Origin of the sequence: Nocardia sp. CA-145437 (assembly GCF_050956485.1) — a bacterium.
Lineage (GTDB): Bacteria > Actinomycetota > Actinomycetes > Mycobacteriales > Mycobacteriaceae > Nocardia.
On sequence record NZ_CP191204.1, the window covers coordinates 7,270,790 to 7,327,133 of the forward strand.

Below are 56,344 nucleotides of genomic sequence, written 5' to 3' on the forward strand. Positions count from 1 at the left end.
GCGTGTTCCAGACCTTCGACTCGGTGTACGCGCTGACCAAGGGCGGGCCGGGGCAGCACACGGATGTCGTTGCCATGCGGATCTATTCGGAGGCGTTCGACGCCGCGCATCCGGGGCGGGCGGCGGTCATGGCGGTGGTGGTGTTCGCGGTGATGTTCGTGATCACGGTGGCGCAGCACCGGTACTTCCGGAATCGGACCAGCTATGAGTACTGACCGGCGGACGGCGGCGCGGGCGGTCGCGGCGTACGGGATATTGATTCTCGGGGCGCTGCTGACAGTGGCGCCGCTGGTGTTGAGCGCCATGACGGCGTTCAAGACACCCAAGCAGTTCGCGGCCGAATCCGCCCTGGCCACACCGGATCCAGTGACTGTGGATAACTTCCGCACGGTGCTGGATCAGGGGCTGGGCCGGGCCGTCGCGGTCACCGCGCTGATGACGGTGTGCATAACCTGTGGACAACTCGTGACGTCGATCATGGCGGCATATGCGTTCGCCCGCACCAGGTTTCCCGGACGGGACGTGCTGTTCTGGGCGTACCTCGGGACCATGATGGTGCCCAGCGCGGTCACCCTCGTGCCGCTGTACCTCATGTTCGCGAAACTGGGGTGGCTCAACACCTTCTGGGCGCTGGTGCTGCCGTTCCTGTTCGGGTCGCCGTACGCGATCTTCCTGCTGCGCCAGTACTTCCTGGCCATCCCGGGGGAGATCATCGACGCGGCGCGGGTCGACGGCGCGAACACCCTCGACATCCTGTTCGGCGTGGTGGTGCCGATGAGCAGGCCCATTCTGGCCACCCTCACCGTCATCACGGTGGTCTCGCAGTGGAACAGCTTCATGTGGCCGTTGGTCGCCGCGTCCGGGGCGAAGTGGCAGGTGCTGACCGTGGCGACGGCGAACATGCAGACCCGGTACAACGCGCAGTGGACGCTGATCATGGCCGCCACCACGCTCGCTATCGCGCCACTGGTGCTGCTGTTCGTGGTCTTCCAGCGGCAGGTGCTGCGGTCCATCGCGGTGACGGGACTCAAATGAGGAGCCTCCACGTGAAGGACTCGGCACGGGCGGTCCTCGGGATCATCGTGGTCGCGGTCCTGCTGGTGGCCGCGGCGCTGTGGCTCGGGCGGGATGCGGAGAGCGGCGGTCGGACGGTGGTGCGGCTGCGCATCTGGGATCAGAGTTTCGTCAGCGCCTACCGGGCGTCGCTGGACGAGTTCCAGCGCGCCAACCCGGATGTCGAGGTGCGCATCACGCTGGTGCCGTGGGCGTCCTACGCGCAGAAGCTGCGGCTGGACGTGGCGGGCGGGATCGCCGACGACCTGTTCTGGACCAACCTCTACGAGGACTACGCCGACAGCGGGCACCTGATGGATATCGGCGCGACGCTGGGGCCGGAGACCGCGCGCGGTTGGGATCCTCAGGCCGTCACCCAGTTCACCCGGAACGGGACGCTCTGGGCGGTACCGCAATTCGTGGACGGCGGTAGCGCGGTCTACATCAATCGGGACCTGCTCGGGCAGGCCGGGGTCGATCCGGGTGAACTGGCCGGGCTGCGGTGGAATCCGGATCCCGGGCGGGACACCTTCCGGCCGGTCCTGCGGCGGCTGGCCGCGGTCTCCGCGTGGCCGTACAACGCCGCCAACGACTTTCAATCGATCGCGCTGCCGTATCTGGGCTCGGCGGGCGGGCAGCTCCAGCGGGACGGGCGGTTCGCGTTCGACTCTCCGCAGGGACGCGACGCCTACGGATACACCGTGGGCCTGGTGGCCGACCGGCTGTCACCGTCGGCCGCCGACACCAATACCAGCGGCGACTTCGCCAAGAACGCCTTCTTGCAGGGCCGCATGGCACTGTTCCAGTCCGGCACCTTCAATCTGGCGACCATCGCGCGGAATGCCGGATTCCCCTGGGGATTGGCCATGATTCCCGAGGGCCCGGCCGGTCGGGTCAGCGCCGACAATGCCATCGGGGTCGCGGGCAATGCCGCCACCGCACATCCCGACGCGGTGCGGCGCGTCCTGACATGGCTGGGCAGCGCGGCCGGCAACCGCTACCTCGGCCTGGACGGCAACACGATTCCGGCGGTGGTGTCGGAGCAGCGGGTGTATCGCGACTACTGGGCGCGGCGCGGTGTGGACGTATCGCCGTTCTTCGACGTGCTGCGCGGCCGGACGATCAGCGCCGGTGGGGGGCCCGGATTCCCGGCCGCGCTGCAGGCGATCACGCCGATCCTCGACGAGATGTACCTGGGCCGCGTCCCGGTGCCCGAAGCCCTGACCCGCGCGCAGCGGGCGGCGGACACCGCGGCCGAACAGCGATGATCGGGGTTCAGATGCGGCTGTGATCGGTATAGGGCGTGCGCGGACCGAACTTCGGCTTGTGCGCGAAACCGGCCAGTCCGAGCAGCCGCACCGCCCGATACCGGTGCGGGCGTAGCGGTTCCAGGTATTCGACCATGGCGTCGTCGTCGATCGGCTCACCCAGCAGGGTCCAGCCGACCGTGGCGGCCAGATGGAAATCGCCCACCGACAGGGCATCCGGATCGCCGAAGGCGCGCTGCGCGATCTCGGCGGCGGTCCAGATCCCGATCCCCGGCACGGTACGCAGCCGGTGCGCGGCGTCGGCGTGCCCCAGGGTGGCGGACTGCTCCAGCTTCGGCGCGATCCGGGCCGCCAGCACAATGGTTTTCGAGCGCTGCGGCCCGACATTGGCGCGGTGGTAGACCCACGACGGGATATGCCGCCAGGTCTCGGCGTCCGGCATCACCCGCAGACCCTCGGGGGCCGGACCGGGTGCGGGAGTCCCGTAGCGCCACACCAGCTTCCGCCAGGAGTCGTGGGCGGTCCTGGTGTGCACCTTCTGCTCGAGCACCGCGGGAACCAGCGCTTCCCACACCAGACCCGTGCGCAGCATGCGCAGGCCCGGATTGCGGCGGTGTGCCTCGACGATCTTGGGGTGTTCGGGGGTGAAGTCGCTGACGTCCTCGTCCAGGCACAGCATGCGCGGCAGTTGCTCGAGGAATTCCTCGCTGCCCGGACCCCAGGCGCGGGCGTCGACGGTGTGCCGGTCGCGCTGACGCAGCCGGTAGGTGACCTCGCCGGACGGCATCCGCGAGGCGTGCCAATGCGAGCCGTCGGGGGTCTCGCGGTGGCAGGGGTCGCCGAAACCACGGCGCAGCGGGGAGATGGTGGCGGCCAGATCCAGCGGCCGGTCCGAGCTCAGCGTCCGGCTGTGCTCCGCGGTGGCGGCCACCCGCCCGCGAGCGGGCTGGGCGGGCGGCGCGGAAGTCACCGCGTCATTCTAGGGACGCCTCACCGGTCCAGCAGGAACTGGGCGAGATGGCGGGAGGATCGCCCGGCCAGCTGCGCGGCCTGGGTCCGGCAGGAGAAGCCGTCGGCGAGCAGGGTCGCGTTCGCGGGTGCGGTGCGCAGGGCCGGGAGCAGGCCGCGCTCGGCGACCGCGACCGACACGTCGTAGTGGCCGCGCTGCATGCCGAAGTTGCCCGCGAGTCCGCAGCAGCCGGTGACCTCGATCACCCGCGCGCCGGTGCGGTCCAGGATCCTGCGGTCGGCGGCGAATCCGAACACGGCGTGCTGGTGGCAGTGCGGCTGCACCAGCACCGTGCGGCCGGAGCGGTCCGGGGGCTGCCAGCCGGGCTGGGTCTCCAGGAACTCGGCGAGGGTGTGCACCGCGGCCGCGACGGCGGCAGCGCGCGGGTCATCCGGCAGCAGGCGGGGCAGGTCGTCGCGGAGGGCGGCGGTGCAGGACGGCTCCATGCCGACGACCACGCCGCCGGATCGGACGTGGGCGTCGAGCGCGTCGACGGTGGCGCGCAGTCGCTGTCGCGCGCCGTCCAGCTGGCCGGTGCTGATCCAGGTCAGACCGCAGCAGACGCGCCGGTCCGGGATGCGCACGTGATGGCCGAGCGATTCGATCAATTCGACCGTGGCGGTGGCGATCTCGGGGTCGAAGGCATCCGTGAAGGTATCCGTCCACAGCAGCACGCCTGGCCTGTCCTGCGGAGGCGCCGAAGGACGCCAAGTCCGGCGGAAGCTCTTCTTCGCCAGCGCCGGCACCGTGCGCCGGGAATCCATTCCGGCCGCGCGCAATCCGAGTCTGCGCAGCGGACCGGCACCGCTGAGCGCGTTGACCAGACCCGGCAATCGCGACGCCGCTGCCAGCCAGCGCGGCAGCTGACCGAGGGTGTAGTGATCGATCGGTCGGGGCCTGCCCTGATAGCGGCGGTACAGCGTCTCCGACTTGTAAGTGGCCATGTCGATACCGGCCGGACACTCGGAATGGCAGGCCTTGCAGGACAGACACAGATCCAAGGACTCCGCGACGGCTTCCGACCGCCAATCCAGCTCGCCCCGGACGACATCCTGGAGCACTCGGGCGCGGCCCCGGGTGCTGTCCTTCTCGTCGGCGGTCGCCAGATAGGACGGGCACATGACACCGCCGGGAGTGTCCGCGCGGCACTTGCCGATACCGACACAGCGGTGCACCGCGGTGGCCAGATCACCGTCGGCGGGGAAGGCGAATCCACCCGTGGTGGGCAACGGGCGCAGGCCCGCCAGGCGCAGGTCGGCGTCGACCGGGCGGGGATGAACGAGGACACCGGGATTCAGGACCGCGTCCGGATCGAACAGCGCCTTGAAGCCCGCGAAGGCGTCGAGCGCGTCCTGGGAGTACATGAGTCGCAACAGATCCGAGCGGGCGCGGCCGTCGCCGTGCTCACCCGACAGCGAGCCGCCGAAACCCACCACCTGCCGGGCGGCGTCCTCGAGGAAGGCGCGGAAGCGTTGCGGCGCATCGGCTATCGGCAGATCCAGGCGCACGTGGATGCAACCGTCGCCGAAATGGCCGTACAGCAGGCCGTCCACGCCGTGCTCACGGGTGAGCCGCTCGAAGTCGCGCAGGTAGTCGCCCAGGCGGGCGGGCGGCACCGCGGCGTCCTCCCAGCCGGGCCAGGCCGGATGATCGTCCGGGGTGCGGCCGGCCAGGCCCGCGCCGTCGGCTCGGATGCCCCACAGTGCGCGAGCCTCGGCCGCGTCGGTCACCAGCCGGGAGTCGAGGGCGTGGGCGGACGCGCGCAATGCTTCGGCCTTCTCGCGCGCCTGTTCCGGTGTGTCACCGTCGATTTCGATCAGGAGCCAGCCGCCACCGCGCGGCAGCTCGGGCACCGCGCCCCGGTGCACCCGCACCACATCGACCAGGCGGGCATCCATACCTTCCACGGCGATCGGCCCGGCGGCCATGATCGTGGCGATATCGTCGGCGGCCGTGGGCATGTCCGGGTAGCCGAGCACGACCAGTACCGTCGCCGCGGGCACCGGGACCAGATCGACGGTCGCGTCGAGCAGAAGTCCACAGGTTCCCTCGGTGCCGACGAAGGCCTTGGCCGCCGACGAACCACGTTCCGGCAGTAGATGTTCCAGCGCGTATCCGGACGCCTGCCGCTCGAATCTGCCGAGTTCGGTGCGGATCAAGGCCAGGTGTTCCCGGGTGAATTCGGGCAGTCCGGCGAGTACCGACGGATCGGCCCCGAGGGTGCGCTCCACGCCGCGCCCGTCGAGAATCCGCAACTCCCGCACCGTATCCGAGGTCCTGCCCCAGGCCACGGCGTGCGGGCCGCAGGCATTGTTGCCGATCATCCCGCCCAGCGTGCACCGGTTCTGGGTGGAGGGATCCGGGCCGAACCGCAGCCCGTGCGCCCCCGCTCGCCGCTGCAACGCGGCCAGCACCACGCCCGGCTGCACGCGGGCGATCCGCCGGTCGGGGTCGAGATCGAGGATCCCGGTCAGGTGGCGGCTGAAGTCGAGGACCAGACCCGGTCCGATGGCATTGCCCGCGACCGAGGTGCCCGCCCCGCGCGCGGTCACCGGCAGTCCCTCGGCCCGGGCGATATCGAGGGCGGCCATGACATCGGCCGCGTCGCGCGGAAACACGACGGCCGCCGGCGGCACCCGATAGTTCGACGCGTCCGAGGCGTACTCGGCCCGCCGCCGCGGTCCCGTGTCGACCTCGCCGGTGATCGACCCGCGCAATGCCCGCTCCCACGCCGCGCTCACGTCCCGACCTCGCTTCACGGGTCCAACCCTAGGCGGGTTTCGCTGCGAGCGAACTCGTGACCAGGCCGGAAGCACTTGCCCTCAACCTTTGTTGAGGTCTTAGTGTCGGTGGTGCGGGGTTTGCTGTACCCCGGACAGGTGAGGAGCGGGGATGAGTATCGAATCGGTGGCGTGGAATCAGCTCTATCGGCAGATGCACGCGCCCACGGAGCAGCGGCCGCTGCGGATGGCGACGGCGAAGCGGATTCTCGCTTTCGCACGCCCGCATCACCGGCAGCTGGTGTCATTCCTGATCTTCAGCATCGTCTCCGCGCTACTCGCGGTGGCGACGCCGGTGCTGGCGGGACGCGTCGTCGACGCAATCGTGTCGCACGGCGCGCCGCGGACGGTCATCGTGCTGGCGGTGATCATCGCGGTGGTCGCGGTCCTGGACGCCGGGCTGGGCCTGGTGATCCGGTGGCTGTCGGCGCGCATCGGAGAAGGGCTCATCTTCGATCTGCGCACCGCGGTGTTCGACCACGTCCAGAAGATGCCGATCGCCTTCTTCACGCGTACCCGGACCGGCGCACTGGTGAGCCGGTTGAACAATGACGTCATCGGGGCGCAGCGGGCCTTCAGCACCACCCTGTCCGGGGTCGTCACAAATGTGGTGACCCTCGCGCTGACCCTGGCCGTGATGCTGCGGCTGTCCTGGCAGATCACCCTGCTCGCGCTGGTGCTGCTGCCGGTGTTCGTCCTGCCCGCGCGGCGCATGGGCGAACGGCTGGCCGGGATCCAGCGTGAGGCCGCCGGGCTCGACGCGGCCATGAGCACCCAGATGACCGAACGCTTCTCCGCGCCCGGCGCCACCCTGGTCAAACTGTTCGGGCGGCCGCGGCAGGAGTCGGCGGAGTTCGGGCTGCGGGCCGGTCGGGTGCGCGATATCGGGGTGCGCACCGCCATGCTGCAGACGGTCTTCGTCACCGCGCTCACCCTGGTCTCCGCGCTCGCGCTGGCCCTCGTCTACGGGCTCGGCGGCTACCTCGCGCTGAAGGGACAGATGGAACCCGGCTCGGTGGTGGCGCTCTCGCTGCTGCTGACCCGGCTGTACTCGCCGCTCACCGCGCTGGCCAGCGCCCGGGTGGACGTGATGTCGGCGCTGGTGAGCTTCGAGCGGGTCTTCGAGGTGCTCGATCTGAAGCCGTTGATCGAGGATTCGCCGCTGGCCGGGCCGGTGCCGCCGGGTCCGGTGGCGGTCGAGCTGGACGGCGTCAGCTTCGGCTACCCGTCGGCGGACAAGGTGTCGCTCGCCTCGCTCGAGGATGTGGCCACCCTGGACACCCGGGGCGGTGAGGAGGTGCTGCACGCGGTGTCGCTGCGCGCCGAGCCCGGTCAGATGGTGGCGCTGGTCGGCTCCTCCGGGGCCGGGAAATCCACCATCGCGCAATTGGTTTCGCGGCTCTACGACGTGGACTCCGGCGCGGTGCTGCTGGGCGGCAAGGATGTGCGGGAGCTGACCGGGCAGTCCATCCAGGACACCGTCGGCCTGGTCACTCAGGACGGGCATCTGTTCCACGACAGCATCCGGGCCAACCTGCTGCTCGCGCGGCCCGAGGCCACCGAGGACGACCTCTGGGACGCGCTGCGGCGGGCCCGGCTGCGCGACCTCATCGAATCGCTGCCCGACGGTCTGGACACCGTGGTCGGCGAACGCGGTTATCGCCTGTCCGGCGGGGAACGGCAGCGGCTCACAATCGCCCGACTGCTGCTCAAGCAGCCGCGCGTGGTGATCCTCGACGAGGCCACCGCCTCGCTGGACTCCACCTCGGAGGCGGCCGTGCAGGAAGCGCTGGCCGAGGCGCTCGACGGCCGCACCGCCCTGGTCATCGCGCACCGGCTGTCGACGATCCGCAATGCCGACCAGATCGTCGTGCTCGAGCACGGCCGGATCGTGGAACGCGGCACCCACACCGAACTGCTCGCCGCGGACGGCCGCTACACCGAGCTCTATCGCACCCAGTTCGCCGATTCCAGCGTGCCCGCGACGGCCTGATCGCTCGGCGGGGTCGGCCGGATCGGACCGACCCATTGCCGGATCGGCAAAAGAATTCGAGGCGGGTGGGCGCTCCCCGATAGCGTCGGGGCATGAGCGCTCACTCCCACGAACAGGCAGGCACGCACGGACACCAGCATTCCCACGGTCACGGCCACGGGCATGCGCACGGTCACGGCCACACGCACGACGGAATCGACTGGGCGACCATGATTCCCGACCTGCAGCGCGACGACGCCATGTCGGCCGCCACCAATGCCGAGATCGCGCGCCGACTGGTCGGATCGATTCCCGCCGGGACCGAGGCGGTCGTGCTCGACATCGGTGCGGGCGCGGGTGGTCAGAGCGTGGCGTTCGCGCGCGAACTACTCGCCCGCGGCGGCGGCCGGCTGCTGATCGTCGACGCCGTGCCCGAACTGCTCGAGGTCGCCCAGCAGGCCGTGAAAGTCGCGCTGGACGGCGACGACCGAGTGCACGTCGAGACGGTGACCGCCGATGCGGCGGCCGCGGACTTCGGCGCGGGACTCCCGGCGGCGGACCTGGTGTGGGCCTCCCGCATGGTGCATCACCTGCCCGATCAGCAGGCGGGCGTGGCACGCTTCGCCGGACTGCTGCGTCCCGGCGGGCGGCTGGCGCTGGCCGAGGGCGGGGTGAGCGTGCGGTGCCTGCCGTGGGAACTCGGCATCGGCGCACCCGGCCTGCAGGATCGGCTGCTGGGCCTGCGCGACGCGGGCTTCGCGCAGATGCGCACCGACATCACCGGCGCGGTCTCCATGCCCTACGGCTGGAATGTGGCGCTGACCCGGGCCGGGCTGGCCGAGGCCACCTCCTTCAGCGTGCTCACCGATCACCCCGCGCCGCCCGCACCGGCCGTGCGCGACAGTGTGGTGGCGTGGCTGACCGGTTTGAGCGAGCGGGTCGGTGAACGCCTTGACGCGGCGGACCGGGCCACCATCGCCGCCCTGCTGGATCGAGACGCCGACACGTATATCGGTGCGCGCGAGGACATTTACATCCTCGGGGCCACCACGGTGTTCGTCGGCCGCCGCTGATCCGGCTCCCGCCACGCCGCGGGACGACATGTCGGTCGGGCGCGATCGTGATCTGGCCGTGCCCGAACCGACACCGTGTTGTGGCCGCAGAACCGGCTCCGACCTCCCGAAATGCCCTGCTATGCGGCATAATTCGAGCTCCCATGGCATAACCCACATGATCGTTTCACATGCCGGGGGAGGAGTTTCGGTGACCCGTACCAAGGAGCAGCGGCAGACGGCCGCGACCCGCGTCGACGATATCGAGGGCGTGCTCGGTGCACGCCGATATCGGCCCTCGATGGACGCGCCTCCCCTGGAACTACGGGTGACCAGCGGCACCAAACGCACCGACGAGGACTGGACGGTCCCCAAACAGCTGGTCGCCGAATGCGTTTCGGGCAAGCTGGTGGTGGACTTCACCCAGGCCCGGTGCTCCCGGCGCGAGATCGACATCCGGGTCGCGGCCGGTGCGGGCGCCATCGTGCTGATCGTGCCGCGCGGCTGGCGGGTCGACACGGACGGCGTGCGGCCCGGCAACGGCACCGTCGCCAATCGGGTCAAGCTGCCGCGGTTCCCGGGCGCCCCGCTGATCCGGGTCACCGGGGAGGCCGATTCGGGTGCGGTGAAGGCGCGCTACGCCTACCGCTCGCCCATCGGGCTGCTGCGCCGCTCCCGCTGACCCGGGCGCGCCGCTCCGCCCGACCGCACCCGGTATCCCGGTAATTCGGAAGACCATGCGGTATGACGGAGGAGTACGCCGGTTTCGCCCCGGAGAGTCCGGGTTCAATACTGCGGGAGGATCCGCCGGCATGACGCGCTGGCTGCTGCACGTCGACCTCGACCAATTCCAGGCCGCGGTCGAATTCCGGCGGCACCCGGAGCTGCGCGGGCAGCCGGTCATCGTGGGCGGGCACGGCGATCCCACCGAACCTCGCAAAGTGGTGTCCTGCGCCTCCTATCCGGCGCGGGCGTTCGGGGTGCGCGCGGGCATGCCGCTGCGCACCGCCGCGCGGGTCTGCCCCGACGGGGTCTTCCTGCCGCAGGATCTGGCCACCTACGCCGAGGCGTCCGAGGAGATCATGGCGCTGCTGCGCACCTTCCCCGGACGGGTGGAGGTGCTCGGCTTCGACGAAGCGTTCCTCGCGGTCGACACCGAGGATCCCGAGGAACTGGCGCGCGAGATCCGGTCCGCCATCGCGGAATTGGATCTGACCTGCGCGGTCGGCATCGGGGACAACAAGACCCGGGCCAAACTGGCCACCGGGTTCGCCAAGGCCGTGGGGAAATCGCTGCCGGCGGCCGACGAGCCGCCGCCGGAGCAGGACGCGGGGACCGGGATCTTCCGGCTGACCAGCGCCAACTGGGTCGAGTTGATGTCCCACCGCCCGACCACCGCGCTGTGGGGGATCGGCGCGCGCATCGCGAAACGCATGAGCGGGTTGGGCATCGAGACCGTGGCCGATCTGGCCGCCGCCGACCGGGGCTTACTGGCGGCCGAGTTCGGGCCCAATACCGGGCCCTACCTGTGGGTACTCGGGCACGGGGCGGGCGACACCGATATCGCCGAGCCGCGAGAACCGGTGGGGCACAGCCGCTCCGAGACCTTCCCGCGCGACCTCACCGAACGCGACGAGATCGACGCCGCGGTGGCGCGGCTGGCCACCCAGGTGGCGGAGGAGACCGTCGCGGCCGGGCGGGCCGTCGGACGGGTGAGCGTGACGGTGCGGACCAAGACCTTCTTCACCCGCAGCAAGCAGCGGAAACTGCCCGCGCCGACCACCGACGTGGACGAGATCACGCAGACCGCGTTGGAGGTACTGGACGGGTTCGAGCTGGATCGGCCGATCCGGTTGCTCGGGGTCCGTGTCGAGTACGCCATGCTGTGATCAGGTCTACCGACGGAAGGCATCCTCTCGATGAGCGACAACTACGAGAACATCCTGTTCGAACACGACGGCCCGATCGCCCGCATCACGCTGAACCGGCCGAACGCCGCCAATGGCATCGATCAGGCGCTTGCCGAAGAGCTGGAGCGCGCGGCCACCTACTGCTCGGAGGATCCGGCGGTGAAGGTCGTGGTGCTGACCGGTGCCGGGCGGTTCTTCTCCGCGGGCGGCGACGTGCGGGCCATGGCGGCCAGCGGCGACACCGGCGCGTTCATCGAGAAGCTGGCCGGGACCCTGCACCGCGCGGTGTCGGCGCTGGCCCGGATGGACGCGCTGCTCATCGTGGGCGTGAACGGCACCGCCGCGGGTGCGGGCATGAGCCTCGCGGTGGCCGGTGACCTGGTGGTGGCCGCCGAGTCCGCCGCCTTCACCATGGCGTACACCAAGATCGGCCTGAGCCCGGACGGCGGCGCGTCCTACTACCTGCCGCGCCTGATCGGCCTGCGCAAGACCCAGGAGCTCATGCTCACCAACCGCACCCTGCGCGCGGCCGAGGCCCTGGAGTGGGGTCTGCTGCACCGCGTCGTCGCCGACGACGAGCTGGCCGACGCGGTCGAGACGCTGGCCCAGGAGTTCGCGGCCGGCCCCAAGGCATCGAACGCGGCGGTGAAGAAGCTGCTGCTGGTCTCCGGACAGCACAACCTGGAGGAGCAGCTCAACACCGAGGCGGCGTTCATCACCCGCAACGCGGAGTCCGCGGACGGCCAGGAGGGTATCGCCGCCTTCACCGGGAAGCGCGCCCCGAAGTACGCCTGACGTCCGGATTCGTCTGAGCCCGGCCGTTTTCCCCGATCCGGCCGGAGCTCCGCCCCCTATGCTCGGACCATGGGTTTCCAGGCGATGGTGGCACAGGAATCGGACAGCGGGATCGCCCTCATCCGGGAGGAAGTCGCCGACGACTTCCTCATGCCGGGTGACGTGACGATCAAGGTGCACTTCTCGAGCGCCAACTACAAGGACGGACTGGCCATCACCCCGCGCGGCGGCGTGGTGCGGCAGTACCCGCTCATCCCCGGCATCGACCTCACCGGCGAGGTGGTCAGCTCCACCGATCCGGAGTTCGCGCCCGGCGACCTGGTGGTCGCCCACGGCTACGACATCGGCGTCGCCCACCACGGCGGCTTCGCCGAATACGCCCGCGTCCCCGCCGGCTGGGTGGTGAAACTGGACGGCCTCACCCCGCGCGAGGCCGCCGCCATCGGCACCGCGGGCTATACCGCCGCCATGAGCGTGCAGGCCCTCCTCGACCGCGGCCTCACCCCCGACTCCGGCCCGGTCCTGGTCACCGGCGCCACCGGCGGCGTCGGCACCGTCGCCGTCGACATCCTCTGCGGCCTCGGCTTCGAGGTCGTCGCCTCCACCGGCAAACTCGGTGCGACCGAACTCCTCTCCGCCCTCGGCGCGTCCTCGGTCATCGGCCGCCTCCCCGCCGAAGGGGAAAAGGTCCGCGCCCTCGGCAAGGCCCAATGGGCCGCCGCCGTCGACAGCGTGGGCGGCGAATCTCTGGCCCACATCCTCAGCACGGTCAAATATGGTGGCGCGGTTGCCGTTTCCGGCCTGACCGGCGGATCCGACCTCCCCACCACCGTCATGCCCTTCATCCTGCGCGGCGTCTCTCTCCTCGGCATCGACTCGGCCCACTTCCCGATCGCCCAGCGCCGCGACCTGTGGGCCCGCCTCGCCAAAGACTTGAAACCCCAGCACCTCTCATTGCTGGAAAATTACGCGCCCATCACCGAAGCCGAATCCGTCCTCCGCTCCATCCTCGACGGAACTCACTCCGGCCGAACGATTCTCGGCGTGGCCGGGGAGTTCTGAGCAGCGGTACACCGTTTCATGTGAAACAACCAGCGTTGCCCACCGGTTGCCGCAGTCAGCCCGCCAGCACGTCAAGAGCGGCGGACAGGTGCGGCAACGCGGTGGGCCCGTAGGACGAGGCGATCTCGGCCAGCGCCCTCGCCAGGTGCGGGGCGATACCCGCGGCGGGAAGGAGTTCTTCCGCCAGGACGATTCCTCCGACTATGTGGTCGGCTTTGATGCGGTGGTCGCGGGTGACTTCGTAGCGCCAGGAACCGATGTGGACGCGTTCGGGGTCGGAGCGGAACAGCGACTTGCGAGGTGGGGTCCGGGTTACTCCGGGGACGTTGGCGAAGACGGTGAAGACCATCGCGAGGCCGCCCGGGCCGTCGAGGGCCGAGGCGATGGCGCGCGTGGCGGTCTCGGTGTCGAAGTCGGTCACTGGTTCATTCCAAGGGTGAATTGGGGCGTGATGGGGTCGCCCTCACCGATGCGGCGGACAGCGGTGCCCGAGGCGTAGAACTCGACGGTGTGGTAGCCCCAGGCGTAGTTGGAGATGTCGACGGTGACACCCGTGACACCGGTCGCGCCGTCGCGTTCGGCTTCGGCCTGCATGCGGGACATGGCGAGTTCGCGGGCCTGGTAATTGCCCTGGGTCCACTGGGGCATTTCCATATTGCGGCCCATCTGGCTGAGCATCTGGCGGAAGCTCTGCACGGCCACGTGGAAGACGCAGTTGCCCATGACGAAAGCGACCGGCGCGTAACCGGTCCGCATGAGAGTCACCATGTCCTGGCCGGAGAGGTGGCTGGTGAAGGCCTGGCCGTTCGGGCGTTTGTAGCTGCCGGGCGCCTTCGCGTATCGGACCGCGGTGCCGACCGCGATGAACTCCAGATGCTCGAGGGATTCGCCGTGCTGACGCCACTCCAGGCGCACACCCACCACGCCGTCGGCATTCAACGCGTCGGCCTCGGCCTGCATACGGGACATGGCATTCCACCGGGCCCGGTAGGTGGCCTCGGTCAGCACCGGGAGCTCCTGCTGCTGTCGGATGCCGGTGAACTGGAAGCCCACGTGATAGACGGACACGCCCATCACCAGGTCGATGGGGTCGAAGCCCGCGCCGTGCAGCAACGCGAACTCGTTGACCGACAGGTCGGAGGTGAAGATGCGGTTCGCATGGGAGAGGCGCTCGCCCGCCACCTGATCGAGCTGAGCGGGCTGGCTGGGCTGATGAGGCTGCATGGCGTTGTGTCCTCCGTCGGAAGTCTTCTCCGAGAGTACGACTCGCAAACCACAGAGGCCGGGTGTCTTCACAGAAGACACCCGGCCCCTTGCCGTCACCTCAGGCGGTCGCGCTCAGCTGCCGCCCGTCGTAGGCCGGTTCGGCGACCGGCTCGATGGCGTAGGCCAGGATCTCGGCCACGTCGGCGACGGGGCGGACATCCAGGGCGGCCAGCACCTCGGCGGGGACCTCGTCCAGGTCCGGCTCGTTGCGGGCCGGGATGAACACGGTCTTCAGGCCGGCGCGCTGGGCGGCGAGCAGCTTCTGCTTCACGCCGCCGATCGGCAGCACCCGTCCGTTCAGCGTGACCTCACCGGTCATGCCGACATCCGCGCGGACCTGGCGGCCCAGGGCCAGCGACACCAGGGCGGTGACCATGGTGACGCCCGCGGACGGTCCGTCCTTGGGCACCGCGCCCGCCGGGAAGTGGATGTGGATATTGCGATCCAGCACCGTCGGCTCGATGCCGATCTCCTCCAGGTGGGAGCGGACGTAGGTCAGGGCGATCTGCGCGGACTCCTTCATGACGTCACCCAGCTGACCGGTCAGGGTCAGCGAGCGATCGCCCTCGGCGGCATTGGCCTCGATGTAGAGGACGTCGCCGCCCGCGCCGGTCACGGCCAAACCCGTTGCGACACCGGGGACCGCGGTGCGTTCCACCCCGTCGGGGGTGAAGCGCGGACGGCCCAGGTAGTCCTTCAGGTCACCCAGTCCGATCACCAGCTTGCCGGACGCGGCCGCGTCGGTGTCGTAGCCCAGGTCCTGGTCGTAGCCCAGGTCCTGGTCGTAGCCCAGGCCCTCCGGCACGAATTCGCCCTTGCTGACCAGGCTTTCGGTGTCCGAGATGTCCGCGGACTCCGACAGCTTGGTGGCCGCCTTGCGCAGCGCCTTCGCGATCAGCCGCTCCATCTGGCGCACACCGGCTTCCCGGGTGTAGTTGGCGGCGACCTCACGCAGCGCCTCGTCCGTGATCGAGACCTCCTCGGCGGTCAGAGCGTTGCGCTCCAGCTGCCGCGGGATCAGGAAGTCGCGGGCGATGGCCACCTTGTCGGCCTCGGTGTAGCCGTCGACGCTGATCAGTTCCATGCGGTCCAGCAGCGGGCCGGGGATCGTCTCGAGGACGTTCGCGGTCGCGATGAACAGCACGTCGGACAGGTCCAGATCCAGGTCCAGGTAGTGGTCGCGGAACGTGTGGTTCTGCGCCGGGTCCAGCACCTCCAGCAGGGCCGCCGCGGGATCGCCGCGGAAGTCGCTGCCGACCTTGTCGATCTCGTCCAGCAGGACAACGGGATTCATCGATCCCGCCTCCTTCATGGCGCGGACGATGCGGCCGGGCAGCGCGCCGACGTAGGTGCGCCGGTGACCGCGGATCTCGGCCTCGTCGCGCACGCCGCCCAGGGCGACGCGAACGAACTTGCGGCCCAGCGCGCGTGCCACGGACTCACCCAGCGAGGTCTTGCCGACGCCGGGCGGACCGACCAGCACCAGCACCGCGCCGGAACCGCGTCCGCCGACGACCTCCAGGCCGCGGGCGGCCCGGCGGGAACGCACGGCCAGGTACTCGACCATGCGGTCCTTGACCTCGTCGAGGCCGTGGTGGTCGGCGTCCAGCACCGCGCGGGCGGCCGAAACATCAGCGGAGTCGGTGGTTTTCACCGTCCACGGCAGTTCCAGCACGGTGTCCAGCCAGGTGCGGATCCAGCCCGTCTCCGGGCTCTGATCACTGGAGCGTTCCAGCCGTCCGACCTCGCGCAGCGCGGCCTCGCGGATGTCGTCGGGCAGGTCGGCGTTCTCGACGCGGGTGCGGTAGTCCTCCGCGCCGTCCGGCTCGTCCTCGCCCAGCTCCTTGCGAATCGCGTTGAGCTGCTGGCGCAGCAGGAATTCGCGCTGGGTCTTCTCCATCCCCTCGCGGACGTCCTCGCTGATCTTCTCGCTGATCTCGGTCTCGGCGATGTGCTGGGTGGTCCAGTCGATCAGCTTGTGCAGTCGCGCTTGGGTATCCGGGGTGTCGAGGATCTCGCGCTTCTGCTCGTTGCTCAGGTACGAGGCCCATCCGGCCGCGTCGGCCAGCGTGGACGGATCGTTCATCTGATTGACCGCGTCGATCACCTGCCACGCCTCGCGGCGCTGCAGGACCGACACGACCAGCTTCTTGTATTCGGCCGCGAGGTCTTTGGTGCGTCCGTCGGCGGCCGGGATCTCGACCGGCTCGGCCTCGACCCAGAGCGCCGCGCCGGGTCCGGTCACGCCGTGCCCGATCTTGGCCCGGCTCTCCGCCTTCAACACCGCCGCGGGCGCGCCACCGCGCATCCGGCCGACCTGTTCGATGGTGGCCACCACGCCGTAGGCGGCGTAGCCCTCATCGAGGCGAGGCGCGACCAGCACCTGGTTGACCTTGCCCGCGCGGGCGGCATCGATGGCGGCCTGCGACGACTCGTCCAGTTCGATCGGCACGACCATGCCGGGCAGCACGATCGGATCGGTCAGGAACAGGACCGGCAGGTTCTGAGGTGTAGTCACGTCTTCGACCCCTTCCAAGGTTGAGCGTTACCCAGTCAACCCTGGAGGTATACCGATTGTTCCGCCCCACCGTTCGCCGCGGGCGAACGCGGCCGTGACCTAGGGAATGAGGATCGGGACCAGGTAGGTCTTGGCGAAGGCGGTGAGAGCGGCCTCCGAATCGAGGTCGATGCCGCCGGTCGGCTGAAGGATCAGGGAGTGGACTATTCGGCAGACGACTTCGGTGCGGGCGGAGAGGTCCGGGGGTTCGGGTAGGTCGTTGTCGCTGAGGACTTTTCGGAGGAGGTCGGTGGCGGAGACGACGGCGAGGACGAAGGGGGCGGCGCCGTCGGTGGTGAATTGGGGGAGGAGGCGCTCGGGTTCGAGGGCCATGAGGCGCTCGACCAGGGGGTGGGTGCGCCAGCGGGTGACGACGGTGGAGAAGACGGCGGCGACCGTGTCGGCGAAGGTGTCGTGGCGGGACGGGATGCTCTCGAGGTCTTCGAGGAGGCGGCGGACCTCGCGGGCGGTGACGGCGCGGACCAGTTCGTCCCGGGAGCCGATGCGGCGGTAGACGGTGACGCGGTCGACCTCGGCTTGGCGGGCCACGTCCTCGATCGTCGTCTTCTTGACCCCGACGCGGCCGAATTGCACCAGGGCGGCGTCGAGGATGCGGTCCTCGATGGTGTCCGTTCCGGGGGCATTCTTCGAGGTGGCGGCTGTCGGGGGCACGGTTCGAGGCTAACAGCCGGGTGCGGCGATGCAACAATTTGCGGTGATTTGTGGCTGCAACATTGCCATGGTGTTTGTTGCTTTGTTACGGTCGGGCCATGGCTGAGGACAGTGCAACGAGGCGCTCCTATCAGGACGAAGCCCACGCGATTCAGGCTCGGGACGTGCATTTCGACTTCACGTCGGTGCCGATGCACTACATCCCCGGGGAGGTGCTGGCCACGCACGTCGTGAATGTCATGCACCTGGTGCTGCCGGAGGGGGAGCGGGCCATGGCGGCCTGCCTGGCCGAGGCGATGCCATTGATCGACGACGAGCGGTTGCGGGAAGAGGTCGCGGGGTTCGTCGGACAGGAGTCGATGCACGCGAGCAGCCACGAAGGGGCGCGGAAACACCTGCAGGAGATCGGACTCGACGTCGAGTCCTATGTCTCGAAGATCGCGTGGCTCACCGATCGGGTGCTCGGCGACCACGGCCTCACCGGGCGCGCGCAGCAGGAGTGGCTCAAGGAGCGGCTCGGATTGTTCGCGGGGATGGAGCATTTCACCGCGGTCATCGGCGAGTGGCTGCTGGAAACCGACGCGCTGCAACGCGCCGGAATGGATCCGACCATGCTGGATCTGGTCCGGTGGCACGGCGCCGAGGAGGTCGAGCACCGCAGCGTGGTGTTCGACGCGTACATGCACGTCGACGGCGGATACGGGCGGCGGGTCCGCACCGGGCTGCTGGCCAGCGGACTGCTGCTGCCGCTGTTCGTGGTGTCGACCGCGTACCTGTACCGCCGCGATCCGAGCCCGGACAAGGGGCGCTTCTGGCTGAAGCAGTTCGTGAGCGCCACCCGGCGGCAGGTGATTCCGAACTTCACCACCTTCGTCACCGAGATGCCGCGCTACCTGGATCGGAGATTCCATCCCTCCCAACTGGGTTCGATGGACAACGCATTGCGCTACCTGGCGCACTCGCCGGCGGCCCGCGCATGACGGCCGCGCCGACCTTCGGCCTGCGGGCGCTGGGCGCGGCGGTGGACGTGTACAAGAAGGTGTTCACCACTCCCGCGCTGTCGCGACCGCACCCGGTGCGCCACCACGGCTTCGACATGGACGTCGTCGTCGAGACGGTCGAGGCGGAAGCCGAGGATGTGGTGAGTCTGACCCTGGTGCGGCCCGGCCGGGAACGGTTGCCCGCGTGGCGGCCCGGATCGCATCTGGACGTATTCCTGCCGTCCGGCCGGCAGCGGCAGTACTCGCTGTGCGGCGATCCCGTCGACCAGCACTGCTATCGGATCGCGGTGCGCCGGCTGCCCGACGGCGACGGCGGATCACTGGAGACGCACGCGCTGCGCCCCGGCGATCTCGTGCGAATTCGCGGTCCCCGCAACGCGTTCACATTCGTCGAGCGCGCGCCTTCCTATCTCTTCCTCGCCGCCGGAATCGGCATCACGCCGATCCTGCCGATGGTGCACGCGGCCGGAAACCGCGGCCACCTCGTGTATCTGGGGCGGTCCCGGGAAACGATGCCGTTCCTGGACGAACTGCCCCGCGACACCGATATCCGCCCGGATGACGAGTGCGGCGCGCCCGATATCGCGGCGATCCTGCGGACCGCGCGGTCCGGCGCTGCCGTCTATGTCTGCGGCCCGCCGCCGGTCCTGGAGGCCGCGCAGCGCACGCTGTTCGCACTGAATCCGACGGCGTCCCTGCACACCGAACGCTTCTCCGCGCTCCCGGTGCTCGACGGCCGGGAGTTCGATCTGACTCTGGCGCGCAGCGGAATCCAGGTGCGGGTCGGCAGCGCCGAAACCGCGCTGGACGCCATCCGCCGGGTGCGACCCGACGTCGCCTACTCCTGCCGCCAAGGCTTCTGCGGCACCTGCCGGACGCGCGTGCTGTCCGGCGCGGTCGACCATCGCGACCGGCTGCTCACCGAGGCCGAACGACCCGGTCACATGCTCACGTGTGTGTCCCGTGCGGTCGACGGCCCGCTCGTGCTCGACCTCTGACCAGTGAAAGGCCGAACGGTCTCATGCTCACTCGCTTCCCGCTCACACCCACCGACGACACCTTCCTGACCACCGCCGCGCACCGCTACGTCCACGTGGTCGATCTCCCCGGCACCCCGCAGGCGGTCTGGCAGCTGCTGATCGCCGACGATGCCCTGGCCTCCTGGTCGGTGGCGGTCACCGAGGTCGAATGGCTGTCGCCCCGCCCCTTCCGGGCCGGGACCACCCGGGTGGTCACGCTCGGCGGCTTCGTCAGTCTGCTGGAGCGGTTCTACCGCTGGGAGCCCGGTTCGCGCATGACCTTCACGGTCGATGCCGCGTCGATCCCCGGTCTGAAGCACTTCGCCGAAGACATTCAGCTCGCGCCCATCTCGACGGGAACGCGGTTGACCTGGACCTTCGCCCTCGAAGGAACCCCGGCGCTGCGACCCCTGCTCACCGCGGCGAGCCCACTCCAGCGGTACGTCACCCAGACGATCGCCCGGGGCATCGCCCGCCGGGCGCAGCCGACTTCCGCGGCGGCCCGACGATGACCGACACCATCGAACACCGGAACATCGTCATCCTCGGCGCGGGCTTCGGCGGGATCGGGCTCGCGATCAAGTTGCGGGAAGCCGGATTCGAGGATCTGGCGCTGCTGGAACGCGCGTCGGATCTGGGCGGGACCTGGCAGGCCAATACCTATCCCGGGTGCGCGTGCGATGTGCCGTCGCAGTTGTACAGCTACTCGTTCGCGCCGAATCCCGACTGGTCCCGCACGTATGGGCGGCAGCCGGAGATTCTGGAGTACATCCGGGCTGTCGCCACCGAACACGATGTGGTGCGGCACATTCGGCTCGAGACCGAGGTGCTGGACGCGCGCTGGGACGAGGAGCGTTCGCACTGGCTGATCGAGACCTCGCGGGGGCCGATCACGGCGGACTACTTCATCGCGGCGGCGGGAATCTTCGCGGAGGCGAAGTATCCGGACCTGCCGGGACTGGACACCTTCGAGGGCACGGCATTTCACTCCCTGCACTGGGACCACTCCCACGATCTGACCGGGGAGCGGGTCGCGGTGATCGGGACCGGCGCGTCGGCGGTGCAGTTCATTCCCGAGATCCAGCCGAAAGTCGCGCAGCTGACCGTGTTCCAGCGTTCCGCGCCCTGGATCGTGCCGCGCATGGACCGGCGGACGCTCGGAATGGAACGCGCCATGCTGCGCCGGATTCCCTTGACGCAGCGTCTGGTTCGCGGCACCTGGTACGCGCTGATCGAGAGCTTCGGCCTGGTCGGATTCGTGGACAACCGATTCCGGCATCCGTTCGAGACGCTCGGGCGAATCCAGCTGCGCCGGCAGATCCGCGATCCGGAGCTGCGCGCGAAATTGACCCCGGACTACATGATCGGCTGCAAGCGGGCGATCTTCTCCGACGCCTATCTGCCCGCGCTGGAGCGGGACAATGTCGAGGTCGTCACCGACGGTATCGCGGAAGTCCGCCCGCACTCGGTAGTGACACGCGCCGGCGTCGAAATCCCGGTCGACACCATCGTTTTCGGCACCGGCTTCGAACCCCTCGCCGCCGCTTTCGAACACATCACCGGCCGCGACGGCCTCAGCATCGCCGAGCTGTATCGCAAACAGCCGCGCACCTACCTCGGGACAGCCGTCGCCGGCTTCCCCAACTTCTTCTGCACCCTCGGCCCGTTCGGCGCGGCGGGCAACCAGTCGGCCGTCTACATGATCGAGTCGCAGATCGCCTACATCGTCGACGCCCTCACCACCGTGCGCGACCGCGGCGGGCGCCGGGTGGAAGTGCTTGCCACGCAGCAGGACGCGTTCGTGGCCGAGATGCACCGGCGCAGCGCGGCGACGGTGTGGCTCACCGGCGGCTGCGAGACGTACTACACGACGCCGGACGGCGGCAATGCCGGACTGTATCCGGGCTGGAGCTTCGAGTATCGCAGGCGCACACAGCAGTTCGATTCCGACGCGTACGAGGTGAGCGCTTGATGGAGTACGACATCGACGGCAAGGTCGTCCTGATCACGGGCGCGGGCCAGGGCATCGGCCGGTCCCTGGCCGCCATCCTGCACCGGCGCGGCGCACGGGTGATCGTCGCCGATATCGACGAAACCGCCGCGCGGCGAACCGCACTCGACCTCGGCGAACGCGCCCACGCCGTCACCGCCGACGTCACCGATCGGGCGCGCATGGCGGCTGTGGTCGCCGAGGCGGTCGAGCGGTTCGGCGGCCTGGACGTGGTCGTCGCCAACGCGGGCGTGACACCGGTGCCCGCCACCCTGCGCACCATGGACCCGCGCGACTTCGACCGCGTCCTCGGCATCAACCTGACCGGCGTCTTCAATACCGTGCACCCTGCACTCGACCACATCGTCCGCGCCCGCGGCCACGTCGTCGTGGTGTCCTCCTGCGCCGCCTTCGCCCCCGGCATGGGCGGGTCGCCGTACATGATGAGCAAGGCCGCGGTCGAGCAGCTGGGCCGCGCCCTGCGGGTGGAGCTCGCCGCGAGCGGGGCCACCGCCGGCGTCGCCTACTTCGGCATCGTCGAGACCGCCATGACCCACGACATGCTCGACGCCGACGACCTGGGCCGCCGCCTGGACGCCTTGCTGCCCTGGCCGCTGAGCGTGCGCATCACCGCCGACCAAGCCGCCCGCACCATCGCCGACGGCATCACGCGCCGCGCCGCCCGCACCATCGCACCGCGCGGATGGACGCCCTACGCGCTGCTGCGCGGCGCGATCAATGTCGTGCTCGACGGCCGACTGGCCGCGAATCCCACTGTCCACCAGCTCATTCACGCGATCGAGGACCGCCGATGACCGACACCCTGCCCGCGGCCTTCCAGCACACCGCCGCCATCGACCCCGACGCGATCGCCCTCCGCACTCCCGGCGACACCCAGACCCTGACCTGGCGGGACTACGCCCGCCAGGTGCGGGAGGTCGCCGCCGGGCTCGCCGCCATCGGCGTCACGCGCGGGGACACCGTGGCGCTGATGATGAGCAACCGGATCGAGTTCTATCCGCTCGAGGTCGGTGCGCAGCATCTGGGAGCGACCTCGTTCTCGGTGTACAACACGCTGCCCGCCGAGCAGCTGGCGTACGTGCTCGGGAACGCGGGAGCGCGAATCGTGATGTGCGAGTCGCACTACGTGGAGCGGTTGCGGAGCTGCGGGGTGCACCTCGATCGGATCATCTGCGTGGACGACGCACCCGAGGGGACCATGACGGTCGCCGAGCTGATCGCGTCCGGGGCAACCGATTTCGACTTCGAGGCCGCGTGGCGGGCCGTCCGGCCCGAGGACATCGCCACCCTGATCTACACGTCCGGGACCACCGGCGATCCCAAGGGCGTGGAGACCACGCACGCCAATCTGCTGTTCCAGGTGCGCGGGGTCGCCGAGGTGCTGGGATTCGTATTCGGCGACACCATCACCTCGTTCATGCCGACCGCGCACATCGCCGACCGGCTCACCGCGCTGTACGTGCAGGAAGTGCTCGGCACCCAGGTCACCTGCGTCAGCGACGCCAAGCAGATCGCGCCCGCGCTGGTCGATCTGAAGCCGACCGTGTGGGGTGCGGTGCCCCGGGTGTGGGAGAAGCTGAAGGCGGCAATCGAATCCAAGGTCGCCGGTGAACCGGATGTCGACCGGCGGTCGGCGATGGAGTGGGCGCTGTCGGTGGCGGCCACCCGCAGCGGCTACCAGCTGGCCGGTGAAGCGGTGCCCGAGGATGTGGCGGCGGATTGGAAGCGCGCCGACGAGATGGTCTTGCGGCACCTGCGGGCCGCAATGGGTTTCGACCGGCTGCGATGGGCGCTGTCCGGAGCCGCCCCGATTCCCCCGCGGACCCTGGGATTCTTTGCCGGACTGGGCATTCCGATCGCCGAGATCTGGGGCATGTCGGAGCTGTCGTGCATCTGCAGCGTCTCCCATCCGGACGACGCGAAACTCGGCACGGTCGGACAACTGTTGCCCGGCATGGCGGCCCGCCACACCGCCGACGGTGAGCTCCAGGTGCGCGGACCGCTGGTGATGAAGGGGTATCGCGGGCTGCCCGAGCAGACGGCGGAGGCGATCGACGCGGAGGGCTGGCTGTCCACCGGCGACATCATCACCGTCGACAGCGACGGCTACCTCACGGTCGTGGATCGCAAGAAGGAACTGATCATCAACGCGGCCGGCAAGAACATGTCGCCCACCCACATCGAGAACACGGTGAAGGCGGCCGCCCCGCTGATCGGAGCCATGGCGGTGATCGGTGACGGGCGGCCGTACAACACGGCGTTGATCGTGCTCGACGAGGAGACCGGGGAACGGTTCGCCGACCCGGTGGTGCTCGAGGCGATCACGGCCGGGGTGGCCGCCGGGAACGAACGCCTCTCGCGGGTGGAGCAGATCAAGCGGTTCGTGGTGCTGCCGACCTTCTGGGAGGCGGGCGGCGACGAGATCACTCTGACCATGAAGCTCAAGCGCAAGGCCATTGCCGCCAAGTACGCGAAGGAGATCGACGAACTCTACGAAGTCAGGGGTTGACGCGGTTGGCTAACTCGATTAGCTTTATGGCTATCGCAGTTAGCTACTCCTGGGGAGCAAAAGACCATGACGCAGTACGTGGACATCGACGGCGGCCGGATCGCATACGACGAGCAGGGCACCGGCCCGCTGGTGGTGCTGTCCCACGGGATGGGCATCGACCGCACCGTGAACCGCCACCTCGCCCCGCTGCTGGCGGCGGCCGGATACCGGGTGGTCAACACCGATATGCGCGGCCACGGCGAGTCCAGCCTGGACTGGGCGTCGGAGACCGGCAAGGCGGCCATCAGCCGCACCGACGTCGCCCACGACCTGCTGGCCGTCATCGAGCGGCTGGGCGGCGGTCCCGCCATCGTGGTGGGCCACTCGCTCTCGGGCGGCTCGGCCACCATCGCCGCGGCGCTGCGGCCGGACCTGGTGCGGGCGATCGTGGAGATCAACCCCTTCACCCTCACCCAGAAGGCCGACGTGGGAGCGCTTTTCACCAACGCGCGCCACCGCCGCGGCATGGTCCCGCTGATGGGGACCATGATGTTCCAGAGCATCGGCCAGTGGCTGAAGTACCTGCGAGTGGCCATGCCGTCGCAGCCCGCCGACCTCGACGCCTATCTGGGCGAGGTGGCCGCCAAGCTGCGCGAGCCCGGCCGGATGGCCGAGTTCATGAAGTGCGGCAAGTCCACCCCGGCCGACGCGGAAGCCCAGGTGCCCAACGTGACCCGGCCCGCGCTCATCCTGATGGGCACCGCCGACCCGGACTTCCCGAGCCCCGAGGCCGAGGGCCAGCGCATCGTCGCCGCCCTGCCCGCCGGGCTGGGCAGTCTGGGCCTGATCGAGGGCACCGGCCACTACCCGCAGTTCGAGGCCGCCGAGCGCACCGCCGAACTGATGCTGCCGTTCCTGAAGGAACACCATGCCTAGGGTCGGGCTGAACCGGACCGACGTCATCGCCGCCGGCGCCGCCCTCGCCGACGAGGTCGGCTTCGGCGACCTGGCGCTGGGCGCGCTCGCGCAGCGGCTCGGGGTGCGCACGCCGTCGCTCTACAAGCACATCGAGAGCCTGGCCGACCTGCAGCACGCCATCGCCGCGCTCGCCATGGCCGAACTCGACGCCCGGGTCCGCGACGCCATGCACGGACTCGCGGGCCGCGACGCGCTCACCGCCTTCGCCAACGCCTTCCGCGGCTACGTGGTCGAACATCCGGGCCGGTACGCCGCCACCGTGGGCGCGCGCTTCACCGGGCCGGACGACCCACTGCTGCAATCGGGTTCGCGGCTGCTGGAATCCATGGAGGCGGTGCTGCGCGGCTACGGCATCGGCGCCGACGAGATGGTGCACGCGCTGCGCACGCTGCGCTCCACCTTCCACGGTTTCGCCAGTCTGCAGGCCTCCGACGGCTTCCAGTGGAGCGACGACGCCGAGCAGAGTTTCGTCTGGATGATCCGTTTTCTCGACCGTGGACTCACCGACATCGGCCTACGATGAGCCGATGACGATGCTGGCCGCACGACTCCATCTGGGACCCGAACGCCGACTCGAACTGGACCGGGTGCCGATCCCGGAACCCGGCCCGGACCACGTACTGGTCAAGGTCGAAGCCGCCGGTGTGTGCCTGTCCGACGTGCACCTCATCGACGGCACCCTGACCCCGCTGTTCCTGCGCGGCGACGTGGTGACGCTGGGCCACGAGGTCGCGGGCACCGTCCACGCTCTCGGACCGGGGGTCACCACCGCGAAGGTCGGCGATCGAGTCCTGTTGCAGGCGGGCGAACTGCGCGGCGGCGCCACCTTCACCCGCGGCGTCGATTACGACGGCGGCTGGGCCGAATACACCCTGGCCCGCGTCGACACCCTGGTCCCGATTCCCGACGAACTGCCCTTCGAACAGGCATGCTTCATCCCCGACGCGGTGTCCACGCCGTGGGCGGCCATCACCGCCACCGCCGAGGTGAAAGCCGGTGAGGCCGTGGGCGTCTGGGGCGTCGGCGGGCTCGGCGCGCACGGGATCCAGTTGCTGCGCCTGGTCGGGGCCGCACCCATCATCGCGATCGATCCGCTGCCCGCCGCCCGTGAGCGCGCGCTGTCCTTCGGCGCGGATCTCGCGTTCGATCCGGCCGATCCGGACCTGCGCGCCAAGATCTTCCAGGCCAGCGGCACCGGTCTGGCCGCGGCCTTCGACTTCGCGGGCGTGGCGCCGGTGCGTGAACAGGCGGTCACCTGCCTCGCACCGCAGGGCCGCCTGGTGCTGGTCGGGCTGACCGACAAGCCGATCACCATCACCGGCGGCACCGCGTTCAGCTTCTTCCAGCAGCAGCTGCGCGGGCACTACGGGTCCGCACCGGAGCATGTCACCCAGCTGGTGAAACTCCAAGGGCTGCAACGGATCGACTTCGCACGCTCGGTGAGCGCCGTGGTGCCGCTGGCCGACGCCCCCAAGGCCGTTCACGCCCTGGAGGCCAAGGAAGGCAACCCGATCCGGATCGTCCTGAAACCGTAGGCGACGAGAGTCCCTGGCGCGGGCTAACCGAGCCGACGCTGGAAGACGTTGGCGGACTGGCCGTTCGAGAGGTCGACGGTGTAGACCCCCAGATCTGCGGATGTGGGGGTCAGGTCCAGGACCATGAAGCCCAGGGCGTCGTAGTTCTCGTAGAGCGCGCCGTTGGGGCTGCCCTTACCGCCCGAGGACGGTTCGCCGTGCACGGATTTCGCGGCCGCGCCGGAGATGATCTGCCGGGTGCCCTTCGACGCGGTGGTGGGTTCGAGCACCTGCAGCGAATGATCGTGGCCCGACAACAGAAACTGGCAGCGGCCGACCACGTGCGCCTCGAAGAAGTCCCGCGCGTGGCGGCCGTCGATCGGGTCGATGGTCAATCCGTCGTATTCGCCGGCGTTGCCGTGCGGCCCGTTGTTGCGGTACGGGTGGTGGGTGCAGGCGATCTTCCAGGGTGCGGGGGACTCGTCGAGGGCGCGGTCCAGCCAGGCCGCCTGCTCGGTCATGAACTGGCCGTCGGCCGCCCAGTACGGCTGGAAGAGCGGGGGCAGGTAGGCGGCCACGGGGTTCAGGTCGAGCACAAAGAACTCGACCACCGGATTCTCCTGGGGAACCCGCACCGAGTAATAGCGCGACGGCATGAACCAGCGGGCCGAGCGGGCGTGATACGCCACCTCGTGATCGCCGCGCAGCAGCCAGCCGCCGTCGCCCGGCAGGATCGAGGAATTGTCGTGATTGCCCTGCACCATGAGCCAGGGGAAGTCGAGGTCGTGGTTGGGGTTCTCGAACTTGGCCGCGAACTGGGCGTCGTCGTCGGCCCACGGGCCCTGCTCGTAGACATTGTCACCGAGGGCGAGGGCGAGCGAGAACGGGTCGCGCGCATGCTGTTCGCGCATGGCGTCGGCGACCTGCCACTGCGGGCGCGCGCCGGTGCCCGCGTCTCCGGTGACGAGCACGCGCAGCCGCTGCGCGTCGGGGAAGCCGAATTTGCCGACGGCCGGGTCGTTCTCGGCCCGCGCGGGCGCCGCGCCCACGGTCAGCGCCGCGGCGCCGCCCACCGCCGCGGCGGCGGTGCCGCCGATGAAAGCCCGACGATCGACGGTCATGCTCTGCTCCCTGCCTGTCACCCTGGACTCCCCGGCTGCCACCCTGGTCGGTTGACCAGTATTCCGAACTCCCAGCCCCGCCGCAGAGTACGACGTCATGACCCCGCCCACACCGGCACGACACGACACGTTCTTCCAGGCCAGGACCTTTTGACAGCGACTCGGCCCGATGAGAGTGTTGGGGATCTGATTTCTCACCACGAGCTCGGCCGTAGGGGGACCCCGCAATGACGACACTGGCCTCGGGCCTGTTCCTGGATTGGGAACAAATAACGGGCCAGTCCAAACTCGTGGTCGATCTGATCAGCTTCCCCATCTTCAGCGCCATCGCCGGCTGGCTCACCAACTGGACCGGCGTGCTGATGTTGTTCTGGCCGGTCTACTTCAAGGGTTTCCGGGTGCCCGGCCTCGAGATCCTCTACCCCTACCTGCCGCGCCGCGTCCAGGTGCTGCCCACCTTCTCCGGCGACGGCAGGCAGCTCGGCTTCCAGGGATTCATCCCCGCGCGCGCCGAGAAGATGGCCAGCATCTGCGTGGACGTGGCCATCATGCGGATCGGCAGTCCCAAGGACTTCATTCGCGAACTCGACCTCGAGGGCATCGCCGACTACATCGCCGAGGTGGGCCGCAAACAGGTGCCGGGCATGGTCGACGAGATCATGAGCAAGGAGAACCCGGACCTGTGGGGCGCGGTGCCCAAGTCCGTGCGCAATGCGCTCTACCAGCGCATCGAACGCGAACTGCCGTCGCTGGCCCGGAACGCCTTCGACCAGCTCGGCGACAATGTCGACCAGCTGATCGACATCAAGGACTTCGTCATCCGGTATCTGCGGGAGAACCCGGAGATCCTCAAGGACCTGACCACTACCATCGCCGCACCGGAACTCAAGTTCATGGTCCGCATCGGCCTGCTGGGCGCGCCGTTCGGCCTGCTGCTGGCGCTGTACATGCATGTCCACCAGAGCATTCCGGTGCTGGGCTGGATCCCGCCGTGGCTGGTCATCCTGTCCGCGACCGCGACCATCGGCGTGCTGGTCAATGTCATCGCCGTCAAGATGGTGTTCGAGCCGGGCGATCCCCAGCCTTGGTACAAGTACCTGTGGAAGCAGGCGCTGCTGGCCAAGCGGCAGCCCGAGGCCGCCGCCGATCTGGCCCACATCCTGGCCTACCAGGTGCTGACCCTGCCGAACCTGGCGGGCGAACTGCTCAGCGGCCCTAACGGTGACAAGACCCGGCAGCTGCTGGAACGGCTCATCGCCAAGGAGATCCACCGCCAGCTCGGGCCGACCCACTCGGTGGTGCGGACCGTGTTCGGCAAGCGGCAGTTCGACAATCTGAAGATCGGCGCGACCACCGCCGCGGTGGGGCTGGCCCCGAGCCTGGCCGACGATCCGGAATTCGCGGCCGCACAGGCCAAGAAGATCGACGAGTTCGCGGCCCGCAAGCTGCAGCAGCTCACCCCGGGCGAGTTCATGGAGATGTTCTATGCCTCCGTCGAGCAGGACGCCTGGCTGCTGTATCTCCACGGCGCCGCCCTGGGCCTGGTGGTCGGGGCCGTGCATCTGATCCTTTTCGGCTGGTAGACACCCCTTTCGGAGCAAGTCTCCGGCAGCCCGGGAAATCAAGCACGCATGCTTGCATTTTTCCGGGACGGCTGCGATGCTGAGCCCGTGGCCGATCTCGAGGCATTGCTCGCCGACTTCACCGCCGAATGCGCCGATCTCGATCGGCTGATCGCGGACCTGGATCCGACCGGCTGGGAGCGCGACACGCCTGCCGCCGGGTGGACCATCGCGCACCAGATCGCTCATCTGAACTGGACCGATCAGGTCGCCGCCATCGCGGCCACCGATGCGGCCGAATTCGACAAGCTGGTCCAGGCGGCGCTGCCGAAGGCCCTCACCTTCGTCGACGAGGCCGCCGAGGAGGGCGCGAAAGCCCCTGCGCCGCAATTGCTCGCCGACTGGCGTCGCGACCGTGCCGCCCTGGTGGAGGCGCTGCGCGCCGTTCCGGCCGGGACCAAACTGCCCTGGTTCGGCCCGCCCATGAGCCCCGCCTCCATGGTCACCGCCCGCCTGATGGAGACCTGGGCACACGGCCAGGACGTGGCCGACACGCTCGGCCTCACCCGGGAGCCCACCGCGCGGCTGCGACACATCGCGCACATCGGCGTCCGGACCCGGAACTTCGCGTACATGACGCACGGCAAGACCGCTCCCGCCGAGGAGTTCCGCATCGAGCTGACCGCGCCCGATGGCAGTCTGTGGACCTGGGGCCCGGACGACGCCGCCCAGCGGATCAGCGGTCCGGCGTGGGATTTCTGCCAGCTGGTCACCCAGCGTCGCCATCTCGACGATCTGGCTCTCGAGGTGCGGGGCGCGGAGGCGTTGGAATGGCTGGGCCTGGCCCAGGCCTTCGCCGGACCGCCCGGAAGCGGCAGAACGGCGGGCCAGTTCGCCTGACCCGCCGTCGATCCCGGCCTCCGACCAGAATCCCCAATTCCCACAGGGGCTTTTCTCCCAGCGGTCCGGGCAATGCCCGACCGGCTGGGAGGGAGCGAGCGAGCGCCAGCCTGGGTGCGCCGTGCCTGGTGCCGACCGGACGCCGTTGGCCGGAGGTCTCTTCGATGGCAGTCGAGTTGGCGCTCGCCGCTTACAAGTTTTTACCCAGGCTTTCGCTGCCGAAAACCTGATGATGCCCAACCTTTCTCGATAGTGATCCTGGTCTCACCTACGACATGTGGTACCCGCCGCCACCGTAATCTGGACGCGCGTACGACTTTCAATGGTGCGGGTCTGCGTTGCGCAGGGGGCCCCAGGGGAGAGGGAGAGGACGCACCAGTCATGTCGCATCAATTGGCGACCCAGGCCGCCCGGTCGACCCGGCGAACGGCCCAGGTGATCCGCTACAGCGCCATCGTCACCGCCAGCATGGCCAGCATCGGGCTGACCGTCGCGGCGGGCTCGTACATCGCCAACGAGATGGCCCAGCGGCCCGGCAAGCTCACGACCACCACACCGGCCGGACGCCCGGCGCTCGCCGCGCCCGGCCCCGCCACCGATCGGCCGGGCGTCCAGCTCGGCGCGCCGATCGCCGAGAAGATCACGCTGACCTCGCTTTTCAGCGGATATCCGCTGGATCCGGCGGTGGCGCAGTCGATTCCGGACCACATCCCCGGCAGCGCTCCCGCGGCCGAGGCGCCACGGCCGCTGGCCGGTCAGCTCCGGCTCGGCACCACCTATGTGGGCGCGCAGCTGGCCGGGGCTCAGCACGAGACGGTGACCCTCACCCTCGACACCAACGTCTTCGCCACCGTGGCCGACGTGCTGCTGAACTCGCCGCTCGGGCAGCAGCTGGGGATCACCACCGACCCGACCGCCAACACCCGGCTGCGCACCGATGTGGACAGCCGCGGCGACGTGACGCTGACCCTGTCGGATCCGGCGCTGGGCACCTACGGCCTGCAGATCGCCCGGCATCCGGTTCCGGCCGCGGCCGATACGAACGTCGTCCACGGAGAAGACTCCGCGACCGTCACTGTGTGAGACTTCCGGTGTGTACGACTACTGCGTGATCGGCGGGGGTATCGTCGGCGTGGCGACCGCGCACCGCATTCTCCAGCGTCACCCGGGGGCGAGCCTGCTGCTGGTGGAGAAGGCCCGACAGCTGGGCCTGCACCAGACCGGGCACAACAGCGGGGTCATCCACTCCGGCATCTACTACGAGCCCGGAAGCTTGAAGGCGCGGCTGTGCGTGCGCGGCGCGGAGCTGACCAAGGAATTCGCGGCGGCACACCACATTCCATTCGAGGAATGCGGAAAACTGCTGGTGGCCACCGATGCGGCAGAGCACGCGCGGATGCTCGCGCTCTACGAGCGGTCGGTCGCCAACGGGGTCGAGGTGGAATTGCTCGACGCCGCCGAACTGGTGCGACGGGAGCCGCGGATCACCGGGGTCGGGGCCCTGTTCGTGGCGAGCACCGGCATCATCGACTACGGCAAGGTGACCCGGGCGCTGGCCGAGGACGTGCGCGCGGCCGGGGGCGAGATCGTTCTGAACGCGGAGATCGCCGCCATCGCCGAAACAGACTCAGCGGTAACAATTTCCGGTCCGACCGGCAGCCGGCAGGCCCGGCGGCTGGTGGTGTGCGCGGGCCTGCAGGCCGACCGGATGGCGCGACTGGCGCGACTCGACATCGATCTGCGCATCGTGCCCTTCCGCGGCGAGTACTACCAGCTGCCGCCGCACCGCAAAGATCTGGTGAACACCCTCATCTACCCGATCCCGGATCCCGAATTGCCGTTCCTGGGGGTGCATCTGAGCCCCACCATCGACGGCGCGCTGACCGTCGGGCCCAATGCCGTGCTCGGCCTGGCCCGCGAGGGGTACCGCAAGGGGAGCGTGAATCTGCGTGACGCCCGGGAGATCCTGGGCTACCGCGGTTTTCACAAGGTGGCCGCCGCCAATGTCCGCACCGGGCTGCGGGAGCTGCGCAACTCGCTGTTCAAGCGCGGTTACCTGGCCGAATGCCGCCGCTACTGCCCGGAGTTGACGGTCGCCGACCTGTTGCCACGGGAGGCCGGTATCCGCGCCCAAGCGGTGCTGCGCGACGGTAGCCTGGCTCACGACTTCCTGCTCGAGCGCACGCCGCGCTCGGTGCACGTGCTCAACGCACCGTCTCCGGCGGCCACCTCCGCGCTGCCGATCGCCGAGTACATCGTGGATCGATTGGACGACTCCGTTCAATAAATAGGATTGCTGTAGTACTTTTAATGGCAGCCGTGGGACAGGGAGCAGCCTATGGGCCATTTCAAGTATGCGAGTGATGTCGGCGCACCGGTGGAAGTCGCGTTCACATATACGGACAACCATCAGTTCGTGCCGGACTGGGCGTTCGGCGTGGCCGCCTTCGAGCCGGTCGGGGATTCCGACCATGGTCTCGGAGCGGTCTTCGCCGCGACGCTGCGTGTCGGCCTGTGGCATCCCACGATCGAGTGTGAGATCACCGACTACCGCCGCAACGCGGTCATCGAGTACACACTGCGCCGACGCCGGAAGGGGAAGCCGGCGTCGGCGTGCTCCAACTTCTGTGTCATCACCCTGCGCTTCGACCCGCTCGGGTACGGACGCGCGGTGCTGACCTCGGAGACCGAGTACTGGGCGCCGCGCGGCGTCACCGGCAAGTTGCTCTCCGCGGTGCTGGCCGCATTGGTGCAGGCCACGGTCCGGCGGACCGAATCGCAATTGCGCAGGGAGATAGAGGAATTCCACGGCACCGATCTTGTCGGCCGGATCGCGTAGGGTAGGCCGCATGATCATCGTGAGCACCGACGGATCATGCCTGCGCAATCCGGGCGGGGCGATCGGCTGGGCCTGGGTCAATCACGCGGGCGGCTCGGCCAGCGGCGGCGGGCCCTCGGGCACCAACCAGATCGCGGAACTGCGCGCGCTACTCGAGGCCGTCCGGGCCCATCCGAGCACCGAACCCCTACTCATCGAGAGCGATTCGCTCTACGCCATCAAATGCGCCTCCGAGTGGATCAACGGCTGGCGCAACAACGGCTGGAAGACCTCGACCGGCGCGGCGGTCAAGAATGTCGAACTGATCCAGCAGATCGACCGCGCCATCGCCATCCGCCCCGGCCCCGTCCGGTTCCGTTGGGTGCGCGGCCACGTCGGCAACTACTTCAACGAGCAGGCCGACACCCTGGCCGGACAGGCGGCCCGGCAGGCCGCCGCCACCGGGCAGACCACCGACTCCGATGCCGTTCAGCCGGAGCCCTTCGATCCGCCCACCGCGCCGATCCCGGTCGCGGAACCCAAGACCGAGCCGCTGCCGGTGACCGCGCCCGCGGAACCGGCCGAGAAGATCGGCGCGACCGCGCATTCCGCACCGGCCACCCCGCGCCGCCGGGCCGCCGCCGCCAAAGCGCCTGTCACCGAGGCACTCACACTGTTCTGAGAACAGCCCCCGAGGACCGGGGGGCAGCGCGCCTACCTGCGACGATGATGCCGCGATAGACCCAGAAGGGCCCGCCCCCGGAAAGATCCGGGGGCGGGCCCTTTTCGCGCTGTGGCGAACTTACTCAGTTGCCGGGCTTGGGAGCCGCGGACGTCGGCGCGGGCTGCGCCGGGGGGGTCGCCTGGCCCGAGGGCTGGATGCCCTGCTTGTCACCACCCGCGCCGGGGATGGCGCTGTCATCGTTGCCGTAGACCGTGCGGTACTTGGTGACCAGCCACTTGTCGCCCTTCTTCTCCAGCTCGACGTAGGAGGGCAACGGCAGCACGACCGGCTGGGCGTGCAGATCGTTGCTGGCGGTCTGGAGCACGTCCACCAGGATGGTCGCCTTGTTCGCGTCGCCGGACTCGTAGGCGCAGCGCAACATTCCCAGGGTCGCCTTGGCGTGCTGCTTGATCAGCAGGTCCTGCAGGTCGGCGGCGACCGGATCGAAGCTCTGCGCGAACTCGCCGCCATCGGCGATCTGCGACTTCATCCGGGCGGCGAAGTCGGGCAGGGACTTCTCGTCGTACGCGGTGAGGGTGCGCACGAAACCGCACGCCGCCGAGGTGGCGTCGTCGCGGGCGTCGAGCTGCTGGGCGCGGTCGTGCGACTGCCACCAGAATCCTGCCGCCCCGGCGATCGCGGCCACCGCCACCACACCGAGTGCGCCGAGTGCGACCAGCGGCACCGGCACCGCGGACAGCAGACCGGACTTGGCGGCCTTCGATTCGGCGGCCGGCTCACCGGTCTCAGGCTCGGCGCCGGCCGCGGCGTCCGCACTCGCCTTCGGCTCGGCATCCTTGCTCACCGTCGGCTCAGCATCCTTGCTCGCCGTCGGCTCAGCGTCTGTGCCCGCCGTCGGCTCAGCGTCGGTGCTCGCCGTCGGCTCAGCGGCGTCCGTGCCCGCTGTCGTCTCGGCGACCTTCTCGGCGTTGCCCTGGCTATCGGCCTCGGCGATGGAATCGTCTTCGGTTTTCTTGTCCTGGGCAGCGTCGTCCGACATCTAATCGATCACTTTCCCGGTGCGCTGCGGACGCACCGTGTTGGTTTGTGGCCCTACTTGACCGGCGGCAGGGTCCGCTCGTTCGGATCCGAGCCCGCGGGCGGGAGCGCGCCATTGTTCGGCACGTCCGGTCGCGGTGCGTTGGCCGATCCGCGGATCTGCTGGTCCTGCGGCGGGTTCTGGCAGTACCCCGCCCACTTCGGGAAGGTGTTCTCGGTGGCCGCATCCGGCCGCACCTTCTTGGTGACGTAGTCGCAGAACGACCGCGGCCAGATATCGAGAATCGTGTAGAACTCGCCGTCGTGCGCGGGCACACCCATGGCGGAGGTACCGATCACCAGCGACGGGAACAGTGCCCGCAGCGCCGGCGCGCGCAGCTGCGCGGCCCTGGTGATGGCCGCGAAGTTGGTGGCCAGACTGGTCATCGGGTCCGCGGTCCGGTCCAGCACCGCGCCGAGGTCCCGCATCTGGCCGGGGGCCTGATCCAGGATCTTCTGGAGTTCGGCATTCGCGTCGTTGAACTGGTTGAACAACACACTCGAATTACGGGTCAGCGTACCCAGGTCCGGTTGCGCGAGCGCGGTGGTGCCGGAAATGACCTGCAAATTCTTGAGCAGGTTGGTGGTCTGCGGGAGCAGATCGTCCAGGCCCTTGGTGGCGATGCTGACCGCGTTGATCAGCGATCGCAGCTGGTCCGGGCCGCCGGACAACGCGGTGTCCAGCTCGGTCAGGATGACGCTGAACTTGTCCGGGTCCACCTGCGCGATCAGGGCGCTGGCATTGTCGAGCACCGACCACACCGGGGTGGGCGTCTTCACCTTGGCCGGATCGAACTGCACCAGCGAACCGTTGTGCAGGAAGGGGCCGCTCTCGGTGTTCGGGCGGAAGTCGATGTACTGCTCGCCCGCGCCGGACAGCGCGCCCACCGCGACCACGGTGTCCGCGGGAATGGAGTACTTCTTGTCGATCTCGGCGGTGGCCGCGATGGCCGCGCCGTTGTCGATCAGCTTGATGTCGTCGACCTTGCCGACCCGGAAGCCGCGCAGGGTCACGTCATTGCCGGCCTGCAACCCGCCGGAACGGTCCAGATTGACCGTCACCGTGTAGGTTTCGCGCAGCGGGTTCACCCGCATCACGCTGATCGCCAGGTAGGACGCGCCCACCAGCAGGATCAGCACCAGCGCGGCATTGGACACCAGGTTCTTGTGTCGCGATACCCAGTTCATCGGTGTCCCCCGTTGATCCGGCCGTAGATGATCTGCAGGACCTGGATCAGGCTGCCGCCGAAATCGTTGAGGTCCTTCAGGTCCGGGAACTTGCTGTTGGCCGGGTCGGTGAGCAGGCCGATATCGAGCATGGTGAGGGTGGCGCCGACGGCCAGGGTGTCGCCTTTGAAAGAGGCGTCGGCCTTGGGCCGGATGTCGTGCAGCGCGTCCAGCGCCGGGCCGAGCGTCTGATCGGTCCGGGCCAGCGCCGACATCAGCTGGTTCAAGTTGTCGAGCAGGCTGCCCAGCGAGTCCGAGGTGGTGTTCGCGTAATCACCCAGGGCCGCACTGGTTGTCGAGATCTTGTTGAGCAGATCGCCGATGGCCTGGTTGTTCTCGGCGATGGCGCCGATCATGCCGGGCAGGCTGTCGGCCACCTGGCCGAGCTGCTGATGGTTGGCCTCGATGGTGTTGGCCAGCGCGCTGAAGCCGGACAACACATTGTCGACCCGCGCGCTGTTGTTGTTCAGGCTGGTCATCACGCTGGTCATCTGAGTCAGCACATGGCCGAGCTGTTCACCGCGGCCGCCGACGATGGAGTCCATCTCGGAGGTCAGTTTGGACAGGCTGGCGATGCCGCCGCCGTTGAACAGCAACGAGACCGAGATCAGCAGCTCTTCGACGGTGGCGCCGGCCGAGGTGTTCTCGATCCGGGCGCCGTCCTTCAGCATTTCCGCGCCGGGCTGGGTCTTGGGCTTGGATACCGCCACGAAGACGTCGCCGAGTGGGGTGGCCTGCCGCAGTTCCGCCGTACTGCCCTGGGGCAATTCGATGTCCTTGCGGATGGCCAGGTCCACATTGGCCTTGAAATCCTTGGTGGTGATCTTGGTGACCACCCCGACGTCGGAACCACCGATCTTGACCTTGGCCTGGTCCGGGAGGTTCAGGGCATTGTCGAAGGCCGCGTGAATCGTGTAGGTATCGCTGCCCGGACCGGGTTTGGGCAGCGGCAGGCTCTCCACCGTGACACCGCAGCCCGACGCCACCACGGCCGTCGCGGTGACCGCGACCGCCACGATCGCGCGCCGCGCCCGGCGGCCGGTGCGCTCACCCCAGAGGGCCGACATTCGATTACTCATTTGGTCATCCCCAGCGCCGCCGCCATCAGACCGAAGTCGGGTCCGAAGTCCTCCATCTTGCCCGTCCGGCAACCATCCGCCTTCATCTGCACACGCTCGCAGAACAGGCTGACGATCTCACCCGAGAGCGCGGTGCCGATCAGGCCGTGCAGGCGAATGAAGTTGCCCTGCCGGTTGACCGAGCGGTCCAGGTTCTGCATGAGCAGCGGCGTCACGTCGACCACCTCGGTCACCCCGGCCGCGTTGTCGCGCAGCTGCTTGGTGACCGCGGTGAGCCCGGTGAGGGTGCCGTTGAGCTGATCGGAGTACTGCGAGAACGCGCCACTGGTGTTGGCCAGGAAGCCGTTCAGCTGATCGAGGGTGGCCTGCAGGCCGGGGGCCTGATCGGACAGCAGCCCGGTCATCTGGGTGATCTTGTTGCTGAACCCGCGCACCGAATCGTCGTTCTCGGCCAGCATGGTGGTCAGCTCGTTCAGCTTGATGATGATGGTGGAGATGGCGTCCTTGTTGTCCAGGCCCGTCTTCAGGGCGCCGGACAGCGAGTTGAGCACATCGCGCATCTTCTCGCCGTTGCCGTTCATCATCGGGTAGAGCACCCGGCCCGACAGCGGGCCGATGCCGTCCTGCCCCTCTTGGGGTTTCAGCGCGGCGGCGAACGAGTCGATGGTCTTGATCATGGTGTCCAGCTCGACCGGGGTCTTGGTCTGCTGGGTGGTCAGGTGCGCGCCATCGCGAAGCTTGTCACCGCCGGTGTAGCGCGGGGTGAGCTCGATGTGCCGGTCGGTCACGATGGACGGCGAAACCAGTGCGGCCTGAACGTTCTTCGGGATGTCGACGCCCTTGTCCACGGTCATGTGGACCTCGACGTACTGGCCCTTGGGCACGATCTTGTCGACCCGGCCCACCTCGAGGCCGAGCACGGTGATCGGGTTGCCCTCGAACATGCCCGCGATATTGAGGAAGTCGGCGGTGAAGTGCTGGGTCTGGCCCGCGGCGTCCTTCACTCCGAGCGGAACCAGCGAGCACGAGCCGACGGCGGCGGCCGCCACACCGATCATGGCCGCCTGGGCGAATCGTTTCAGCATCATGGGTGGCACCCCTCGTTCACCTGCGCGAAGCACAACCAGTTGTCCGGGAACAGCCAGGGCAGCGCGACCTCACCGTAGTTGCCGTTGCCGAAGACGTTGTTGAACTGCCGCACGGCCGGCGGCATGATCGACAGCAGCCGGTCCAGGTTGTCCTTGTTCTTCTGCAGACCCTCGGCCATGGTGTTGAGCTGGATCAGGGTGGGGCCGAACCGGTTGTCGTTCTGCGCCCCGATCTGCTGCAACTGCTTGCTGAGCGTGGCGATATTGTCCAGCAGGCTCTTCAGCAGACCCTGCCGCTCCATCACCCGGTTGGCGATGGCCTCGCCCTGGGTGATCACCAGCAGCACGCTGTTGCGGTTGTCGCCGAGGATCTTGGTGACCTTGTCCAGATCCTTGAGCAGCTGGTCGACCTGGTCCTTGCGGTTGTTCATGGTCTTGGCCAGCGCGCCGATGGCGTCGAGGGCCTGCACCGTCATCTGGGGGGTGTCGCCCATCTGCTGATTGATCAGATTGAGCGAGTCCGCCAGCTTCTTGGTGTCGAGCTCCTCGAACTTCGGCGTGCCCTCCTGGACCACGTCGGCCAGGTTGTAGGGAACCACGGTGTTGGACTTGGGGATCCGGTTGCCCTTCAGGCCCTTGCCGTCACCCGGGACGAGGTCGACGTAGCGCGCGCCCAGCAGGGTCGCCATCTTGATCGAGGCCTTGGCGTCCTGGCCGAGCTTCACATCGTCATTGACGCTCAGGGTGATCAGCACGTGGTCGCCCTCGAGCTCGGCGGCCGAGACGGTGCCGACCGGGACGCCGGAGACGTCCACCTTGTCACCGACCTTGATGCCGGCGGTCTGCACGAACTCCGCCTTGACGCTCTTGGTGCCGATGCCGACCGACTTGTAGACGGAGGAGCCCATCAGCAGTCCGACGATCACCGCGGCGCCGAGCACGCCGAGCCAGAAGTTGCGGTTGGAATTGAAGCGGGACTTGAGTTTCGACATCATGGCCGGCACACCGCCGAGTGGGAGTTGCCGCCGATCTGCGAGAACAGACCGCGCGGGAAGAGGACACCGTACAGCGAGACATCCAGGCCGCACAGGTAGGCATTGGCGTAGGCGCCGTTCTGGGAGAACTTGCCGACGTCGGAGAGGATGCCGGGCAGATCCACCGCGGCCTGGTCCAGCTTGGAGCCGTTGGCCAGCAGCAGCGCGAGCGCGTCGTTGCTGGAGGCCTGCGCCGCCACCAGCTTGGGCTGGATCTTGCCGAACATGTCGACCAGACCCAGTGTGGCGTCGGCGATCTGGACCGTGGACGCCTGCAGCGACTGGCCCTGCGCGTACAGGCCGCCGATCAGGGCGCGGGTCTGGGTGACCAGCGTCTCCAGTTCGTCGCCGCGCTTGGCCAGGCCGGACATGACGCTGGACAGCTTGGTGATCACATCGGAGAGGATCCCGTCGCGGCGTTCGAAGTCCGAGGCCACCGCGGCGGCCTGGGTGATGAACGCGCTCAACGAGACATTGTCGCCCTGCAACGCCAGGATGAAGGTGTTGGACAGGTTGTTCACCTGCTCCGGCTGCAGCACCTGGAACAGCGGCTGGAAACCGTTGAGCAGACCCGAGACGTCGAAGGACGGCTCGGTGCGCTCGATCGGGATCACCCCATTGTTCTTCAGCGCCACATGATCACCGGTCTTGGGCTTGCCCGCGACCGGAGGAGTCAGCGCGACATACCGCTGACCGATCAGGTTCTGGTAGCGAACCAGCGCCTTGGTGTCGCCGAACAGCGTCTGATCACGCTGCACGATGAAGGTCACCTTGGCCTGGTTCTTGCTGTCCAGGTCGATCTTCTCCACCTTGCCGACACGTACGCCCGCCATCCGGACGTCGTCGCCCGGACGCAGACCCAGCACATCGGTGAAGGTCGCGGAGTAGGTGTTGGTGGACCCCTGCACGGTGCGGGCCAGTGTGTTCCAGATGACCGCGGTCACCAGGACGGACACGATCGCGAAGATGCCGAACCCGATCAGCGGTTTGCGAATGCTCATCGGCCGGCCTCGCTCTGCGTCAGGTGCACGGTCGCATCCTTCAGAATCGGGCTCAGCAGCAGGTATTCCGCCGCGGTGGGACGCCGGCCGAGCATCGCGGTGATGGCGTCGTCGCCGGCGAGGGCGATGTCCTTACCGGTCGCCGGGGCGCCCGGCTGGCTCGCCGGGGCCGCGGGAACCAGGTTCGGGAACATACCCTGCAGCGGGGTGCCCGCGAGCGGGTCGTTGCCCGGCTGCTTCGGAGCCTCACCGGTCGAGGGCGTACCCGTGACGGTCACGCCCGGGATCAGCGGGAAGCCCGGCGGCGGCGCGGTGATCGGCAGACCCGCCGCGGCGTCGATGGACCTGGGCCGCAACGAGTCCGGCAGCGTGCCCGGATCCGAGGTGAGCGGCGCGGTGCCGCAGCTGGGTGCGGCCAGCTCGCCGTAGCGCGGGCAGTCCTCGCGGGTGTAGGGCTTGTACGGCGTGAACGTGAGGCCCAGGTTCCAGATCATCTGGTTCTGCGTGCCCCAGTGGAACGTCGAACCCAGCTTGCGGACCGAGTCATTGAGGTTCGCGATGGCCTGCGGGATCGCGTCCGGATTGTCCGACAGCGCGCCGAACAGGGCGCTGGTGCCGGTGGTGACGTCCTTACCGACATTGGGATTGCGGGCGAAGAGGCCGTTCACCTTGTCGACGGTGTTGGACGTCCCGGCCAGCAGCGCGGTCAGCTCGGCCCGGCGATCGGAGATGGTCTGCGCGGTCTTGACCGAATCCTGCAGCACCCCCATCAGTTCCGGCGCGGACTGGTTGAGCGCGCGGAAGGAGCTGGAGAAGTCGTCGAGGAAGCCGCCCACATCCGGGACCGCCCCGCGCACCCCGGCGAGCCAGGTGTCGACGCGCTCGATGGTGGAGCCGGGCATCCGGCCGCTGCCGTCGAGGGCGTAGGACAGGGTGCCCAGCACCCGGCCCAGCTGCACCGGATCCAGCTTGCCGAGGATATTGCGGACCGTGGTGAGGGTGTCCTGCAGGGCGATGGTGCCCTTGGAGGTGTCCTCAGCGATCTGCGAGCCCTCCTTGATGTGCGCGGAATCGGCTCCGTTGTAGACCAGTTCGACCGAGGTGACGGCGAACAGGTTGGACGGCACCACGCGCGCGGTGACATTGGCCGGGATGCCCGAGGTGTACTCGGGCTTCATCTCGATGTGCACCTGCTGCAGCTCGCCCTTGGCGGCCACCGACACATCCTTGACCGCGCCCACCAGCACGCCGCGGAACTTCACGTCCGCGTTGGCCGGCAGGCCGTCACCGGTGGTGGTGAGATTCGCGGTGACGTTGACCTTTTCGACGAAGTAGCCCTTGTACCGCGCCATCAGGAATCCCAGGATGACGGCCATGACGGTGAGGCCGCAGATACCGGCGATGAGCAGCTGCCGCATCGTCGGTCCGCGCCCGCTCGGATCGATGATCATCGTGTGCGCCCCCTATCCCGAGATCCGGATACCGGGGTTGACCCCCCAGATCGCCAAGGTCATGAACAGGTCGGCGAAGACGACCGCGATGATGCAGTACTTGATCGCGCGACCAGCGGCCACACCCACGCCCTCCGGGCCGCCGGAGGCGAAATACCCGTAGTAGCACTGGATGAAGGTGGTGATCGCGACGAAGATGATCGCCTTCAGCAGTGAGTACAGCACATCGTGGGGGATCAGGAACTGATAGAAGTAGTGCTGGAAAGTGCCTGTCGCGGTACCGCCCACCAGGGACACGGTCAACGAGCAGGAGATGTAGGCCAGCGGCAGCGCCAGGCAGTACAGCGGAACGATGGCGATCATGGCCGCGATCATGCGGGTGCTGACCAGGTACGGAAGCGGCCGGATGGCAACCGATTCCAGCGCGTCGATCTCCTCGGAGATGCGCATGGCGCCCAGCTGCGCGGTGAACCGGCAGCCCGCCTGCGCCGCGAACGCGACCGTGGCCAGCATGGGCCCGAGCTCACGCGTGGTGGCGAAGGCGGAGATGGCACCGGTCAGCGGGCTCAACCCGAGCAGGTTCAGCGAGGTGTAGCCCTGGATGGCGACGGTCATGCCGCCGAACGCCGACAGGATCAGCACCACGCCGATGGTGCCGCCACCGACCACGAGATTGCCGTTGCCCCAGGTGACGTCGGACAGCAGCCGCCACACCTCTTTGGGGTACTGCTTGAACGCCATCGGCATGGAGCCGATCGAGCGTAGGAAGAAGAAGACCTGGTGGCCGATGCGCGCCAGCCAGTCGCGCGGCCATCCGGCCGCGCCCTTGATGCGTGTGAACGGCCGCAGCAGCGGCGGTACGTAAGTAGCTGACACGGCTCAGACCATCGCTGGGGGGAAGAAGGAGTTGTACAGCTGCGTGATGATCAGATTGACGCCGAAGAGCATGACCGCCGACATGACCACGGCGGTGTTCACCGCGTTGGCGACACCGCCCGGGCCACCCTTGGCATTGAGCCCGGAGTCGCAGGCGATGATGGCCGCGAGCAGGCCGAAGATGAGCGACTTCAGCAGGGCGGCAATCAGATCGGCCGTGACGGCGAAGGACGAGAAGGTCCCGATGTAGGAGCCCGGCGTGCCGTTCTGCGCGAAGATGTTGAAGACGTAGCCGGTCAGGAAGCCGACGAAAACCACGAAGCCGCAGAGCAGTACGGAGACCAGCATGGCCGCGCCGAGGCGGGGGGCCACCAGCCGTCGCATGGGATCGACGCCCATCACCTTCATGGCGTCGATCTCCTCGCGGATGGTCCGCGAGCCGAGGTCGGCGCAGATGGCCGATCCGACCGCGCCGGCGATCATGAGTGAGGTGACCAGCGGCGCACCCTGCTGAATGATGCCCAGGCCGTTGGCCGCACCGATGAACGAGGTCGCACCGACCTGTCCGGCAACCGAACCCACCTGGATCGAGACGATGACGCCGATCGGAATGGCGACCAGCAGGGTGGGGGCGGCGGCGACATTGGCCATGAAGGCGCACTGCCGCACGAACTCACCGTAGGGGAAGCGTCGGCGGAAGATGGCCACGAAGAGCTCGGTGACCGCCGCGACACCCATCACCATCATGCGGCCGCCGGTTTCCAGCGACCGTTTCGGATGGTCCCGCCAGTACCCCTTGGCCCAATCCACTGCCGTATTCATCCGTGACGCCGGCGGTGGACTCCCCGGTCCCCCCGGGATCGTGGTCGACTGCACTGACTACCCCTCTCGACGCCGGAGTTACCCGCCTCCGGCGACTGTTTGCTTGACGCACCCTACTACGGAGTTAGGAAAAACACACCACCGATTGTGGTTCCGATCATAGAGCCGGATCACATTCACGCTATGGCTGTGAACAGCCACATCAGGGTCGGTTTTCGTGCAAAAGAACCTGGCAGAGATCTAGAACTTGTTCTAGTTTTCGACTAACTACCGGAAGATACGAACACCTACCGGGTAACAATTTGTAGGACCAAATTTATCGGAATTCGATAGCCATTGTGCATTGTTCCGATATACCCATCCAACTAGCTAAGTGCCGCGAAGCCCAGCAGGACACGGCTCGGCAACACAAGGCAGTACAACCGCCAACTGGGCCCGAATACTGACAGGATGTGTAACCGCAGGTTGCGATTCGTGCGGCTTCCGACACCTGGAGGGACATGATCAACAAACTGGCCGGGGCGACCGGCGTGCTCGCCGTCGCTATCGGCACCGTGCTCACCGGCGCCGGAGCCGCTCACGCCGATGGAGGCGCCGTCATCGGCGGCGGCTCCGGGATCATCATCGACGATCAATACGAATGCACGGTCACCACCATCGGTTACGACGGAGCAGGTCGCCTGGTCGGCCTCACCGCCGGTCACTGTGGCGACGCGGGCTCCAAGGTCTGGGCCGAAAAGGACCGGGCCGCAGGTCAGATCGGGCAGTTCGCGTACTCCAACCACGATCTGGACTACGCCGTCATCCAGTTCGATCCGAACCGGGTCATCCCGGTCAACCGGATCGGCGGCGTCACCATCACCGGCATGGGCGGTCCGGCGACCTTCCCCGCCATCGTCTGCAAGGAGGGCCGGACCACCGGCAACACCTGCGGCGTCGCGTGGGGCGACGTCTTCGACACCAATGTCGAGACCTGGAGCCAGATGTGCGTCGTCGAGGGCGATTCCGGCGCGCCGGTCGTCGTCGGCACCACCCTGGTCGGCATGGTCAACGCCTACCTGGCGGTGGCCTGCTTCGGCCCGGAGGTCGGCACCAATATGAGCGCGATCATGGATGACGTCAACGGACGGGGCGGTGTCGGCGCGGGCTACCGGCCCGTCTGACCGGCCCCTCGGTCATCCGAGGCGGGAAATGCTGAAAGCGGCGGTGATTCGAGAATCACCGCCGCTTTCCGCCGTACCGGTCCTGGAGCTCCTGGAGCGTTTCGACCCGGTGCTAGAGGGTGTTCACGCAGACGACGAAGTTGCGATCGTCGTAGACGTAGCCCTGGTCGCCGTCGGGGCAGTCGTCGACGCTGGTGCTGTGCTGCACGATCGACACCACCTTCACGCCCTCGGTGGCCGTCTTGCTGGTGCACGGGATGCGGTGCGCGGTGTCGCCGCCGACCTCCATGCAGTCGCCCACCACCCAGTCGATGGTCAGGCAGAGCGCGCCGGTCTCGGACCCGTTGAGGGTCTCGTAGTAGACCTGGTCGGAGTCCTTGCCGCACTGGGCATTCTTCGGGGCCTTGCCGGTCACCTTGTAGTTGGAGTCCTGGCTGCCGCACACCGCCTTGTCGATGGTGGCGTTCTCGGTGGTGCCGCCCAGCTTCACGCAGTCGCCGATCGAGGCGTGGAAGTCGGTCTTGCCACCGCGATCCGCGCGCGGAGTGGTGGTCGGCGCACCGGGCTTGCCGGGCTTGGTGGGCGTGTTCCCCGGGGTCTTTGTCGTGGTCGGGAGCACGATATCGCCGGGGGCGGCCGTCGGATGGCCGGTGACGGTGCTCCCACAGCCGGCGAGCAGCAGGGCGGCGACGGCGGAGATCGCGGGCACGACGATCCGGACGGAAAGCTGCTGACGCAACACGGGCGAGTCCTATATTTCGAAACAAACAGGTTTGAGTTGTGCGCCCATGAGTACACCACGGGCACCCAGAAGATCGAATCAAGGCTGCGAACCATTTCATCCGGGCACCCGTAGAGGAAGCCATGAGCACCGACATCCTGGAGCGGTACGTCACCTGGCGGCGCGCCCGCGACGGCGATCCCTTCCGGGTGCGCATGCCCACGCTCGGTTCGGTTCTCTTCACCGGCACCGCCGCGGGTGCGCGGGAACTGTTCCGCGCGCCGATGGATCTGCTGGAACCGCCGCTGCCCAATCCGATCGAGCCGATGGTCGGCGCGGCCTCACTCATCCTGGCCCGCGGCGAGCGGCACCGGCGCGAGCGCGCCCTGCTCGCGCCCGCCTTCCACCGCAATCGAATCAGCGCCTACGGCACCGTCATTCGCGACGCCACCCGCGCCGAACTGGATGGCGAACGCACCGGGACGCCGTGGCGGCCGGGCACCCGCGTCGATGCCCGCGCGGCGGCCCGGGCACTCACGCTGCGGGTGATCCTGGCGGCCGTGTTCGGCATCGACGAGCCCGCGCGGCGTGCCGAGTACACCGCCGCCACCACCGCCTTCCTGGAATCCTTCGGCAGCACGCTGTTCCTGGCTCCGGGCTTGCGGCGCAACATGTTCGGGCTCACCGGCTGGGAGCGGTTCGCCGCGGCGCGGGACCGGCTCGACGAACTCGTCGACGCCGAGGTGACGCGGCGGCGCGCGCACGGGGGCGGCGGCACGGATCTGCTGGCGCTGCTACTGGATACGCGTTACGAGGACGGTGACGCCATCAGCGACACCGACCTGCGCGAGCAGTTGCGCACACTGCTGGTGGCGGGGCACGAAACTACCGCCACCGCACTGGTGTGGGCGCTGTACCGGCTGCACCGGGAACCGGACACACTGGCCCGGCTGCGCGGCGAATTGACCGGCGCCGGAACCGATCCCGATCCGGCCGAGCTGATGAAGCTCCCCTACCTGGACGGGGTCTGCCAGGAGACGCTGCGGTTGCATCCGCCGGTGCCGATCGTGTTGCGCAGGCTCACAGGTGATTTCACGCTGCTCGGCACGCGGCTGGCGGCGGGGGACACCATGGGGGTGTCGGTGCACCTGCTGCACACCGATCCCGCGGTGTGGCCGGAACCACGGCGTTTCCGGCCCGAACGGTTCCTCGAGCGTAAATACGGCCCGTTCGAGTACGCGCCGTTCGGGGGCGGTCACCGGCGCTGCATCGGCGCCACCCTGGCCGATTACGAGCTGCGCATCGTGCTGGCAACCGTGCTGAGCGGAGTGCGGATGCGGCTCACGCCGCGCTTCGCGCGCGGGGGTGCGCCGATGTCGGTGCCGCACACCATCACAGTCGGACCGCGGCGCGCCATCACGTTCGACATCGTCGAGTCGTGAAGCGACGTCGGTGATTTCGATCACAAGTAGGTTTTGGGAAGCGATCACTCCGAAAGCGGCCGTACCGGTGTCACTTTCGGTGAATCGCCGCCGCCATCGGCGCATACACGCCCATCGAGGAACCGACCCGCGGTGTTGTGACTGAGCACACACCGAGCAGTCGGTATGAATAACTCGCAGAAGGCGATTGGCGCACTCGACAGATCGCTGTAGTAATGGACGCGGGGTTGGGACTACTGCGGGTGAACTGCGCCCGCGTTCTGCGTGAAGAACAAAGATCTGAGAGGACCAAGCTGTGCGCCATACCCGGTATCGAAAGACGGGACTGATCGCCCTTGCCGCCATCGCGGCAACCGGAGCAGTGGTGGCAGCACCCGCCTCAGCGACTCCGCTATGGCCGGGCGGCCCGGACGTCCCGGGCACCCCCTCCGCGGTCATGCCGCAGCCCGAGCCGGGCTCGCTGCCGACCGACCCGAACGCCAAGGCGCCGATTCCGCCCGCCAACTTCGCGGCCCCGAACGTCAGCCCCGGCGACGGTGACGTGGTCGGCGTGGCCATGCCCGTCATCATCAACTTCAAGGACCCGGTCGGCGACCACGCCGCCGCCGAGAAGTCGATCCGCATCACCTCCACCAACAAGGTGAACGGCCACTTCTACTGGATGGGCGACAAGCAGGTCCGCTGGCGGCCCGAGAACTTCTGGCCCGCCGGCTCCAAGGTGACCGTCCAGGCCGGCGGCACCGACGTGGCCTACACGATCGGCGACGAGTTCATCACCACCGCCGACGACACCACCCACACGATCACCGTGACCCGCAACGGCGAGGTCGTGAAGACCATGCCCACCTCCATGGGCAAGAAGGGTCACGAGACCCCGAACGGGACCTACATCGTCAGCGAGAAGAACCGCAAGATGATCATGGACTCGTCCACCTACGGCGTGCCGACCACCGCACCCGAGGGCTACAAGCTCGAGGTCGAATACGCGACCCGCATGTCCAACAGCGGCATCTTCGTGCACGCCGCCCCGTGGAGCGTGGCGCAGCAGGGCGTCTCCAACGCCTCGCACGGCTGCCTGAACGTGTCCACCGAGGACGCCAAGTGGTTCCAGGAGAACGTGCAGAAGGGCGACCCGGTCATCGTGCAGAACACCGCCGGCGGCACCCTGAACACCGGCGACGGCTGGGGCGATTGGAACTGATCCAGCTCTGAACACGAGGGCCGCGCTCGATTCGAGCGCGGCCCTCGCTGTTTTCTATTGGCTAACCGTTCATATTGTTTTGGCCTCGAAACATCTTGGGCGGTCGTACGATTCGGCGCATGTCCGCGCCCCTCGGTGGTGTGACCGGTGAACAGTCGGTGGCGGGTGCCGACCGACAGTTCAGCGAGCTACCATCTGGAATTAACCAATCAGTTGCCAAAGGCCGCCAGGCTGCGCGGGTGCGATCTTGGCCCGAACGAGTACTCCCGACGCCCCCCGGGCGCGGGTGGCGAAACAGACCCTGGCGGGACTACGCGCTGTTCACCGTCCTGGTCGCGCCCAACCTGATCCTGTTGGGGCTGTTCGTCTATCGGCCGCTGATCGACAACGTGCGACTGTCCTTCACCGACTGGAACATCTCCGCGACCACCCTGAACTGGGTCGGATTCGACAACTACACCGAATGGTTCGGGCGCGACGACTCCTGGCAGATCGTCGGCAATACCGTCGTGTTCACCGTCGCCGCGGTGCTGGGCAGCATGATCCTGGGCCTGGCCCTCGCGCTGCTGCTGGACCGCAAGCTGGTCGGGCGCAATGTGGTTCGATCCGCCATCTTCGCGCCGTACGTCATCTCCGGCGCGGCCATCGGCGTGGGCTTCCAGTTCATCTTCGACCCCGGCTTCGGCCTGATCCCGGACCTGCTGCAGCGGACGGGAATCCACTCACCCGACTTCGCGCAGGACCCGCACTGGGCGCTGTTCATGATCACGGTCACCTACATCTGGAAGAACCTGGGCTACAGCTTCGTCATCTATCTGGCGGCGCTGCAAGGGGTTCGGGCCGACCTGATGGAAGCCGCCGAGATCGACGGCGCCGGCCGCTGGACCACTTTCACCCGGGTGTTGCTGCCGCAGCTGCGGCCCACCACCTACTTCCTGTCGATCACGGTGCTGCTCAACTCGCTGCAGGTCTTCGACCTCATCAATGTGATGACCCGCGGCGGGCCCATCGGCACCGGCACCACCACCATGATCTACCAGGTCTATCGCGAATCCTGGGTGAACCAGCGGGCGGGCTACGGCGCGGCCGTCGCCACCATCATGTTCCTGGTGCTGCTGATCGTGACATTGATCCAGGTGCGCGTCATGGACCGAGGGGACGAGAAGTGAAGCGGCTGAACCTACTGCGCGCATTCCACGATCAGGAGTTCTGGGCCAAGGTTTTCGGCTACGCCGCCATGGTGTGCGTGCTGATCATCATCGGCGTTCCGCTGTACTACATCCTCACGCGCTCGTTCATGGCGCACGCGGAGGTCTACTCCCAGCCGGTCAGCTACTGGCCGAAACAATGGCTGGCCTCCAACTATCACGACGCCACCACCACGCTGCCGTTCTGGCAGTTCCTGCGCAACTCCATCATCGTGACCAGCATCGTGTCCGCGGTGAAGTTCGTGCTCGGCGTGCTCAGCGCCTACGGGCTGGTGTTCCTGCGCTTCCCCGGCAAGAACATCGTGTTCCTGGTGATCATCGCGGCGCTCATGGTGCCCAACCAGATCACCATCATCTCCAACTACGCGCTCATCGCGCAGCTGGGCTGGCGGAACACCTTCCAGGGCATCATCATTCCGCTCTGCGGCGTCGCCTTCGGCACCTTCCTCATGCGCAACCACTTCCTGTCGCTGCCCTCCGAGGTCATCGAGGCGGCACGGATGGACGGCGCGGGCTGGTGGCGGCTGCTGACCCGGGTGGTGCTGCCCATGTCCGGGCCCACCATGGTGGCGTTCGCGGTGGTCACCCTGGTGAACGAGTGGAACGAATACCTGTGGCCCTTCCTGATGGCCGACGACGCGCGGGTCGCCACCCTGCCGGTCGGCCTGACCCTGCTGCAGAACACCGAGAACCCCAGCGTCACCAACTGGGGACCCGTCATGGCCGGAGTCATCCTGACCATGCTCCCCATCCTCATCGTCTTCCTGGTGCTCCAGCGCCAGATGATCAAGGGCCTCACCTCCGGTGCGGTCAAGGGTTGAGTCCCAGAAGGAGATTCACGTGTCCGATACTCGCGCTTTTCAGAGACACCGTCCCGCGCTCTCGCGCCGCGGCTTCCTCGGCCTGGCCGGCGCGGCCGCGGGTGCGGTGGCCCTGACCGCGTGCGCCGGGTCCGGTGGCGGCGGCACCCAGGGCGGCGACTCGAAGACCATCACCTTCTGGTCCAACCACCCGGGCACCTCCAAGGATCAGGAAACCGAGCTGATCAACCGGTTCCAGGCCAAGTACCCGGACCTGAAGGTCAACCTGGTCGACGCGGGCAAGAACTACGAGGAGGTCGCGACCAAGTTCAATGCCGCGCTCTCCGGCGGCGAACTGCCCGACGTGGTCATCCTGTCCGACGTGTGGTGGTTCAACTACGCGCTCAATGGCACCATCGAACCGCTGGACAGCCACTTCGCCAGCGCCGGCGTGAACGTGTCCGACTACGTCGACACCTTCATCGGCGACTACAAGTTCAACGGCAAGACCTGGGCGCTGCCCTACTCGCGCTCGACGCAGATCTTCTACTACAACAAGGACGTCTGGGCGAAGGCCGGGCTGCCCGACCGCACCCCGAACAGCTGGGACGAGTTCGACGAGTGGGGCCCCAAGATCCAGGGCGTGCTCGGCGGCGACAAGTGGGCGCACGGCTGGGGTGACGCGAAGAACTACCTGGCCTGGACCTTCCAGGGCCCGTGCTGGACCTTCGGCGGCGCGTACTCCGACGAGTGGAAGCTGAAGTTCACCGACCCGGCCACCATCAAGGCCGGCCAGTACCTGCGCGACTCCATCAACACCAAGAAGTACGCCAGCATCCGGCCCACCTACGCGGTCGACTTCGGCAACGGCATCATCGCCTCCGCCATCGGCTCCACCGGTGACCTCAAGAGCATCAAGACCAACTCCGCGGGCAAGACCGAATTCGGCACCGGCTTCCTGCCGCACCCGAACGGGGCGGGCGCCACCACCGGTGGTGCGGGCCTGGCGATTCCGTCGCGCATCAGCGACGCCCGCAAGGAGAACGCGCTGAAGTTCATCGACTTCATCACCAACGCGGCCAACACCTCCTACTTCTCGCAGGCCACCGGCTACATTCCGGTGCGCAAGTCGGCGCAGCAGGATCCGAGCATGGCGGACTTCCTGTCCAAGAACCCGAACTTCAAGACCGCCATCGATCAGCTGCCGCTGACCAAGCCGCAGAACTACGCGCGCGTGTTCGTGCCCGGCGGCGACCAGATCATCGGCACCGGGCTGGAGCAGATCGGCCTGCAGAACCGGGATGTCGCAGGCGCTTTCGGCGATATCGGCAACCAGCTGCAGACCATCATCGACCGGCAGATCACGCCCAAGCTGCCCAAGTAAGAACTAAGCGAGGAGACCCGCCCGCCATGGCGACTGTGCAGTTCGAGGGTGTTTCCCTCACCTATCCGGGTGCGCCCGGCCCCGCGGTCGACGACCTGAACCTGGAGATCGCCGACGGCGAATTCCTGGTGCTGGTCGGGCCTTCGGGCTGCGGCAAGTCCACCAGTCTGCGCATGCTGGCGGGTCTCGAAGCGGTGACCGCCGGGCGGTTGCGCATCGGCGGCCTGGACGTCACCGGCCTGCCGCCGCGCTCGCGCGACGTGGCCATGGTGTTCCAGAGCTACGCGCTCTACCCGAACATGACCGTGGCCGACAATATGGGATTCGCGCTGCGTAATGCCGGAATGAGCAAGGCCGACACCCTGGTTCGGGTCAAGGAGGCCGCGGCCATGCTGGAGCTCGAGGACCTCCTGGACCGCAAACCCGCGCGGCTGTCCGGCGGCCAGCGGCAGCGCGTCGCCATGGGCCGCGCCATCGTGCGGCGGCCGCAGGTGTTCTGCATGGACGAACCGCTGTCGAATCTCGATGCGAAACTGCGGGTCTCGACCCGCTCGCAGATCGCCGCGCTGCAGAAGCGGCTCGGCACCACCACCGTCTACGTCACCCACGACCAGGTCGAGGCCATGACCATGGGGCACCGGGTGGCGGTGATGAAGGACGGGAAGCTGCAGCAGGTCGCCGCCCCGCGGGAGCTCTACGACGACCCGGTCAACACCTTCGTCGCCGGATTCATCGGATCCCCCGGCATGAACCTGCTCACCGCGCCCGTCCGCGACGGCGCGGCCGTGCTGAACGACCTGCAAATCCCGCTGCCGCACAGCGTCGACGGCGCCGATGTCATCATCGGCATCCGGCCGGAATCGTGGGAGGTCACCACCGACGCGAGCGATGCGCTCGCGGTCGAGGTGGAGCTGCTCGAGGAGCTGGGCTCGGAATCGTTCGTCTACTCGCACGGCGTGGCCGACGAATGGTCCAGCCGCTCCGGCCGCGTGGTGGCGCGCGTCGACCGGCGCTTCCAGGTCGCGCTGGGCGACCGGCTCCACCTGACGCCCAAGCAGGACGAACTGTTCTTCTTCGACGCCGAAACCGAAGAGCGCCTGCGCTGATCCACCGCTGCCTCGCCTCGAGCCCCACCCGTCAGGACGGGGCTCGAGGTCGTCAGCGGTGAGGGATCACCAGATCTTCACGCGCTCCGCGGGATCCAGGTACAGCGCATCGCCGGGAGTGACCTCGAAGGCTTCGTGGAAGCTGTCGAGGTTGCGGACGACGCCATTGCAACGGAACTCCGGCGGGGAGTGCGGATCGACCGCGAGACGGCGAATCGCCTCCTCCGAGCGAGCCTTGGTGCGCCACACCTGCGCCCAGCCGAAGAACACGCGCTGCAAGCCGGTCAGCTGGTCGAGGACGGGGGAGTCCTGACCCTCGGTGGCGATCTTGTACGCCTCCAGCGCGATCGAGAGACCACCCAGATCACCGATGTTCTCACCGATGGTGAACTCGCCGTTGACCGTGTGGTCGTCGGACAGGTCCTTCGGCGAGAAGGTGCTGTACTGGGCGATCAGCGCCTTGGTGCGCTTGCCGAATTCGGTCCGGTCCGACTCCGTCCACCAGTCGATCATGTTGCCGTCGCCGTCGTACTTCGAACCCTGATCGTCGAAGCCGTGACCGATCTCGTGGCCGATGACCGCGCCGATACCGCCGTAGTTGGCGGCGTCGTCGGCGTTCATGTCGAAGAACGGGGGCTGCAGGATCGCGGCCGGGAAGACGATCTCGTTCATGCCCGGGTTGTAGTAGGCGTTCACCGTCTGCGGGGTCATGAACCACTCGCCGCGATCCACCGGGCCGCCCAGCTTGTTCAGATCCCGGTCGTGCTCGGCGGCGTATCCGCTGCGGTAGTTGCCCACCACGTCGGCGGGATCCACGGTGACGGCGGCATAGTCGCGCCACTCGTCCGGGTAGCCGATCTTGGGGGTGAACTTCTCCAGCTTGGCCAGCGCGGCCTGCCGGGTGTCCGGGCCCATCCATTCCAGCTCGGAGATATTGCGGCGGTAGGCCTCCTGCAGGTTCTCCACCAGCTCGACCATGCGGGCCTTGGCCGCGGGCGGGAAGTGCCGGGCCACATAGAGTTTGCCGACCGCCTCGCCGAGCAGGTCCTGCACCAGGGAGACGCCGCGCTTCCAGCGCTCCCGGTTCTCCTGCGCGCCGGTCAGGGTGCGGCCGTAGAAGTCGAAGCTCTCCTCGACCAGGGCCTCGGTCAGGTACGGGGCGCGGGCCTTCACCACACGCCAGGCGGCCCAGCCCTTCCAGTCCTCCAGCGACTCCGACGCCCAGGTCCGGGCGAAGGTGCGCACGTAATCGGGCTGGCGCACCACCAGTTCCGCGAACAGTTCGGCGCCCGCACGGTCCAGGCCGGCGGCCAGCGCGGAAGTCCAGGCGGTCCAGTCGAATTCCGGGTTCTCCGCGACCAGGTCCGCGAAAGTCACCAGGTTGTAGCTCAATTCGGCGTCCCGGCGGCGCACCACGTCCCAATGGCCCGCGGCCAGCTTGGCTTCCAGGTCGAAGACCCGCTGCGCGTCGTAGTCCAGGCCCGCCAGCTCGAACATGCGGCACATGTGCGCGACGTACTTCGCGCGGATCTCCGCGTATTCGTCCTTGTGGTAGTACGACTCGTCGGGCAGGCCGATGCCGGACTGAGTGGCGTGCACCAGGTAGCGGGTGGAGTTCTTGTCGTCGGTGTCCACGTAGAACGCCAGCGCGCCGCCGACGCCGGTGCGCTGCAGGCGGCCGATGAGGGCGGCGAACTCCGCGCGGTCGGCGACCGCGGCGACGGCGGCCAGCTCCTCGGCGATCGGGGTCAGGCCCGCGGCCTCGATGACCTCGGCGGCCATGAAGCTGTTGTACAGATCGCCGATCTTGCGCTCTTCGGAGCCGGGCGCGGCGTCGGCGGCCGAGGCGTCCTGGATGATCTTCTGCACATCCAGTTCGGCCTGGTCGTAGAGCGTGCGGAAGGCACCGTCGACCGCGCGGTCGGCCGGTATTTCGTAGGTGTCCAGCCATTTGCCGTTGACGTGCGCGAACAGGTCGTCCTGCACCCGCACGTCCGCGTCACGGAAGGACAGGTCGATACCGGAAGGAGGCGTCAGCTGCGAAGTCACAATGTCCATCTTGCCCTCCGCTTCGCTCCGGGCGGGTTCGGTTCGACGACTACGCGCGTTGCAGGCGCCGGTCGAACTCTCCGTCCCGGGCGCCGTCGACGAAGGCGCGCCACTCGCCCGGGGTGTAGACCAAGGTCGTGTCGTGGTGCCGGAGGGAGGTGTGGCCGTCCGCACCGGTCTCCGCGATGAGCGCGGCGCGGTGGATATGGCGGCCCAGCACGGCGGCCAGGAATGTCATCCATTCGGCCGCGGTGACGGTGATGATGGGCTCGTCGTCAGCGCGATGTTCCGGATTGCGCCGGTACTTGCTGTCGCGGATGAGCACCGCATCACCGTCGAATCGAACCTCCACGCACTGATTTCCGTTATTGGTACGAGTCGACGTGAACCAGCCGCTGGATTCCGGCTGATACTTCGCGGTGGTAAGCATGGGCAGCATTTTACCGTTACGCATGCGTCTCCTACCCTTGCGAATAGCGTTTGATGAGCTCCAAAGATTCTGCGCGACCGAGGGATTGGTCGAGTGCGCGCACAAATGCGAACCGCAGATCGCGAATCTGATCCGGATCCTCCACGGCCCCACCGAAAACCGCGCTCTCCACCCAGGTGAAGGTGGGCAGACTTTCGGAAGAGAAATCCAGCAGATGGAAACTCGAGCCGCCCAGCATCGCGCCGCGAGTCGCGGTGAACGGAATCACCCGCACCGAAATGGAATCCAGTTCGTCCAGCAGTGTTGCCAGATGTTCGAGTTGGCCGCGCAATACTTTCGGACCGCCGATCTGCTGCACCAGGGTGGCCTCGCCGATCACCGCGGTGAGCTCCACCCGGTCGTCGCCGCGCAGCCGTTCCTGCCGTTTCAGCCGCACCGCCACCAGCTGTTCCACCTGCACCGGGCGGATCATGACGTCGGCGCTGATCAGCGCGCGCGCGTATTCCTCGGTCTGCAGCAGGCCCGGCACCACCAGGCTGTCGTAGCTGAGGATGCTCTCCGCACCCAGCTCCATGCCGTAATACCGTTGCAGCTCAGGCCCGATCAGCGCCGAGGACTTGGCCCACCAGCCGCGCTCCTTGCTGAGCAGCAGCAGCTCCAGCAGTTCGTCGCGCTCCTCGCCCTCCACCTCGAGCAGCTCCAGCACCGGGCCGATGGTGGTCGTGGTGAGGACGCGGCGCCCCTTCTCCACATGCGACCAGTTGGCCGGGGTGAAGCCGACGTGCTTGGCGAACGTCGCCGAATCGAAGCCGCACTGCTCGCGTAATTCACGCAGCCGCAGGACCAGCTCCCACCGGGCGACGGTAGGCGAGACGGGTGCCACGGCCACCGATGCTACGCCGCGAAACTCGCTGGCGTGTGACTATTGTCATAGTGATTGCGCGGGCTTACTGTCGGTAGCAGGAGGTTCGCCATGAGCGCGCTGGACCCGTCGACGTACACCGCCACCCAGGAAGCGCTGGCCCGGTGCAGACGTTACCGCAAGGAACACGGGCTATACGGCGTGGTGGATTCGACGCTGGGCCGAATCATGTTGGAGGTCGGGGCCGTCAGCGCCGTGACCATGCCCGCCGAGCTGGGCCGCAGGGTCCGCGACCAGCTCACCGCGCGACAGCGCCGCGGTCCGGTCATCGCCCATCCGCGCTCCGGCCGCTGGACCTTCCTCACCGGGCCCAGCGACGATTCGTATCTCGACATGGCGCTGTTCTCGGACCTGTTCCGAGATTGCGCGGCCGTAGCGCAGCCCGGCAGCACCATCGTGCTGCCCTCACCCACCGACGAGCACAACGCCTACCGCACCTGGATTCACCCGCCCGAAGGGGACTTTCGCCCGGAACTGTCGGAAGTGCTGGCCGCCGTACGCGAATGCCACCCGGGGGCAGCGGGATCCACTACCGGCGGCGTCAGCGCGTCGGAACCGGTGTGAGCGTCACGCTGAACTTGTCCTCCAGCCGCTGATCGAACTCGCGCTGGCACTGATCGACCTTGGCCTGATCGCCGTTCGCGTCGCGGACGCAGTCCAGGAAGTCGGTGGCGCCGGTGTCCTTGAACACCGTCCACACCAGCACGCCGATCACCACGCCGCCGATCAGGCTGATCACACCCATGATCGCGCCCGCCAGCGCCATC

53 protein-coding genes (2 of these 53 cut by a window edge) are annotated in these 56,344 nt (G+C 68.1%); 32 read left to right on the forward strand and 21 right to left on the reverse strand.

The genetic code is table 11. The features are described from left to right. The 3 genes in view from ACQPYY_RS33640 to ACQPYY_RS33650 are tightly spaced (at most 11 nt apart) and all read left to right on the forward strand, a layout consistent with a single transcriptional unit that may run on beyond the window. Positions 1-215, forward strand: partial view of a carbohydrate ABC transporter permease gene (locus ACQPYY_RS33640; protein ID WP_433592228.1) — the 3' end only. It extends 673 nt beyond the left edge of the window; 215 of the gene's 888 nt are visible here — the last part of the coding sequence; its start codon lies beyond the left edge, outside the window; its stop codon occupies positions 213-215. Continuing rightward, positions 205-1,035, forward strand: a complete 831-nt coding sequence (locus tag ACQPYY_RS33645; RefSeq protein WP_433592229.1) for a carbohydrate ABC transporter permease — start codon at positions 205-207, stop codon at positions 1,033-1,035. Before ACQPYY_RS33640 ends, ACQPYY_RS33645 begins: the two co-directional genes overlap by 11 nt. Positions 1,036-1,046: 11 nt before the next feature. Further along, a complete protein-coding gene (locus tag ACQPYY_RS33650; RefSeq protein WP_433592230.1) occupies positions 1,047-2,321 on the forward strand; it encodes an extracellular solute-binding protein in 1,275 nt (424 codons plus the stop codon). Between the two features lie 7 nt (positions 2,322-2,328). Here ACQPYY_RS33650 and ACQPYY_RS33655 read toward each other — a convergent pair whose 3' ends face one another. Both ACQPYY_RS33655 and ACQPYY_RS33660 read right to left on the reverse strand, forming a co-directional pair. Further along, entirely contained in the window at positions 2,329-3,252 is a 924-nt protein-coding gene (locus ACQPYY_RS33655; protein WP_433594796.1) for a DNA-3-methyladenine glycosylase family protein, read from the reverse strand. Positions 3,253-3,311: 59 nt separating this feature from the next. Then, complete coding sequence (locus ACQPYY_RS33660) at positions 3,312-6,089, reverse strand: FAD-binding and (Fe-S)-binding domain-containing protein (protein ID WP_433592231.1); 2,778 nt, start codon at positions 6,087-6,089, stop codon at positions 3,312-3,314. Between the two features lie 133 nt (positions 6,090-6,222). Between ACQPYY_RS33660 and ACQPYY_RS33665 the strand changes: the two genes are divergently transcribed. From ACQPYY_RS33665 to ACQPYY_RS33690, 6 genes are all read left to right on the forward strand, one after another. After that, the gene (locus ACQPYY_RS33665; RefSeq protein ID WP_433592232.1) at positions 6,223-8,103 is read left to right on the forward strand and encodes an ABC transporter ATP-binding protein; all 1,881 of its coding nucleotides are present in this window, start codon (positions 6,223-6,225) and stop codon (positions 8,101-8,103) included. A gap of 92 nt (positions 8,104-8,195) precedes the next feature. Further along, positions 8,196-9,155: a class I SAM-dependent methyltransferase gene (locus tag ACQPYY_RS33670; protein WP_379102850.1), complete on the forward strand. Its 960-nt coding sequence runs from the start codon at positions 8,196-8,198 to the stop codon at positions 9,153-9,155. 190 nt (positions 9,156-9,345) lie between these two features. Next, entirely contained in the window at positions 9,346-9,816 is a 471-nt protein-coding gene (locus ACQPYY_RS33675; RefSeq protein WP_357088661.1) for a hypothetical protein, read from the forward strand. 130 nt (positions 9,817-9,946) lie between these two features. Then, positions 9,947-11,023: a DNA polymerase IV gene (locus ACQPYY_RS33680; protein WP_433592233.1), complete on the forward strand. Its 1,077-nt coding sequence runs from the start codon at positions 9,947-9,949 to the stop codon at positions 11,021-11,023. A 30-nt stretch (positions 11,024-11,053) separates the two neighbouring features. Next, positions 11,054-11,839 carry an enoyl-CoA hydratase/isomerase family protein gene (locus ACQPYY_RS33685; protein WP_379102856.1) on the forward strand — a complete coding sequence of 262 codons (786 nt, stop codon included), beginning with the start codon at positions 11,054-11,056 and terminating at the stop codon, positions 11,837-11,839. 69 nt (positions 11,840-11,908) lie between these two features. Further along, a complete protein-coding gene (locus tag ACQPYY_RS33690; protein ID WP_433592234.1) occupies positions 11,909-12,901 on the forward strand; it encodes an oxidoreductase in 993 nt (330 codons plus the stop codon). Positions 12,902-12,956: 55 nt separating this feature from the next. Here the strand turns inward: ACQPYY_RS33690 and ACQPYY_RS33695 are convergent, their stop codons facing one another. The 4 genes from ACQPYY_RS33695 to ACQPYY_RS33710 form a co-directional block, all read right to left on the reverse strand. Then, positions 12,957-13,322 (reverse strand): DUF5073 family protein, encoded by a 366-nt coding sequence (locus ACQPYY_RS33695; RefSeq protein WP_433592235.1) that lies wholly within the window; start codon positions 13,320-13,322, stop codon positions 12,957-12,959. Then, positions 13,319-14,125, reverse strand: a complete 807-nt coding sequence (locus tag ACQPYY_RS33700; protein WP_433592236.1) for a heavy metal-binding domain-containing protein — start codon at positions 14,123-14,125, stop codon at positions 13,319-13,321. The genes ACQPYY_RS33695 and ACQPYY_RS33700 overlap by 4 nt, the downstream gene beginning before the upstream one ends. 100 nt (positions 14,126-14,225) lie before the next feature. Continuing rightward, entirely contained in the window at positions 14,226-16,625 is a 2,400-nt protein-coding gene (lon, locus tag ACQPYY_RS33705) for an endopeptidase La (RefSeq protein WP_433594797.1), read from the reverse strand. Between the two features lie 159 nt (positions 16,626-16,784). Continuing rightward, the gene (locus tag ACQPYY_RS33710; protein WP_433592237.1) at positions 16,785-17,396 is read right to left on the reverse strand and encodes a TetR/AcrR family transcriptional regulator; all 612 of its coding nucleotides are present in this window, start codon (positions 17,394-17,396) and stop codon (positions 16,785-16,787) included. A gap of 98 nt (positions 17,397-17,494) precedes the next feature. Between ACQPYY_RS33710 and ACQPYY_RS33715 the strand changes: the two genes are divergently transcribed. The 9 genes from ACQPYY_RS33715 (at position 17,495) to ACQPYY_RS33755 (ending at position 26,431) form a co-directional block, all read left to right on the forward strand. Further along, a complete protein-coding gene (locus ACQPYY_RS33715; RefSeq protein WP_433592238.1) occupies positions 17,495-18,376 on the forward strand; it encodes a metal-dependent hydrolase in 882 nt (293 codons plus the stop codon). Further along, positions 18,373-19,395, forward strand: coding sequence for a PDR/VanB family oxidoreductase (locus tag ACQPYY_RS33720; RefSeq protein ID WP_433592239.1), 1,023 nt, complete (start codon positions 18,373-18,375; stop codon positions 19,393-19,395). The genes ACQPYY_RS33715 and ACQPYY_RS33720 overlap by 4 nt, the downstream gene beginning before the upstream one ends. A gap of 23 nt (positions 19,396-19,418) precedes the next feature. Further along, on the forward strand, positions 19,419-19,928 hold the full coding sequence (locus ACQPYY_RS33725) for an SRPBCC family protein (protein ID WP_433592240.1): 510 nt from the start codon (positions 19,419-19,421) through the stop codon (positions 19,926-19,928). Next, positions 19,925-21,388, forward strand: a complete 1,464-nt coding sequence (locus ACQPYY_RS33730; protein ID WP_433592241.1) for a flavin-containing monooxygenase — start codon at positions 19,925-19,927, stop codon at positions 21,386-21,388. The genes ACQPYY_RS33725 and ACQPYY_RS33730 overlap by 4 nt, the downstream gene beginning before the upstream one ends. Further along, positions 21,388-22,221: a short-chain dehydrogenase/reductase gene (locus ACQPYY_RS33735; protein WP_433592242.1), complete on the forward strand. Its 834-nt coding sequence runs from the start codon at positions 21,388-21,390 to the stop codon at positions 22,219-22,221. Before ACQPYY_RS33730 ends, ACQPYY_RS33735 begins: the two co-directional genes overlap by 1 nt. Further along, positions 22,218-23,936, forward strand: coding sequence for a fatty acid--CoA ligase FadD11 (fadD11, locus tag ACQPYY_RS33740; protein WP_433592243.1), 1,719 nt, complete (start codon positions 22,218-22,220; stop codon positions 23,934-23,936). The genes ACQPYY_RS33735 and fadD11 overlap by 4 nt, the downstream gene beginning before the upstream one ends. A gap of 66 nt (positions 23,937-24,002) precedes the next feature. Further along, entirely contained in the window at positions 24,003-24,854 is an 852-nt protein-coding gene (locus tag ACQPYY_RS33745; protein ID WP_433592244.1) for an alpha/beta fold hydrolase, read from the forward strand. After that, on the forward strand, positions 24,847-25,419 hold the full coding sequence (locus ACQPYY_RS33750; protein ID WP_379102878.1) for a TetR/AcrR family transcriptional regulator: 573 nt from the start codon (positions 24,847-24,849) through the stop codon (positions 25,417-25,419). The genes ACQPYY_RS33745 and ACQPYY_RS33750 overlap by 8 nt, the downstream gene beginning before the upstream one ends. Before the next feature lie 4 nt (positions 25,420-25,423). Continuing rightward, the gene (locus tag ACQPYY_RS33755; protein ID WP_379102880.1) at positions 25,424-26,431 is read left to right on the forward strand and encodes a zinc-binding dehydrogenase; all 1,008 of its coding nucleotides are present in this window, start codon (positions 25,424-25,426) and stop codon (positions 26,429-26,431) included. A 23-nt stretch (positions 26,432-26,454) separates the two neighbouring features. Here ACQPYY_RS33755 and ACQPYY_RS33760 read toward each other — a convergent pair whose 3' ends face one another. Continuing rightward, a complete protein-coding gene (locus tag ACQPYY_RS33760) occupies positions 26,455-27,531 on the reverse strand; it encodes a metallophosphoesterase (protein WP_433592245.1) in 1,077 nt (358 codons plus the stop codon). A 227-nt stretch (positions 27,532-27,758) separates the two neighbouring features. Here ACQPYY_RS33760 and ACQPYY_RS33765 point away from each other — a divergent pair, with 227 nt between their 5' ends. The 6 genes from ACQPYY_RS33765 (at position 27,759) to ACQPYY_RS33790 (ending at position 33,493) form a co-directional block, all read left to right on the forward strand. After that, positions 27,759-29,114, forward strand: coding sequence for a hypothetical protein (locus tag ACQPYY_RS33765; protein ID WP_379102884.1), 1,356 nt, complete (start codon positions 27,759-27,761; stop codon positions 29,112-29,114). An 87-nt stretch (positions 29,115-29,201) separates the two neighbouring features. Beyond that, positions 29,202-29,993 carry a TIGR03084 family metal-binding protein gene (locus ACQPYY_RS33770; protein WP_379102886.1) on the forward strand — a complete coding sequence of 264 codons (792 nt, stop codon included), beginning with the start codon at positions 29,202-29,204 and terminating at the stop codon, positions 29,991-29,993. A 381-nt stretch (positions 29,994-30,374) separates the two neighbouring features. Next, positions 30,375-31,076 (forward strand): hypothetical protein, encoded by a 702-nt coding sequence (locus ACQPYY_RS33775; RefSeq protein ID WP_433592246.1) that lies wholly within the window; start codon positions 30,375-30,377, stop codon positions 31,074-31,076. Positions 31,077-31,086: 10 nt separating this feature from the next. Next, complete coding sequence (lhgO, locus tag ACQPYY_RS33780; RefSeq protein ID WP_433592247.1) at positions 31,087-32,280, forward strand: L-2-hydroxyglutarate oxidase; 1,194 nt, start codon at positions 31,087-31,089, stop codon at positions 32,278-32,280. Positions 32,281-32,331: 51 nt separating this feature from the next. Next, on the forward strand, positions 32,332-32,832 hold the full coding sequence (locus ACQPYY_RS33785; protein ID WP_379102892.1) for an SRPBCC family protein: 501 nt from the start codon (positions 32,332-32,334) through the stop codon (positions 32,830-32,832). 10 nt (positions 32,833-32,842) lie between these two features. Beyond that, positions 32,843-33,493: a ribonuclease H family protein gene (locus ACQPYY_RS33790; protein WP_433592248.1), complete on the forward strand. Its 651-nt coding sequence runs from the start codon at positions 32,843-32,845 to the stop codon at positions 33,491-33,493. 124 nt (positions 33,494-33,617) lie between these two features. Here the strand turns inward: ACQPYY_RS33790 and ACQPYY_RS33795 are convergent, their stop codons facing one another. The 9 genes from ACQPYY_RS33795 to ACQPYY_RS33835 are packed head-to-tail and all read right to left on the reverse strand — an operon-like array spanning position 33,618 to position 43,151. Beyond that, entirely contained in the window at positions 33,618-34,535 is a 918-nt protein-coding gene (locus ACQPYY_RS33795) for a hypothetical protein (RefSeq protein WP_433592249.1), read from the reverse strand. 53 nt (positions 34,536-34,588) lie between these two features. Beyond that, positions 34,589-35,761 (reverse strand): MlaD family protein, encoded by a 1,173-nt coding sequence (locus ACQPYY_RS33800; protein ID WP_433592250.1) that lies wholly within the window; start codon positions 35,759-35,761, stop codon positions 34,589-34,591. Then, the gene (locus tag ACQPYY_RS33805) at positions 35,758-36,879 is read right to left on the reverse strand and encodes an MCE family protein (protein ID WP_433592251.1); all 1,122 of its coding nucleotides are present in this window, start codon (positions 36,877-36,879) and stop codon (positions 35,758-35,760) included. Before ACQPYY_RS33805 ends, ACQPYY_RS33800 begins: the two co-directional genes overlap by 4 nt. Continuing rightward, the gene (locus ACQPYY_RS33810) at positions 36,876-37,967 is read right to left on the reverse strand and encodes an MCE family protein (RefSeq protein ID WP_433592252.1); all 1,092 of its coding nucleotides are present in this window, start codon (positions 37,965-37,967) and stop codon (positions 36,876-36,878) included. Before ACQPYY_RS33810 ends, ACQPYY_RS33805 begins: the two co-directional genes overlap by 4 nt. Beyond that, the gene (locus tag ACQPYY_RS33815; protein ID WP_433594798.1) at positions 37,964-38,959 is read right to left on the reverse strand and encodes an MCE family protein; all 996 of its coding nucleotides are present in this window, start codon (positions 38,957-38,959) and stop codon (positions 37,964-37,966) included. The genes ACQPYY_RS33810 and ACQPYY_RS33815 overlap by 4 nt, the downstream gene beginning before the upstream one ends. Then, positions 38,959-40,002 (reverse strand): MCE family protein, encoded by a 1,044-nt coding sequence (locus ACQPYY_RS33820; RefSeq protein ID WP_433592253.1) that lies wholly within the window; start codon positions 40,000-40,002, stop codon positions 38,959-38,961. Before ACQPYY_RS33820 ends, ACQPYY_RS33815 begins: the two co-directional genes overlap by 1 nt. Beyond that, positions 39,999-41,453 (reverse strand): MlaD family protein, encoded by a 1,455-nt coding sequence (locus tag ACQPYY_RS33825; protein ID WP_433592254.1) that lies wholly within the window; start codon positions 41,451-41,453, stop codon positions 39,999-40,001. Before ACQPYY_RS33825 ends, ACQPYY_RS33820 begins: the two co-directional genes overlap by 4 nt. 12 nt (positions 41,454-41,465) lie before the next feature. Next, positions 41,466-42,329 (reverse strand): ABC transporter permease, encoded by an 864-nt coding sequence (locus ACQPYY_RS33830; RefSeq protein WP_357274830.1) that lies wholly within the window; start codon positions 42,327-42,329, stop codon positions 41,466-41,468. A 3-nt stretch (positions 42,330-42,332) separates the two neighbouring features. Then, the gene (locus ACQPYY_RS33835) at positions 42,333-43,151 is read right to left on the reverse strand and encodes an MlaE family ABC transporter permease (RefSeq protein WP_357088587.1); all 819 of its coding nucleotides are present in this window, start codon (positions 43,149-43,151) and stop codon (positions 42,333-42,335) included. A gap of 500 nt (positions 43,152-43,651) precedes the next feature. Between ACQPYY_RS33835 and ACQPYY_RS33840 the strand changes: the two genes are divergently transcribed. After that, positions 43,652-44,314: a serine protease gene (locus tag ACQPYY_RS33840; protein ID WP_433592255.1), complete on the forward strand. Its 663-nt coding sequence runs from the start codon at positions 43,652-43,654 to the stop codon at positions 44,312-44,314. A 112-nt stretch (positions 44,315-44,426) separates the two neighbouring features. Here ACQPYY_RS33840 and lppU read toward each other — a convergent pair whose 3' ends face one another. Beyond that, complete coding sequence (gene lppU, locus ACQPYY_RS33845) at positions 44,427-45,053, reverse strand: LppU family putative lipoprotein (RefSeq protein ID WP_433594799.1); 627 nt, start codon at positions 45,051-45,053, stop codon at positions 44,427-44,429. Positions 45,054-45,178: 125 nt separating this feature from the next. On the opposite strand from lppU, the gene ACQPYY_RS33850 reads away from it, so the two are divergent. The 6 genes from ACQPYY_RS33850 (at position 45,179) to ACQPYY_RS33875 (ending at position 52,176) form a co-directional block, all read left to right on the forward strand. Further along, positions 45,179-46,477, forward strand: a complete 1,299-nt coding sequence (locus ACQPYY_RS33850) for a cytochrome P450 (protein ID WP_433592256.1) — start codon at positions 45,179-45,181, stop codon at positions 46,475-46,477. Positions 46,478-46,772: 295 nt separating this feature from the next. Next, entirely contained in the window at positions 46,773-47,678 is a 906-nt protein-coding gene (locus tag ACQPYY_RS33855) for a L,D-transpeptidase (protein WP_379102912.1), read from the forward strand. 239 nt (positions 47,679-47,917) lie between these two features. After that, the gene (locus tag ACQPYY_RS33860; RefSeq protein ID WP_433592257.1) at positions 47,918-48,847 is read left to right on the forward strand and encodes a carbohydrate ABC transporter permease; all 930 of its coding nucleotides are present in this window, start codon (positions 47,918-47,920) and stop codon (positions 48,845-48,847) included. A gap of 68 nt (positions 48,848-48,915) precedes the next feature. Next, positions 48,916-49,707, forward strand: coding sequence for a carbohydrate ABC transporter permease (locus ACQPYY_RS33865; RefSeq protein WP_433594800.1), 792 nt, complete (start codon positions 48,916-48,918; stop codon positions 49,705-49,707). Between the two features lie 19 nt (positions 49,708-49,726). Then, entirely contained in the window at positions 49,727-51,070 is a 1,344-nt protein-coding gene (locus ACQPYY_RS33870; RefSeq protein WP_379102916.1) for an ABC transporter substrate-binding protein, read from the forward strand. A 26-nt stretch (positions 51,071-51,096) separates the two neighbouring features. Next, positions 51,097-52,176 carry an ABC transporter ATP-binding protein gene (locus ACQPYY_RS33875; RefSeq protein ID WP_433592258.1) on the forward strand — a complete coding sequence of 360 codons (1,080 nt, stop codon included), beginning with the start codon at positions 51,097-51,099 and terminating at the stop codon, positions 52,174-52,176. Positions 52,177-52,242: 66 nt separating this feature from the next. On the opposite strand, the gene ACQPYY_RS33880 is transcribed toward ACQPYY_RS33875, so the two are convergent. Genes ACQPYY_RS33880 through ACQPYY_RS33890 form a run of 3 tightly spaced genes read right to left on the reverse strand, consistent with a single transcriptional unit; the run spans position 52,243 to position 55,538 of the window. Beyond that, positions 52,243-54,234, reverse strand: coding sequence for a M13 family metallopeptidase (locus ACQPYY_RS33880; protein ID WP_433592259.1), 1,992 nt, complete (start codon positions 54,232-54,234; stop codon positions 52,243-52,245). 40 nt (positions 54,235-54,274) lie between these two features. Beyond that, the gene (locus tag ACQPYY_RS33885; protein ID WP_433592260.1) at positions 54,275-54,655 is read right to left on the reverse strand and encodes a DUF397 domain-containing protein; all 381 of its coding nucleotides are present in this window, start codon (positions 54,653-54,655) and stop codon (positions 54,275-54,277) included. Between the two features lie 31 nt (positions 54,656-54,686). Beyond that, positions 54,687-55,538 (reverse strand): Scr1 family TA system antitoxin-like transcriptional regulator, encoded by an 852-nt coding sequence (locus tag ACQPYY_RS33890; RefSeq protein WP_433592261.1) that lies wholly within the window; start codon positions 55,536-55,538, stop codon positions 54,687-54,689. 90 nt (positions 55,539-55,628) lie between these two features. Between ACQPYY_RS33890 and ACQPYY_RS33895 the strand changes: the two genes are divergently transcribed. Further along, on the forward strand, positions 55,629-56,141 hold the full coding sequence (locus ACQPYY_RS33895) for a hypothetical protein (RefSeq protein ID WP_379102926.1): 513 nt from the start codon (positions 55,629-55,631) through the stop codon (positions 56,139-56,141). Here ACQPYY_RS33895 and ACQPYY_RS33900 read toward each other — a convergent pair. Further along, positions 56,119-56,344, reverse strand: partial view of a DUF4190 domain-containing protein gene (locus ACQPYY_RS33900; RefSeq protein WP_379102928.1) — the final stretch only. The gene runs 305 nt beyond the window's last position; 226 of the gene's 531 nt are visible here — the last part of the coding sequence; the start codon falls outside the window, past its right edge; the stop codon is at positions 56,119-56,121. The two genes, ACQPYY_RS33895 and ACQPYY_RS33900, sit on opposite strands and share 23 nt — an antisense overlap.

What these genes read in the sequence shown, in the direction of transcription:
- ACQPYY_RS33645 (WP_433592229.1), top strand. Translation starts at nt 205, where the DNA reads ATGAGTACTGACCGGCGGACGGCGGCGCGGGCGGTCGCGGCGTACGGG.
- ACQPYY_RS33665 (WP_433592232.1), top strand. Translation starts at nt 6,223, where the DNA reads ATGAGTATCGAATCGGTGGCGTGGAATCAGCTCTATCGGCAGATGCAC.
- ACQPYY_RS33670 (WP_379102850.1), top strand. Translation starts at nt 8,196, where the DNA reads ATGAGCGCTCACTCCCACGAACAGGCAGGCACGCACGGACACCAGCAT.
- ACQPYY_RS33680 (WP_433592233.1), top strand. Translation starts at nt 9,947, where the DNA reads ATGACGCGCTGGCTGCTGCACGTCGACCTCGACCAATTCCAGGCCGCG.
- ACQPYY_RS33685 (WP_379102856.1), top strand. Translation starts at nt 11,054, where the DNA reads ATGAGCGACAACTACGAGAACATCCTGTTCGAACACGACGGCCCGATC.
- ACQPYY_RS33690 (WP_433592234.1), top strand. Translation starts at nt 11,909, where the DNA reads ATGGGTTTCCAGGCGATGGTGGCACAGGAATCGGACAGCGGGATCGCC.
- ACQPYY_RS33700 (WP_433592236.1), bottom strand. Translation starts at nt 14,125, where the DNA reads ATGCAGCCTCATCAGCCCAGCCAGCCCGCTCAGCTCGATCAGGTGGCG.
- lon (WP_433594797.1), bottom strand. Translation starts at nt 16,625, where the DNA reads ATGGTCGTGCCGATCGAACTGGACGAGTCGTCGCAGGCCGCCATCGAT.
- ACQPYY_RS33715 (WP_433592238.1), top strand. Translation starts at nt 17,495, where the DNA reads ATGGCTGAGGACAGTGCAACGAGGCGCTCCTATCAGGACGAAGCCCAC.
- ACQPYY_RS33720 (WP_433592239.1), top strand. Translation starts at nt 18,373, where the DNA reads ATGACGGCCGCGCCGACCTTCGGCCTGCGGGCGCTGGGCGCGGCGGTG.
- ACQPYY_RS33725 (WP_433592240.1), top strand. Translation starts at nt 19,419, where the DNA reads ATGCTCACTCGCTTCCCGCTCACACCCACCGACGACACCTTCCTGACC.
- ACQPYY_RS33730 (WP_433592241.1), top strand. Translation starts at nt 19,925, where the DNA reads ATGACCGACACCATCGAACACCGGAACATCGTCATCCTCGGCGCGGGC.
- ACQPYY_RS33735 (WP_433592242.1), top strand. Translation starts at nt 21,388, where the DNA reads ATGGAGTACGACATCGACGGCAAGGTCGTCCTGATCACGGGCGCGGGC.
- fadD11 (WP_433592243.1), top strand. Translation starts at nt 22,218, where the DNA reads ATGACCGACACCCTGCCCGCGGCCTTCCAGCACACCGCCGCCATCGAC.
- ACQPYY_RS33745 (WP_433592244.1), top strand. Translation starts at nt 24,003, where the DNA reads ATGACGCAGTACGTGGACATCGACGGCGGCCGGATCGCATACGACGAG.
- ACQPYY_RS33750 (WP_379102878.1), top strand. Translation starts at nt 24,847, where the DNA reads ATGCCTAGGGTCGGGCTGAACCGGACCGACGTCATCGCCGCCGGCGCC.
- ACQPYY_RS33755 (WP_379102880.1), top strand. Translation starts at nt 25,424, where the DNA reads ATGACGATGCTGGCCGCACGACTCCATCTGGGACCCGAACGCCGACTC.
- ACQPYY_RS33760 (WP_433592245.1), bottom strand. Translation starts at nt 27,531, where the DNA reads ATGACCGTCGATCGTCGGGCTTTCATCGGCGGCACCGCCGCCGCGGCG.
- ACQPYY_RS33765 (WP_379102884.1), top strand. Translation starts at nt 27,759, where the DNA reads ATGACGACACTGGCCTCGGGCCTGTTCCTGGATTGGGAACAAATAACG.
- ACQPYY_RS33775 (WP_433592246.1), top strand. Translation starts at nt 30,375, where the DNA reads ATGTCGCATCAATTGGCGACCCAGGCCGCCCGGTCGACCCGGCGAACG.
- ACQPYY_RS33785 (WP_379102892.1), top strand. Translation starts at nt 32,332, where the DNA reads ATGGGCCATTTCAAGTATGCGAGTGATGTCGGCGCACCGGTGGAAGTC.
- ACQPYY_RS33790 (WP_433592248.1), top strand. Translation starts at nt 32,843, where the DNA reads ATGATCATCGTGAGCACCGACGGATCATGCCTGCGCAATCCGGGCGGG.
- ACQPYY_RS33795 (WP_433592249.1), bottom strand. Translation starts at nt 34,535, where the DNA reads ATGTCGGACGACGCTGCCCAGGACAAGAAAACCGAAGACGATTCCATC.
- ACQPYY_RS33800 (WP_433592250.1), bottom strand. Translation starts at nt 35,761, where the DNA reads ATGAACTGGGTATCGCGACACAAGAACCTGGTGTCCAATGCCGCGCTG.
- ACQPYY_RS33805 (WP_433592251.1), bottom strand. Translation starts at nt 36,879, where the DNA reads ATGAGTAATCGAATGTCGGCCCTCTGGGGTGAGCGCACCGGCCGCCGG.
- ACQPYY_RS33810 (WP_433592252.1), bottom strand. Translation starts at nt 37,967, where the DNA reads ATGATGCTGAAACGATTCGCCCAGGCGGCCATGATCGGTGTGGCGGCC.
- ACQPYY_RS33815 (WP_433594798.1), bottom strand. Translation starts at nt 38,959, where the DNA reads ATGTCGAAACTCAAGTCCCGCTTCAATTCCAACCGCAACTTCTGGCTC.
- ACQPYY_RS33820 (WP_433592253.1), bottom strand. Translation starts at nt 40,002, where the DNA reads ATGAGCATTCGCAAACCGCTGATCGGGTTCGGCATCTTCGCGATCGTG.
- ACQPYY_RS33825 (WP_433592254.1), bottom strand. Translation starts at nt 41,453, where the DNA reads ATGATCATCGATCCGAGCGGGCGCGGACCGACGATGCGGCAGCTGCTC.
- ACQPYY_RS33835 (WP_357088587.1), bottom strand. Translation starts at nt 43,151, where the DNA reads ATGAATACGGCAGTGGATTGGGCCAAGGGGTACTGGCGGGACCATCCG.
- ACQPYY_RS33840 (WP_433592255.1), top strand. Translation starts at nt 43,652, where the DNA reads ATGATCAACAAACTGGCCGGGGCGACCGGCGTGCTCGCCGTCGCTATC.
- ACQPYY_RS33850 (WP_433592256.1), top strand. Translation starts at nt 45,179, where the DNA reads ATGAGCACCGACATCCTGGAGCGGTACGTCACCTGGCGGCGCGCCCGC.
- ACQPYY_RS33865 (WP_433594800.1), top strand. Translation starts at nt 48,916, where the DNA reads ATGGTGTGCGTGCTGATCATCATCGGCGTTCCGCTGTACTACATCCTC.
- ACQPYY_RS33875 (WP_433592258.1), top strand. Translation starts at nt 51,097, where the DNA reads ATGGCGACTGTGCAGTTCGAGGGTGTTTCCCTCACCTATCCGGGTGCG.
- ACQPYY_RS33880 (WP_433592259.1), bottom strand. Translation starts at nt 54,234, where the DNA reads ATGGACATTGTGACTTCGCAGCTGACGCCTCCTTCCGGTATCGACCTG.
- ACQPYY_RS33885 (WP_433592260.1), bottom strand. Translation starts at nt 54,655, where the DNA reads ATGCTTACCACCGCGAAGTATCAGCCGGAATCCAGCGGCTGGTTCACG.
- ACQPYY_RS33895 (WP_379102926.1), top strand. Translation starts at nt 55,629, where the DNA reads ATGAGCGCGCTGGACCCGTCGACGTACACCGCCACCCAGGAAGCGCTG.